Here is a 57671-nt window from a genome sequence, read left to right as displayed (position 1 = left end):
ATGACCCCCGCCCTCGCCGCCCGCCCGGACACCCCGAGCCCGGCCGCGCCCGTCGGACCCGAGCCGAAGCACACCACCCGGCCCAGCCGCGTCATCGGCGTCGGCACCGCCGTCACCGAGCACTCCTACACCCAGGGCGACCTGCTCGACCTGTTCGACATCACCGACCCCCGGGTGCGTTCCATCTTCCTCAACAGCGCCATAGAGCGGCGCCACCTCACCCTCCCGCCCCGCGACAGCGACGGCACCTTCGTCCGCGAGACCCAGAAGGACCTCCTCGCCAAACACACCCGGCTCGCCCTCGACATGGGCGCGCGCGCCGTGCGCACCTGCCTGGACGACGCGGGCCTCGACCTCGCGGACATCGACTACCTGTGCTGTGTGACCACCACCGGCTTCCTCACCCCCGGGCTCAGCGCGCTGCTCATCAAGGACATGGGCATCAGCCCCGGCACCAGCCGGGTCGACGTCGTGGGCATGGGCTGCAACGCGGGCCTGAACGCCCTGAACGCCACCGCCGCCTGGTCCATGGCCCACCCCGGACAGGTCGCCGTGCTGCTCTGCGCCGAGGCGTGCTCCGCCGCCTACGTCATGGACGCCACACTGCGCACCTCCGTCGTCAACAGCCTCTTCGGTGACGGAGCCGCCGCCATCGCCCTGCGCGCCGATCCGCCCGACGCCGCCGGGCCCGCCCCCGACGCGCTGCCCGACGGCGCCGGTGCCCAGGCCGGCCCGCGCCTGCTGGGCTTCGCCAGCCACCTCATCACCGACGCCATCGGCGCCATGCGCTACGACTGGGACGACAGCCAGCACAAGTTCAGCTTCTACCTGGACCCCGACATCCCCTACGTCGTCGGCGCCCACGCCGAGCGGGTCGTGGACCGGCTGCTGGACGGTGCCGGGCTGCGCCGCAGCGACATCGCCCACTGGCTCGTGCACTCCGGCGGCAAGAAAGTCATCGACGCGGTCCGGGTCAACCTCGGCCTCACCCGCCACGACCTGCGCCACACCACCGAGGTCCTGCGCGACTACGGCAACCTGTCGAGCGGTTCGTTCCTGTTCTCCTACGAGCGGCTGCTCCAGGAAGGCCGCGCCCGAGCCGGCGACTACGGAGTGCTGATGACCATGGGACCGGGTTCCACCATCGAGACGGCGCTGGTCCAATGGTGAGCGCCACGGAAGCCGCATCGGGCGCGCCCACCGGCCCGGCCCGGCTGCACATCGACGGCGGCCGGCCACCGACCGCGGAGACCGTCGCGGCGATCGCCGCGCTGTGTGACGGGGCCGAGGACCCCGGCGCACCCGAACCGGTCGTCCTACAGCTCTCCGGAGCCCCGGCGAGCGGCTGGTCCGACGAGCTGACCGTGGGTCTGGTCAGCAAGTGGGAACGGGTGCTGCGCCGACTGGAGCGGCTGCCCACCACCACGATCGCCGTCGCCGACGGCGACTGCGGCGGCACCGCCCTGGACGCCCTGCTGGTCACCGACGTCCGGATCGCCACCCCCTCGCTGCGGCTGCTGCCGCACGTCGCCGACGGCGCGACCTGGCCCGGCATGGCGCTGCACCGGCTCGCCCAGCAGACCTCCGGCACCGGGGCGATCCGGCGCGCGGTGCTCCACGGCACCCCGCTCGACGCGGCGCAGGCGCTGGCCCTGCACCTCGTCGACGAGGTGACGGACGACCCGGTGGCCGCGCTGGCGGCGGCCGGGCACTCCACCGCACTCGCCGGGTCCGAGCTGGCCATCCGACGGCAACTGCTGCTCGACGCCCGCACCGTCCCCTTCGAGGAGGCGCTCGGGGCCCACCTGGCCGCCTGCGACCGGGCCCTGCGGCGGGCGTCGGCGGAAGGGACGACATGACGGCCAGCAGCCCACCGGACGCCCGACAGCCCACGGAACAGCAGGAGATGCGGGCGGGCCTGCCCAGGGCGCGGGCGGCGCTCGCGAGGGCGGCGAGCCGGTACGCCGCGTCGCCGCCCGGCCGGCTGAGAGCACTGCGCGGTGCCTTCCTGGACGCGCACACCGACGCCGTGTACGCCGAGCTGACCGGGGGCCGCACGCGCGGCGCCCGGCTGGCCGCGCTGGCCGCCGACGCGGCCCGCGCGTTCCCGGGACTCGTCCCGACCGCGGCCGAACTGGCCGCGGACCGGGCGCTGGCGCAGGCCGGCAAAGCCGGGCACGAGATCGACCTCGGTCTCTTCTTCAGCCGGGTCCTGCGCTCACCGCTCTCCGGCGGTCATCTGATGGACAGCCTGCTCAGCCCCACCGAGCGGGCCCTGCGCCTGCTGCCGGAGTTCACCGCCATGGGCCATGCCGACCTCGGCTCCGTACGGCTGGAGCGCCGGGACGGGGTCGCCCGGCTCACCCTGTGCCGTGACGACTGCCTCAACGCCGAGGACGACCGGCAGGTCGACGACATGGAGACCGCGGTCGACCTCGCCCTCCTCGACCCCGGCGTCGAACTCTGTCTGCTGCGCGGCGGTGAGATGACCCACCCGCGGTACGCGGGCAAGCGGGTGTTCAGCGCCGGCATCAACCTCAAGAGCCTGCACGCCGGCGGCATCTCGCTCGTCGGGTTCCTGCTCCGCCGTGAACTCGGCTATCTGCACAAGATCTGGCGCGGTGTCCGCGTGGACGACGACATGTCCTGGCACTCGCCGTACCGGGCCAAGCCCTGGGTCGCCGCCGTCGACACCTTCGCGATCGGCGGCGGGATGCAACTGCTGCTGGTCGTGGACCATGTCCTCGCCGCCTCGGACGCCTACCTCAGCCTCCCCGCCGCCCAGGAGGGCATCGTCCCCGGCGTCGCCAACTTCCGGCTGCCCCGTTTCACGGGGCCGCGCCTGGCCCGCCGGATCATCCTGGAAGGACACCGCGTCCGGGCGACGGACCCGGAGGCCGGGCTCCTCATCGACGAGGTGCACGGCCCGGACGACCTGGACGCCGCCGTGGAACACAGCCTCGAACGGCTGCGCAGCCCGGCCGTCACCGCCAACCGGAAGATGCTCAACACCGGGGAGGAGGACCTCGACGCGTTCCGCCGCTACATGGCGGACTTCGCGCTGGAACAGGCGTTCCGGCTGTACAGCGCCGATGTGATCGGGAAAGTCGGCCGCTTCTCCGCACGAGCCGGCACACCGGTCGGCTGATCCGCCCGCGGCCCGCGGCCCGGGGGAGCGGCCGGACCGCGGGTGCCCGGCTCAGGTGCGGCGTGCCGCCCAGACGGTGCGCTCGGTGCGCACCGCCAGGTCGTCGCGGCGCAGGACGCTGTGCGGGCTGTCGGTGTCGAGGAGCCGGTCGAGCGCGGCGAGATCCTCGGGGCAGAGCGTCGCGGCGGCGGCACCGCGGACGCGTTGCAGACTGCCGAGGGCGTAGCGGCCGACCGCCTCGTTGCGGGAGCCCTCGATACGCACGGCGAGGGTACGCTCGCCCTCCACCTCGAACCCGGCGGCGGTCAGCATCGGGCCCCAGTCGGCGCCGCGATGGGGCACGTGCTCGGCGTGGAACCGCTCGGTCGCGGCGTGGCAGCGCTCTTCCAGGCCGGGCCGGTCCTCGGGGGCGTCCTCGGGCAGGAAGCGGGGGAAGCCGGCCAGTTCGACCACGGCGAACAGGCCGCCGGGCGCGAGCGTGTCGTGGACGGTGCGCAGCGCGCGATCGGGGTGGGCCAGGTGGTGCATCGACGCCGACGCCCACACCAGGTCCGGTGCGCCGAGGTCGGGCCAGACGGGCTCGTCCAGGTCGGCCTGCACGGTGCGCACCCGCTCCTGCGCACCGCGGGCGCGGGCCCTCTCACGCAGATGCCGGAGGTGTCCGGCGGACGCGTCGACGGCGGTGACGTGCGCGTCGGGGAAGCGGTCGAGGAGGGCGAAGGTGCCCGTACCCGTGCCACAGCCCAGATCCACGATCCGACGGGGGGCGGGCTCCAGGGGCAGCCACGCGGTGAGGGAGGCCAGGTGCTCGGCCAGGACCTCCGCGTCCAGGTCGAGGAGATCGGCCTGATCGTCGGTCGAGTGCTTGTCGTGGTGGCCGTGCGGAGCGCCGTGGCCTCCGCGGACCGGCCGCGGCCGGTGGGGATGGTCCGGGTGAGCTCGGTTCATGCCTGCACGCTAGGACGACCGCGCGCCGACAGCACGGTCCCTTCCCGTTTACGCAAGACGAGGGCCCGGTGTGCTGCCCGACGCGCAAGATGCCACCGCACCGCACCGCACCGCACCGCACCGCATCGCACCGCGGCCGTCGCCGAGCGGTCGGTCGTACGCGACACGGCGGGACCGTCGCCCGCCGATGACCGACCGCCGCACACCGTCCAGCCGCACCCCGTCCAGCGGCACCCCGCCCAGCCGCACCCCATCCAGCAGCCCACCGCCCAGCGGCACACCCTCCACCAGTGCAGGACACCCTCCGCCCCTTCGCCCCGGCTGTGCTGCGTCCGGCCGGGTGGCAGTCCTTGGGCTCTTCGTGTGACGCGTCGGGGGCAACCCTGCTCCGCGCCGCACCGGTCGGCCGGATACCGGGATAGGGAGGTCACGAAGGAGCGGACGGACCCGTAGGCGCGCGAGGCAGGCTCCGCGTCCCGGCCTCCCGGAACGAGGACGCATGACGATGCCGAAGGCGGTCGCACCCGAGGGACCCGGGAACCCCGGGCTCCGACGGGACATCGGCCTGATCGGCCTGACCTGGACCTCCACCGGGTCCATCATCGGGTCCGGGTGGTTGTTCGGCGCGCTGTTCGCGGCGCAGGCGGCGGGGACGGCCGCCCTCTTCTCCTGGGGGATCGGCGCCCTGGCCGTGACCGTGCTGGCGTTCGTCCACGCCGAGCTGGGAGCCATGTACCCGGTCGCGGGCGGTACGGCCCGGTTCCCGCACTACGCCTTCGGCAGTGTGGCCGGCGCGTCCTTCGGCTGGTTCTCCTGGTTGCAGGCGGTCGCCACCGCGCCGATCGAAGTCATGGCTTCGCTGAACTACCTCAGTGTCCACGCGGACTGGGTCCAGTCGGGGGAGAACCGACTGACCGCCGCCGGGTACGGGCTGGCCGTCGCGTTCATGGCCTTCTTCGTCGTGGTCAACTTCCTCGGCATCAGATGGCTCGCCCACACCAACAGCCTCGCGACCTGGTGGAAAGTCGCGATCCCGGTGCTCACCATCGCCGTCCTGGCGGCGACCGCCTTCCACGGCAGCAACTTCGGTCACCAGGGTCTCGCCCCCTTCGGGGCGCAGGGTGTGCTCTCCGCCGTCAGCACCAGCGGCATCATCTTCGCCCTCCTCGGCTTCGAGCAGGCCGACCAACTGGCCGGGGAGAGCCGCCATCCGGCCCGGGACATCCCTCGGGCGATCATCGGCTCGATCGTCCTCGGAGCCCTGATCTATCTGGCCCTTCAGGTGGTGTTCATCGGGGCGCTGCCGCAGAGCGCGTTCACCCACGGCTGGGCCGACCTGACCTTCGACGACAAGGCCGGCCCCTTCGCCGGCCTGGCCCTCTCCGCGGGCCTCGGCTGGCTCGCGACGCTGATCTACATCGACGCGGTCGTCTCGCCGACCGGCACCGGCCTGATCTACACCACCGCCGCGTCCCGGGTGTCGTACGGCCTGTCCCGCAACGGGTACGTTCCCCAGGTCTTCGAACGGACCACCGGACGCGGCGTGCCCTGGTTCAGTCTCCTGTTCGCCTTCGCCGTCGGGCTCATCATCTTCCTGCCGTTCCCCACCTGGCAGAAACTGGTCGGCTTCGTCACCTCCGCCAGCGTCCTGATGTACGCGGGCGCCCCCCTCGCCCTCGGCTGCCTGCGCAAGCAGGACCCGGACCGGTACCGCCCCTACCGGCTTCCCGCCGGGATGTTCTGGGCGCCCGTCGCCTTCATCGTCGCCAACCTGATCATCTACTGGGCCGGCTGGGACACCCTGTGGCGGCTCGGTCTGGCCATCGTCCTCGGGTACCTGCTGCTGGGCGGCTCGGCCCTGCTCAAGCTCAACCCGAGGACCCCGCGCCCGGACTGGCGCTCCGCGCAGTGGCTGCCGGTCTATCTCACGGGCATGGGCGTGATCTCCTGGCAGGGCGGCTACTGCAGCACAGGCCCGGCCACCACCGTCACCTGCGGCGCGACCGGCGCCCTCCCCCTGTGGTGGGACATGGCCGTCATCGCCGTGTTCAGTCTGGTGATCTACTACTGGGCCTACTCGGTCCGGCTTCCCGACGAGGCGACCCAGAGGTACCTCGGACGGCTCGACGCGCCCCCGGACCACTGACCACGGGGCTCGGCGTCGTGCCCGACCGTCCCGCGACGGTCAGACGGTGCCCAGACAGGCCGCGCCGATCAGCCCCGCGGCCGGGCCGAGGGCGGCGGTCACCAGGGGCGGGGCGTCGGGGCGGGCCGCGCCGCGTTCGGCGTAGGCGGACTCCAGCGCCGAGCGCATCGGACCCGGTGCCGTGCCGAGACCGCCGCCGAGAACGATCGCGGCGGGGTCCAGCAACCGCACGGCCATCGCGAGCACCGTGCCCAGGGCCGCGCCCGCGCTGGCCAGGACGCGGGCCGCCGCCGGGTCGCCCCGGTCCGCCAGGTCGGTCACCTCACGGGCGCCGGCCGTGGTGACGCCTCCGAGGGCGGTGCGCCGGTCACCGATGCCGCGGCCCGAGCAGTACCCCTCCAGGGTGCCGCCCCAGCCGGGGTCGACCGACGCCGGGACCTCGAACTCGCCCAGCGCGATGGCCTCACCGCGCCGCCCCGGTACGGGAGTTCCGCCGAGCACCAGCGTGGACGAGAGTCCGGTGCCGAGGGAGACGTAGAGGAAGTCGTCCAGACCGCGCCCGGCGCCGTACCGGGCCTCGCCCAGCGCCCCGCAGCGCACGTCGGAGCCGATCGTGACGCGTGCCGAGGGCAGTTCGGCGCGCAGCACCTTCTCCGGCTGGATGTCCCAGGCCAGCACCTCACGGCTGGTCAGTGTCCCGTCCGCGGCGACGTACTCGGGGAAGCCGGCGCCCAGGGCGACGACGGTGAGTCCGCGCCGGTCCGCCTCGGCCAGCAGGGCGCGCGCGGCGGCCACGGTCCCGGCCAGGCCGGGGTCGCGCAGCCGGCCCTCGACGGCGGTGGGCCGCTCGTCCCGGTGCAGCACGGTGCCGTCGGCGGCCACCAGGCCCGCGGCGATCTTGGTTCCGCCGACATCCAGGGCGGCGGTGACGTCGACGGCACTCACATCTGCACCTTTCGTACGTATTTCTCAGATATTCGGTGGTTATGTCCCGCACGGTGACGCAGGGCGGCCGGGTGTCAGTCCGCGGTGCGGTGGAGGGTCGCCTCGAAGCGGTAGGCGTCACCGCGGTAGACCGCGCGGCCCAGCAGGACCGGGACGTCCTGGGGGTCGCAGGTGACCTCCTCGCCGACCAGGACGGGCGCCCCGGCCGGCAGCCGCAGCAGTTCCGCCACCGCGGGATCGGCGGCGACCGCCTGTGCCGTGTACGCGCTGCGCATCACGCGGATCCCGGCGACCTCCTCCAGCACCGCGAAGAGGGAGCGGTCGGTGAGGTCCGCGCTCTCCAGGCCCGGGGCCCGCGAGCGGATCAGCACGGTGGTGTCGACGCAGACGGGCACCTCGTCCAGCCCGCGGACGCGGGAGATCTCCAGGACCTCGGAGGCGGGCGCCACCCTCAGCCGGGCGGACTCGTCGTAGGTCGCCGGGCGCACCCGGCGGTGCAACAGCCGGGCCGTGGGCCGCAGTCCGCGCTCGCGGGCGATGTCGGTGAAGCTCTTGAGGAGGCTCGGGGGCTCACTGACCACATCCGTCGAGACGAACCAGCCGCGCTGGGCGGAGGAGTGGACCCGCCCTTCGGACTCCAGGGTCGCCAGGGCCTGCCGCAGGCTGTTGCGGCTCACCCCGACCCGGGCGGCCAGGGCGCGCTCGCCCGGCAGCCGGCTGCCGGGCACGAAGACCCGGCGGTCGAGGAGCTGGACCAGTTCGTGGTGGGCGAGTTGAACGGCAGGCCCCGCGGCGGGCGGGGTGTCGTATTCGGTCACGACAAGGAAAGTACCAGAGCGACCAGTCCTTGGACCAGATATGAATCTGGTCCAAACTCTGGACTATCTGGTCTGATCTGCTGCATGATCCGAGCAACACCGAGGAGCCGGAATCTTCCGTTCCCCTTCCGGGGGCCTGTGCGGAACCTGTCCTCCGTCCTCCGTGCCGCTTTCATTCCGCAGAGCCAAGGAAGTCTCAGATGTCGGTGTGCTCGCCAGTCCGCCTCGCCGTGATCGGCGCGGGAACCATCACCCAGTCGGTGCACCTGCCCGCCGTCCAGCGCCTGGGCGCCCTCTTCGAGCTGGCCGTGGTGTGCGACCTGTCGCCCTCCAGGGCCGCGCGGGTGGCCGCCGGAGCCGGCGCGGGCGTGCGCGCCACCCATGACTACGGGACCGTCCTGGCCGACCCGGACATCGACGCCGTACTGCTGGCCACCCCGGGCACCCACGCCCAGGCCGCCCGCGCCGCCCTGGAGGCCGGCAAGCACGTCCTCGCCGAGAAGCCGCTCTGCCTCACCACCGCCGAGGCCGCGGAACTGGGCGCGCTCGCCGAGTCCGCGGGCCTCGTCCTCCAGGTCGGCTACATGAAGATGTACGACCCGCTGACCGAGGTCGCCGCCGCCGAGCTGGCCGAACTGGACACCCCGCGCACCGTCCGCGTCACCGTGCTCCACCCCGCCGACGAACCCCAGGTCGAGCATCTGCGCATGGCCCGGCCCGCCGCCGACGCCGACCTCTCCGTGGTCGAGGAGGCCCTGGCCTACGAGGCCGAGCGCACCGTCGACGCCCTCGGCGAGGTCCCCGCCGCCCTGGCCGCCTACTACCGCGACGTCCTCAACGGCTCCGTCATCCACGAACTGTCGCTGCTGCGCGCCCTCGGCCTCACCCTGCCCACCACCTTCGACTCCGCCGAGCTGTGGCCCTGGCCGGTCCAGGGCGAACCGCCCTGCCTGCTGGCCACCGGCGACCTGGGCGACGGCGCCAAGCTGGTCATCAACTGGAACTGGCTGCCCGACCACCCCGAGTACGGCGAGGAGATCGCGGTACTGGCCCGCGACGGTCGGCTGCGCCTCGACATGGCGGCGCCCTACCTGGTCGATGTGCGCAGCACACTGCGGGTGGAGCGGGCGCAGGACGGCGTACGCCACGACTCCACCGTCAAGCACGGCTACGACACCGGGTTCGTCCGCCAACTGGAACAGTTCGCCGCCTCCGTGCGCGACGGCGCCCCCGTCCGCTCCGGCGCGGCCGGCGCCGCCGAGGACATCCGCTGCCTCCAGGCCCTGGTCGCCGCCCTCGCGGCGCGCGAGGGCGTCCAGGTCGGCGGGGAAGCGGCCGGAGAGGAGAACGGCAAGTGACCACGTCCGAGCACACCACGTCCGAGCACACCACGACCGGGCACACCATGACCGGGCACACCACGACCGGGCCGCGGCTCGGCAACGCCCCGGTCAGCTACGGCGTCTATGGCGAGGGCGCGGGCGGCGACGGCGCCTCCGGCGACGCCCTGCTCGCCTCGATGGCCGAGGCCGGCTACGCGGGCAGCGAACTCGGCCCGCCCGGGTTCTTCGGCACCCCCGAGGAGACCGCCACCCTGTTCGCCCGCCACGGCCTGACCGCCGTCGGCGCCTACATCCCGGTCCACTACGCGCTCGGCGACGACGTCGTCGCGTACGACATGCGACGGATGGAACAGACCTGCCGTGAACTGGCCGCCTGCGCCGAGCGCTCCGGCGGCCGGCCCCTCGCGATCCTCGCCGACGAGGGCAGCCAGGCCCTGCTGGAGAACCCGGCCCGCGCCTGGGACGACCGATCGCTGGCCCTGGACGAGGCCGGCTGGCAGCGACTGGCCCGGCTCTCCGGACGCGCCGTCGAGCTGGCCGCCTCCTACGGCCTGCGCACCTCCTTCCACCCGCACATCTCCACCTACGTCGAGTCGCCCTGGGAGGTCGACCGGCTGCTCGACCTCACCGAGGTCGGACTGACCCTGGACATCGCCCACCTCCAGCTCGCCGGCGGGGACCCGGTGGAGTGCCTGCGGAACTGGCGCGAACGCATCAACCACGTGCATGTGAAGGACGTCGACACGGACGTCGTCCGCCGTGCCAAGGCCGAGCGACGCAAGGACTTCGACACCTGGTGGGCCGAGGTCTGCGTGCCCTTCGGCAAGGGAGACGTCGACATCGACGCCTTCCTCGCCGAACTGCTGCGCGGCGGCTACCGCGACTGGCTCGTGGTCGAACAGGACCGGGCCCCGACCCCGGCGGACCACTACCCCCGGGTCGCCGCCGAACAGGCCGCGAACCACACCTGGCTGGCGGCCAAGGTCGCCGCGAACTCCTGAACCTCCACACCCCCCCTCCCGCGATGTGGACTTCCCCCCTCCCGCAATCTGCGCTTCACCCCTCCCTCCCGGCCCGCGACGGTGCGGGCCCAAGACGTCGGAGCACCCATGAAGAAGCTGCGTTGGAGCAGGGCGGCAGGGATCGCCCTGACCGCCCTCCTGGCAAGCGCCTGCAGTGTTCCGGGGGCGGGCGGCCCGGCCGCCTCCTCCGGAATCCAGGGACCTCGCATCACCGACCGCGTCACGCCCGAGGACGTCGCGGAACTGGGTGACACCACCCTGCGCGTCCTCGCCGACGCCGGTGAGGAGAACACCCTCAAGGAGCTGGTCCCGCTCTACGAGAAGAAGTACCCGAACGTCGAGGTCGAGGTCGTCACCAAAGGCTTTGACGACCTGATGAAGACCGTCGTCAACTCCATGTCCGGCTCGGACGCCCCCGACCTCGCCCAGGGCAACCAGGGGTACGGCACCGACGGCCCGCTCGTCGAGGCCGGACTGCTGCGCCCGCTGGACGACGTCATGCGCACCTACGGCTGGGAGAACACCTTCACCGACGGCGCGCTCAAGCAGTACCGCTGGTCCCAGGACGGCTCGCTCTTCGGCTCCGGCAGCCTCTACGGCATCAGCCCCGCCACCGAGTTCGTCGGCGTCTTCTACAACACCCGGACCCTCGACAAGCTGGGCATCGAACCCCCTGAGACCTACGAGGAGTTCACCCGGGCACTCGACAAGGCCAAGGACGCCGGCACCCAGCCGCTCATGCTCGGCAACGCCGAGAAGTACCCCGCCAGCCAGGTCATCGGCCTGGTCCAGGCGCAGAACGTGCCCAGCCGCGACGTCCGCTCCTGGATCAGCGGCGTGCCCGGCGCGACCATCGCCGACCAGGGCACCGAGGACGCCGCGAAGACCGTCCAGGACTGGGCGGCGGACGGCTACTTCGGCCAGGGCTACGACGGCATCAGCTCCGACGACGCGGTCGCCAAGTTCAGCCGGGGCCAGGGCGCCTTCCTGGTCGCCGGCTCCTGGAACGCCCCCGCGCTCCAGGAGTCCATGAAGGGCCAGGTCGGCTTCACCCTGCCCGCCCGCGCCGACGGCACCCGCGCCTCGGTCGGCTCCCTGGGCCTGGGCTGGCACATCTCGGCCAAGACCAAGAAGACCAAGGCCGCCGTCGCCTTCCTCGACCTGCTGATGAGCAAGGAGTTCGCCCAGACCCTCGCCGACGTGGGCCGTACCCCCGTCACCGGCGGCACTGGCATCGAGGCGGCCAGCCCGGTCGTCGAGCAGGTCAACGACATCGGTCTGAAACTGCTCGCCGACGACGGCCAGAACTTCTACCTGGACTGGGCCTCCACCACGATGTACGACACCGTCGGCGCCACCACCCAGGACCTGCTGTCCGGCCGCGTCACACCCGCCGGCTTCACCCGCGGCCTCCAGAAGGACTGGCAGTCCTTCGCCGACAAGCAGCGGGCCGCCGCGGAGGCCGGCGCCGAGGACGCCTCGTGAGCGCCCACACCGCGACCGACCCGGCGGCCCGCACCGGGAAGACCCCCGCGACCACCGGGGACACCGGTCGCGAGGCCCCCCGGAGCACCGTGCGCGCATGGGCCTCCCGCCAGTACTGGCCGGCCTTCCTCTACCTCGCGCCCGCCGCGGTCTTCTACTTCCTCTTCGTCCTGCGCCCCCTCGGCCAGACCGCCTGGGTCTCGCTGTTCCACTGGGACGGCATCACCCTCGGCCAGTGGGCCGGACTCGACAACTACACCGCCCTGCTGGCCGACGGCCGGATCCCCGCGGCGATGGGCCACTCCCTCGTCTTCGTCGTCTTCTACTCGTTCTTCCCGGTCGCCATCGGCCTGGCCCTGGCCGGACTGATGTCCCGGATCAAGGTCCGCGGCCTCACCTTCTTCCGCGCCGTGCTCTTCCTGCCGCAGATCCTCGCCACCGTCGTCGTCGCGGTCTCCTGGCGCTGGGTGTACGACATCGACGGACCGCTCAACGAGGCCCTGCGCGCGGTCGGCCTCGGCTCCCTCACCCGCGCCTGGCTCGGCGACTACTCCACCGCCCTGCCCGCGGTCGGACTCATCGGCACCTGGGTGATGTTCGGCCTGTGCATGGTGCTCTTCCTGGCCGGTGTGCAGAAGATCCCGGTGGAACTCTACGAGTCGGCACGGCTGGACGGCTGCGGCCCGATCCGGGAGTTCTTCACCGTCACCCTGCCCGCCCTGCGCGGCGAGTGCGCCGTGGCCCTGGTCCTCACCGTCACCTACGCCCTGCGCAACTTCGACCTGGTGTGGAACACCACCGCCGGCGGCCCCGGCTCCTCCACCACGGTCCCGAGCGTCTTCATCTACCAGGGCGCTTTCCTCACCCGCGAGGTCGGCGCCGCCTCCGCCATCTCCATCTGCCTCACCGCGGTCGTCCTCGTCGTCACCGCCGTGATCATGCGCCTGGTGCGCGGGAAGGAGAGCTGACGGATGATCACCGCCGGCAGCCGCCGCCAGACCGTCATCGGCCACGCCATCCTCTGGATCGCCGCCCTCCTCGCGCTCTACCCCTTCCTCTCCGTCGTCCTGCTCGCCCTCAGCGAGCCGGGCAGCCGCCACAGCGGCTTCTCGCTCCCCACCTCCCTCAGCTTCGACAACTTCGCCGAGGCGTGGGACCGAGGGCTCTCCGCCCAGCCGCTGCTGTCCAGCCTGCTGGTCGCCGCCGTCGTCGTGGTCGTCACCATCCTGCTCGCCGTCCTCGCGGGCTACGCCTTCTCCGTCTTCCCCTTCCCCCTCAAGGGCGTCCTGCTGGTGCTGCTGCTGGCCGGACTGGTGATGCCGTACGAAGCGACCGTCATCCCCCTCTACCACCAGCTCAAGTCCTGGGACCTGATCAACACCTACTGGGCGCTGATCCTCCCGCAGATCGGCCTCTCCCTGCCGTTCGCGATCTTCTGGATGCGGACCTTCTTCGACTCCACGCCGCCCGCGCTGCGCGAGGCCGCCTCCGTCGACGGCGCCTCCAGGTTCCGTACCCTCCGGTCCATCCTGCTGCCCATGGCCATGCCCGCCATCGGCACCCTCGCCACCCTGCTCTTCCTCTTCGCCTGGAACGAGTTCCTGCTGGCGCTGGTCCTCGTACCCGACGACAAGAGCGTGCAGACCGCACCGCTCGCCCTGTCGTTCTTCGCGGGCAACCGCCGCAACAGCGACCCCGGCGTCACCGCCGCCGCGGCCGTCCTGGTCGCACTTCCCGTGCTCATCAGCTACATCGCCCTGCAGCGCCGCATGATCAGCGGCATGCTCGCCGGGGCCGTGAAGGAGTAACACCGTGTCAGCCCCCCTGTCCCCGCGCGTCTTCGACAGCCCCGGTGAGCTGGGCGAGACCCTCGCCCACGAGATCGCCGACGGCATCGCCGAGGCCGGCCGCGCCGGACACCGCTACGTCCTGGGCTGTCCGGGCGGCCGTAGCCCCAAACCGGTCTACGACGCGCTCAGCGCCCTGACCGCCGAGCGCGGCCTCGACCTGAGCCACCTCGTCATCGCCATGATGGACGAGTACGTCGTGCCCGCCCCGGACGGCGGCTACCAGGACGTCCCCCACAGCGCCCACAACAGCTGCCACCGCTTCGCCACCGAGGAGATCGTGGCACCGCTCAACGAGGCCGCCGGTCCCGGCCGCGGCATCCCGGCACGGTCCGTCTGGTTCCCCCACCCCGCCGACCCGGCCGCCTACGAGCAGCAACTGGCCGAAGCGGGCGGGGTGGACCTCTTCATCCTCGCCTCCGGCGCCTCCGACGGGCACATCGCCTTCAACCCGCCCGGCTCGCCCGAGGACAGCGGCAGCCGGATCACCGTCCTCGCCGACACCACCCGCGAGGACAACCTCGCCACCTTCCCCGACTTCGCCTCCATCGACGAAGTCCCGCGCCACGGCGTCACCGTCGGCGTGCGCACCATCGTCGCGCACTCCCGCCGCGCCGTGATGGTGGTGCACGGCGCGCACAAGCGGGAGGCCGTCCGCCGCCTCACCGCCGCCACGGGCTACGACCCGTCCTGGCCGGCCACCCTCCTCGCCCTCTGCAAGGACCCCGCCCTGTACGTGGACCGGGCCGCCGCCACCGAACGGCACGCGGCATGACGTACGACCTCATGACCCTCGGCCGGGTCGGGGTGGACCTCTACCCCGAACAGAGCGGGACCGGCCTCGCCGAGGTGCGGACCTTCGCCAAGTACCTGGGCGGCAGCGCCACCAACGTGGCCGTCGCGGCGGCCCGCCACGGGCTGCGCTCCTCGGTGACCACCGGCGTCGGCGACGACCCCCTCGGCGGGTTCGTCCGCACCGCGCTGCGCGGCTTCGGCGTGGACGACCGGCACGTGGTGACCGTCCCCGGCGCCCAGACCCCGATCGTGCTCTGCGAGATCTTCCCCCCGGACACCTTCCCGCTCTACTTCTACCGGCCGCACGCCCCCGACCTGCGGATCACCGAGGACGACCTGGACACCGACGCGCTGCGCACCGCCAAGGTCGTCTGGATCACCGGCAGCGGACTGTCCGCGCAGCCCTCACACGGCACGACACTGCGCGCCGTCGCCGACCGGGAGCCCGGCACCGACACGGTCCTCGACCTGGACTGGCGCCCGATGTTCTGGAACGACCCCGCCCAGGCCCCGGCCCACTACGCCCGGGCCCTGGAGCACTGCACCGTCGCGGTCGGCAACCGGGACGAGGTCGAGGTCGCCGTCGGCACCCGCGACCCCGACCGGGCCGCCGATCTGCTGCTGGAGCGCGGGCTGCGCCTCGCCGTCGTCAAACAGGGACCCGCCGGAGTCCTGGCCCGTACCGCCACCGAGAACGTGGTGCTGCCGCCGGTGCCGGTGGAGGTCGTCAACGGGCTCGGCGCGGGCGACGCCTTCGGCGGGGCCCTGGTGGCCGGGCTGGTGGCCGGACTGCCGCTGACCCGGATCCTGGAGAACGCCAACGCCGCCGGGGCCATCGTCGCCTCCCGCCACTCCTGCGCGGACGCCATGCCCACCCCCGATGAGATCGACCGGCTGCTGACCGGTCGCCGCACCAGCTCTGGAGCACCGCTGTGATCACCACCGTCCGCCCCGTCGCCGCCGACCTCTCCTCGGTGGTGCGCATCCGGCTGACCGACCCGGACGCCATCCGCCGGACCGCCGCGGCCCGTCCCCGGTTCGACCCGGCGGCACTGGCCCGGCCGCTGTTCGTCCTGGCCGCCGACCACCCGGCGCGCGGCGCGGTCGCGGCCGACGGCGACCCGACGGCCATGGGGGACCGCCATGAACTGCTGGCCCGCTGCCTGGAGGCGCTCTCCCGGCCCGGCGTGGACGGCTTCCTCGGCTCCGCCGACCTCGTCGAGGACCTCATGCTGCTGGGCGCGCTCGACGGCAAACTGGTACTGGGCTCGATGAACCGCGGCGGACTGCCCGGCGCCGCCTTCGAACTCGACGACCGCTTCGGTGGCTACGACGCCCGGGGCATCGCCGAAGGCGGTCTGGACGGCGGCAAGATGCTGCTCCGCATCGACCCCGCGCAGCAGGGCACCGCGGAGACCCTGAGCGGCACGGCGCAGGCCATCAACGAACTCGCCGAACGGCGGCTGATGGCCCTGGTCGAGCCCTTCAAGTCGGTGCGTGAGGGCGGCAGGGTCCGCAACATCCTGGAACCGGACGCACAGATCTGGGCCAACAACATCGCCCAGGGGCTCGGCCGCACCTCCGCCCACACCTGGCTGAAGGTGCCGGTGGTGGACGAGATGGAGCGCATGATGGCCTCCACCACCCTGCCCACGCTGCTGCTGGGCGGCGAGGGCGGCGGCGACCCGGACGCCATGTACGCCTCCTGGCAGAAGGCCCTGCGGATCGAGCAGGTCCGTGGGCTGATCATCGGCCGCACCATGCTCTTCCCGGCCGACGGCGATGTCTCCGGCGCGGTCGACACGGCGGTCTCGCTGCTGGGCCGGGAGGAGGACACCCGATGAGCCGCGCCCTGCACCTGCCCGCCGGTTCGGCGGGCGCGGACGGCTTCTCCCTGGCGATCACCCCGCGGGACGCGGGCTGGACCTACAGCTCGCTGCGCGTGCTGGAACTGGCGGCCGGCGAAACCGCGCGGTTCACCACCGGCGACAGCGAGTGCGTGGTGCTGCCGCTGGCCGGCGCCTGCCGGGTCGCCGTCGACGGACAGTCCTTCGAACTGGCCGGCCGCACCGATGTGTTCGCCCGGGTCAGCGACTTCGCGTACGCCCCGCGCGACGCCGAGGTCAGCGTCCACTCCGCGCGCGGCGGGCGGTTCGCACTGCCCGCCGCCCGCTGCGAACGCCGCCTGGAGCCCGCGTACGGCCCCGCCGAGCGGGTCCCCGTGGAGATCCGCGGCGCCGGGAACGCCACCCGCCAGGTCAACAACTTCGCCTCCCCCGAGGGCTTCGGCTGCGACCGCCTGGTCGCGGTGGAGGTGCTCACCCCCGACGGCAACTGGTCCTCGTACCCGCCGCACAAGCACGACGAGCGGGGCGACGACGAAGCCGTACTCGAAGAGATCTACTACTTCGAACTCGGCTCGACCGGCGGCCCCGGCACCGCCCCCCTCGGCTACCAGCGGGTGTACGCGGACGGTGTCGACGTCCTCGAAGAGGTCCGCCACGGCGACGCGGTGCTGGTGCCCCGCGGCTACCACGGCCCCTCGATGGCCGCCCCCGGCTACCCGATGTACTACCTGAACGTGCTGGCGGGCCCGCACCCCGAGCGGACCATGGCCTGCTGCGACGACCCCGCCCACCACTGGGTACGGGCCTCCTGGGAGGGCATGGCGACCGACCCGCGTGTGCCCCTGTGCGATGCGGAGGGACGCCGATGACCACCCCCCGGGGAACCCGGCGGCTCACCACCTCCCAGGCGCTGGTGTCGTTCCTGTCCCGGCAGTACACCGAGCGCGACGGCGTCCGGCACCGGCTGATCGAGGGCTGCTTCGGCATCTTCGGCCACGGCAATGTCGCCGGGATCGGTCAGGCCCTGCTCCAGCAGCCCGAGGACCTGGCCTACTACCAGTCACGCAACGAACAGGCCATGGTGCACGCCGCCGTCGCCTTCGCCCGCACCCGCCGCCGGCTCTCCACCCTCGCCTGCACGGCCTCGGTCGGGCCCGGCGCCACCAACATGGTGACCGGCGCGGCACTGGCCACCATCAACCGGCTGCCCGTGCTGCTCCTGCCCGGCGACACCTTCGCCGGCCGGGCCGCGAGCCCGCTCCTCCAGGAACTGGAACTGCCGTACGCGGGTGACCTCACCGTCAACGACGTCTTCCGCCCGGTGTCCCGCTTCTTCGACCGCGTCTGGCGCCCCGAACAGCTCCTGTCCTCCGCCGTGCAGGCGATGCGGGTGCTGACCGACCCCGCCGAGACCGGCGCGGTCACCCTCGCACTGCCGCAGGACGTGCAGGCCGAGGCGTGGGACTTCCCCGAGGAGTTCTTCGAGCGACGCGTCTGGCACGTACGCCGCCCGGCTCCCGAGGAGCACGCGCTGGCCGCGGCCGTACGGCTGCTGCGGCGGGCCGAGCGCCCGCTGATCGTGGCCGGGGGCGGCGTGATCCACTCCGACGCCACCGAGGCACTGGCCCGGTTCGCCGCCGCCACCGGCATCCCGGTCGCGGTCACCCAGGCAGGGAAGGCCGCACTGGCGCACGGTCACCCGGCCGCGGTCGGCGCGATCGGCCACACCGGCAGCCCAGCCGCCAACACGCTGGCCCGCGAGGCCGATGTGGTCCTCGGCATCGGCACCCGCTGGCAGGACTTCACCACCGCCTCCCGCACCCTCTTCGCCGATCCCGACGTCCGGTTCCTCAACCTCAACATCACCTCCTTCGACGCCGCCAAGCAGTCCGGGCTGATGCTCCAGGCCGACGCCCGCGCCGGCATCGAGGCCCTGGACCACGCGCTGGCCGGGCACACCGTGCCGGACCACCGCCGCGTGCGGGCGAGCGCACTGGTCCGCCGCTGGGACCAGGAGGTGGACGCCGCCTTCACCCGGACCAACACCCCGCTGCCCGCCCAGAGCGAGATCCTGGGCGCGGTGCGCGACGCCATGGACGACCGGGACGTGGTGCTCTGCGCCGCCGGATCCATCCCCGGTGACCTGCACAAGCTCTGGCGCCCCAGCGATCCGCTGGGCTACCACGTGGAGTACGGCTACTCCTGCATGGGCTATGAGATCGCGGGCGGCCTCGGGGTGAAGATGGCCGCCCCCGACCGGCAGTCGGTGGTCCTGGTCGGCGACGGCTCGTACCTGATGATGGCCCAGGAGATCGCCACCGCGGTCGCCGAGAACCTCAAACTGGTCATCGTGCTGGTGGAGAACCGCGGTTACGCCTCCATCGGCGCGCTCTCCGCATCCCTCGGCTCCGAGCGCTTCGGCACGCAGTACCGCTACCGCGACGCCGGCAGCGGTCAGCATGACGGCGGGGTCCTCCCGGTCGACCTGGCCGCCAACGCGGCGAGCCTGGGCGCGGACGTCATCCGGGCCTCGGGGATCGACGCCTTCCGCGAGGCGTTCGCGACCGCGCTGGCCGGCGAGCGTACGACCGTGGTGCACATCGAGACCGACCCCCTGGCCGCCTCACCCTCCTCCGACGCCTGGTGGGACGTACCGGTGGCCGAGGTGTCCACCCTGACCTCCACGACGTCCGCCCGCCGCACCTACGAGAAGGAGAAGGCGACCCAGCGCCCCTACCTGCGCCCCGCCGACTGAAGGGCGCTCCGGACCGGCTGACGGCCACTGCGTCCCATGCTCAGGAACACCCTGGACATCGCATCGGGCGGTGCCCGCGAGATGTATCGCGGGCACCGCCCGAACCGATGGAGAGGCAAGGAGAGCGAAGGGACTTGTTTCATGGAAGGAAGGAGAAGGAAGCCCCTTCATGGCCTTGCCGTGGACAACGCTAGCACTCAGGCGGGGATCAGGTCGCGCAGGTTTTCGAGGGTGATGACCCGGGAGTCCGGGTGCAGCCCCTCGGGGCGTTCGAGACCGACGTAGGTCACGGGCCCGTCCGGGACCGGTTCTCCGTCCCGCCACTCCACGGCCGTGACCCGGCCGGACATCAGACCGATGAGGTACCGGACCGTCAGGTACTCACGCTCCATGACCGCGCGCACCACCTTGGACACCGACACCTGGTTCTGCTCGACCTGGTTGGCTGTCGAGATGCCCTTCAGGTACAGGTGCAGCCACGTCGCGACCCACCGGCCGTCGTCCGCACGGTGGAAGACCAGCGGCAGCGCCACCCGGCCGGTGCCGCGGAGTTCCGACTTCATCCGGACCGTACGCGCCTCGAACGGCCTGCCCTTCTGCTCGCGGTCGCGCAGCATGTAGCCGAAGAACGACTCCTCGACCTGATCGAACCCCTCGCCCGCGAAGATGTTGACCTGTGCGACGACGAACGCGGCGGTGACCCGGTCCAGGGACAGGTTGATGAACTCCGAGGCCCCGTCGGGCGCGTGGGTGATGTCACCGGAGTGCTCGCCCCCGTCGACCGAGAGGGAGGTGTAGGAGATCCAGCGGTCCGTGTCGTAGTCGGCGTTCAGGAACAGCGCCGAGAGGTCGTAGTCGGTCGGCGCCCCGGTCTCCTTCCAGTAGGTGAAGAAGCGCAGTTGTTCGCCGTCGACCGCCGAACGCGACCCGCGCGGCAGCACGCCGAGCCCGGCCGGCGTCGCCCGGCCGCTGAGCGGGAGCGCCACGTCGAGGACGTCCGGGTCGACCAGCAGCCGCTCCGGCGCGGGCACCCTGCGCCGCAGTTCGGTGTCGAGAGCGGCGATCAGACGGTCGCGGTCGGCGGCGGGGACAGGCGGCCGGACATCGGGGGCGGCCCAGCCGCGGCCCTTGCGGCTGACGAAGACCCGGGGGCCGCCGCTCGCACGCCCCCGGTTGTCGAAGTGCTCGCGGACCGACAGCACGACCCGCCCCGAGACCTCGGGAGCGACCCGCACCGCGGCGGCCACCACCGCGTCCCGCTCACCTTGGTCGGCGGCGCTGCGCAGCAGCAGGTCCAGGGCACGGAACAGCCGCCCGGGAGCCGACGCCAGCAGCCGCACCGCGCCCAGGACGTCGGACTCGCCCAGCAGCCGGTCGACGCGGCCCTCGAAGGACCGGGCCTCCTTCTCGCCCCGCGCCACGGCGAACACCTCGGCGGCGTGCGGCCAGCGCGGATACTCGTGCGGGTGCAGACGCTCACCCAGCCGCTTGAAAGGCTCACGGTGCGCGTGCACATCGGCCAGCTTGGCGGGGTGCGCCGCCACGACCGCGTCGAGTGCCGCGAGCAGCGCACGGCGGACCGGCCGTGGCAGAGACGTGAAGCGGGTCGGCTCCTGCAACGTCACATCGCCGCCCGACAGCGCGCAGGCCAGCCGCAGCACATCGACGACGGTGTCCACCAGCAGCTCCGCGCCGGCCGCGAGACGAGCCTCGTTGACCACGGCCCGGTTCTCCCGGACCGGGATCGCCTCCGGCTGGGGGCCGAGCGCGCACCGCCCGGCGAGGCGCTTGAGGTCGCGCAGATCCTCCTCGCCCAGCGGGGTCGGGCTCCCCGCCAGGGCGAGGTACAGGTCCGTGAGTTCCTCGTCCAGGGCCCGCCCGAGGTGCAGGACGGTCACCCGGTCGCCCGCCGAGGCGATCAGCTCGTCCTGGACGGCGAGCATCTCCTCGTAGGTGTGCGGGTAGCGGCCGTACGTGCGGAGGCTCAGCAGGTCCAGCACCCCGTGCGCCAGCTGCGTCAGCACGCTCTCGCGGGCGCTGCTGTCGCCGAGCGCCTCCGTCACGCACCGCATCCAGAACTCTTCGGTGTCCGGAACCCGCGCCGGGAAGTCGATGAAGTACACATTGTGCCGCGCGTGGTCGCCCACCATCTCGCGCACGGTGTCCAGCGTCCGCCGCGCGGTGTGCACGACCGCGGCCCGGGACAGCGTCGACAGCCGCTCCATCAACTCCGCCGAGAGCTTGAAGCCCACGGACGCGAGCACCGCGTCGAACTGCCGCGCCGCGACGGCGCCTTCCCCGGCGGCCCCTGCGGGGCGGGGAAGACGGTGGGTGTGCCGGATGACCAGCGATTCGAGACTGTTCGCCATCCGGGAATGGTCGCAGAGGTGTCCGAGTCGGCGCACAAGGGTTTTCGTCGCCCCGCCGAGAGCGGCCGACGGCGGCTGACGGCGGCTGACGGCGGCTGACAGCGGCCGAGAGCGGCCGATATCGGCGGACGGGCGTGGGGTCGGGCGCGGGTCGGGGGGCGGCAGAGGTGCCGCCCGCCGACCCGTGCCCCGGTGTCAGCCGTCGAGCGGCTCCCTCGGCGCCGGAGCCTCGTCCTGCGCCGGGCTCTCGCGCTGCCCCACGGACCGGGCGAGAACCGTCAGCGCGATCACCGAGGCGACACCGGCCAGCGCGAGCAGCAGGGCCCGGTCCGAGACCGCCCCGCCGAGCGCCGACAGCCGCTCCTCCAGCGCGAACTCGGCCTCCGTGTCAAGCAACGACGGCAGCGCGGACGTACCGTCGAACGCGAGGAAGACCACTCCGAGCACGACGAACAGGGCCCCGCCCAGTGCCGAGGTGCTGTGCACCGACAGCGGACCCAGCGAGAACACCCGGCCCCGCAGGATCCGCCGGTGCCCGAGGTCGAAGCGGTCCCACAGAAGGGCGAGGACGAAGGCGGGCACGGCCATGCCGAGCGCGTACACCGCCAGCAGCACCCCGCCGTGCAGCGGGTCGCCGTCGAGAGCCGCGACGGTGAGGATGCCGCCCAGGATCGGGCCCGCGCAGAACCCGGCGAGGCCGTACACCGCGCCCAGCGCGAACACCGACACGGCGGTCCCTGTACGCCGGGTCCCCGCCGATCGGGCGAGCCTGCGGGAGCCGAACCCGAATCCGGCGATCTGCGCCACGCCGAGTCCGACGAGTGTCCACCCGCCGACGGTGACCAAGACCTCGCGATGCCCGTAGAACAGCCGGCTGGCGAACGAGCCGGCCACTCCGAGCGGCACCAGGGTCGTGCACAGACCGGCGTAGAAGACCCCGGTCCGGGCGACGAGTCGGGTCCGGCCGGTGAACGAGTAGGCGAAGAACCCGGGCAGCAGCAGCGCGCTGCACGGACTCAGCAGCGCCAGCAGCCCGCCCAGGAACGCCACCGCCAGACCGACCTCGCTCATTTCGCCGTCGCCTTCGCCGCCGCCTCGATCGCCGCCACGAAGGTGTCCGTCGGCTGGGCGCCGAGGAGGGGCCGCCCGTTGACGAGGAAGGCGGGGGTACTGCTCACCCCCAGGGCGTAGCCCTCGCTCCGGTCCTTCCCGATGGCCTCGCGCGCCTTGTCGGAGTCCATGTCGGCGCGGAACCTGTCGAGGTCCGGCACGCCCGCCTCCCGGGCCATGGCGACCAGCTTGTCCGTCGTGAACTGACCGGAGTTGCGCTTGCGCGGCTCGGCGTAGACGACGTCGTGGAAGGGCCAGAAGTTCTTCTGTTGGCCCGCCGCCCACGCGGCCAGCGCCGCCCGCTCCGACTCCTCGCCGAAGAGGGGGAAGTTGCGCCACTCGATGCGCAGGACGCCCTTGTCGACGTAGGAGCGCAGCAGTTCGGGCTTGGTCTCACGGGCGAAGCGTCCGCAGTAGGGGCACTGGAAGTCCGAGTACTCGATCATCACCACCGGTGCGTCCTCGCGGCCGACGGCCAGGGTGTCGGAGGGGTCGCGCCGGGCGAGAGCCAGCAGGCTCTCGTCCACGGGGGCGGCGGCCGGGTCCTCCGTCACCGTGACCGCTTCGTTCCCCCGGGGGCCGCGGTCCGGGGAGCCGTCGAGGGTCAGCGCGAACACGGCGGTGGAGGCGGCGACCACGAGAGCGGTGCCCGCGGCGAGGATCCGTCGCCGGTGGGACCGGGAACGGGGGGACGGCCGCTCGGGGGAGTCGAGGGGCTTCTGGGTTGCGGTCATGGAATGGGAATGCCTTCCGAAAGCGCGTGGAGACGTGGGGGAGGGGAAGGGCCGGGCGGGTCAGCGGAGGGTGGTGACCCGGGAATTCGGCCCGAGCGGGGAGGCGTCGCGGTGCCGTTCCGGTCGGCGGGGCGACGGAGAGCACGGAGAGCACGGAGAGCACGGTGGGTTGTGGTGGGCGCGGAGAGCACGGTGGGCACCCGTCACTGCCGTGCGTGCCACACCCGCGGCGCCCTGCCGCCCGGCTCAGGGAGTGCCGGGAAGAGGCCATGCCGAAGGGTCCGTCGCCGGTGCGGAGAAGGGGACGAGGACGCGACGCGCGGTGGGTCTAGATCCGTAGGACGGAGGTGATGGCGAGGGGCGGGGGCGGCGCGGGACCGGCGGAGTACGGAGTGGTTCCGGCCGTCGGAAGCGCCGGACGGTCCCCCGAGCGGGCGTTGCCGGTGAGCGCCGCCGTTTGCTGAGGCACGTCCCCGCGCTGGCCGCCGGGTTCCCCGACGATCAGCTTCTTGCCGCAGGGGGCGGTGCCGTCGGAGGCCGGGGACGACTCGGCCGGGGCGGCGTGCGGCCAGGCGATCTGCCGCGTGGCCGTCGGTGCGGAGACACCCTGCGCCGAGGCCGCGGGCCGCTGCGGCGGGGTGTCGGGGGAGCCGGGCCGCGCCTCGGCGCCGCGTCCGAACAGGCACAGCAGCGTGACGGTGGCGAACAGGAAGGCGAGCACACCGCGTACGGCGACCGTGGTCCCCGCGGTGTTGGGTACTCGCTTCATCGACGCCCGCTCTTCTGCCGGTGGTAGCGCCACCATAGATCACCCGGCCCGTCGGGAGATCCAGGGGCCGGGCGACACCGGGCCTCGCCGCCGACCGGTCGCGCGGCGGCCCGCGACGACCTGTACATCAGGCTCGGCCCCGCGTACCTGCACGACACCCTCGGCACCATCGGCACCATCGACAAGAAGAAGATCAAAACAGGGAACACGCCACGTGCGGGGCGCGGGAGGACTCGCCGAGGGGGTCTGACACGGCCACCGCGAGGGGCATATCGTACGAATATCGTCTCAGTGGTGCTCCCGGACCGCCGTGCCCGGGTCGCATCCGGACCCGGCATCGTCCCCGGACCCGGTCGGCGGGCCCATCGATCGCCGGTGGCGATCAGGCGTGATCGGAAATCGGCATTGGACGGGGCGCGTACTCGTCCTGCATGCTCAGAGACATGTTCGGGCCTGAGACTGCGACGGATTTCGGCCGGTGTGCCGCCGGTGCGCTCCGCCTTGGACGCCGTGACCTTCTGACGCCGGGTCTGACGCAGTGCCGCGTCGTGGACTTCGGCAGGGTCAAGTCCACCAGCTGTCGCTGATCCCCCCGCTCCGCCGCGCCCGCTCCCGCACCGGTCCCCGGTGAACCCGGGCGCCCAGGCCGGACCGCGGGCCGACGCCCGCGCTCTCCGACACGGTCTTCCCGCCGCTCCCCACGGTCGCGCCCGGCCGGGCCCTGCCCAGGTCACCGGCCGCGCGCCTCCGGTGGGCCGTGTCGTCGTCCCTCGCTCCGCCCACCCCGGGTGGCCGGAGCGTCACCCGACATCAAGGACACGCCCATGCCCCTGGCCCCTGCACCGGCCCGCCCCGCCCCCGCGAGGGCGTCATGACTCCCGCCACGGCCACCGCGCCCACCGCAGCCGTGGGGGACCGGCTGCCCGCCTTCGACCTCGGCCGGCTCGACGAGGTGAGCGCGGCGCTCGCTGCACGGGCCGCGGACCACGACCGCACCGGCGCCTTCCCCCGTGCATCCCTCCAACTGGTCCATGAGGCGGGGCTGTTGACCGCCGGAGTGGATCCCCGGTACGGCGGTCCCGGCGGGTCGTTCACCGACATCACCCGGATCCTGCTGGCTCTGGGCCGCGGGGACCCGTCGGTCGCGCTGATCGCGGGGATGACCATCGTCCCGCACCTGCTCCAGACCCGCAGTCCCTGGCCCGAGGAGCTGTACCTGCGGGTGCTGGCGGAGTCCGCGCGGCGGCCGACGCTGCTCAACCACGCCCGGGCCGAACCGGACATGGGCTCCTCCACCAGGGGACCCCTGCCCGCGACCACCGCCCGGCGCACCGGGAACGGCTGGTCGCTCAGCGGGCGCAAACGGTATGTCACCGGCGCCGAGGGCCTCAGCTACTTCCTCGTCTGGGCGGCGACCGACGAGCCGCAACCACGCGTCGGCACCTTCATCGTCCCCGCCGCCGCACCCGGCATCGAGACCGTGCCCACCTGGAACCCGCTGGGCATGCGCGCCACCGGCAGCCACGAGGTGGTCTTCACCGACGTCGAGATACCCGCCGACCACGTCCACGAACTCGCCCCGCCCGGCGCCGGACCCGCCCCGGGCACCCTGCCCGGCAGCGTGACCCTGCTGCTGTCGTCCGCCCTCTACCTCGGAGTGGCGCGGGCCGCGCAGAGCGCCGTGCACACCTTCGCCCATGAGCGCACTCCGTCCGCGCTGGGCCGCCCCCTGGCCACCACCGGCCGCTTCGAGCGCGGCGCGGGCGAGATCGAGACCCTGCTCACCAGCGCCGAACAGCTGATCTTCGGCGTGGCCGGCCGGGTGGACCGCGGCGAACCCGTCCGCGGCCTCGACGCGCTGGCCTCGAAGGTCGTCGTCGTACGCCATGTCACCACCGCCGTCGAGACGGGGCTACGACTGCTCGGCAACCCCGGGCTGGCCCGGGAGAACCCGCTGGAGCGGCACTTCCGCGACATCCAGTCGGCCGGCGTCCACGCACCCGGCGAGGACGCCGCGCTGCCGCTCATCGGCGCCGCGGCGCTCACGGCCCAGGCACCCGATGCCTGATCCCGCCCGGCCCCCGGCCGACCCCGCTCCCGCGCCCGCGCCCGCTCCCACCCTGCGGCCGACCCCACCCCCTCCCCGTCTCACTCACCCCGGGAAAACCGCCATGCCCCCGCGCACCCGCTCCCGTCACCTCCCGCCCTCCCTGTCCCGACTCGCCCGGCCGTTCGCGGCGGCGGTGAGCGCGGCGCTCCTGCTCACCGCCTGCTCCTCCGGCGGCGACACCGGCGGCTCCGGATCGGACACCCCGGTCCAGGGCGGCACCCTCACCACCGCCGTCGACACCGAACCCGTCTCCTGGGACGTGCACGCCAGCACCCAGGACATCACCGCCGAGATCCAGCGGCAGGTGGTCGACTCCCTGGTGGCGCAGGACGCCGCCGGGAAGTTCCACCCCTGGCTGGCCACCGGGTGGAAGGTGTCGGACGACTACACGACGTACACCTTCGACCTGCGCACCGACGTGACCTTCACCGACGGCACCCGCTTCGACGCCGCCGCGGTGAAGGCCAACTTCGACCACATCGTCGCCGACCCCACCAAGTCGCTGTACGCGGTGAGCCTGCTCGGCCCCTACGCCGGTACCGAGGTCGTCGACGCGGACACCGCGAAGGTCACCTTCTCCGCGCCCTTCGCCCCCTTCCTCCAGGCCGCCGGTACGCCCTACCTGGGCTTCTACTCGCCCAAGACCCTCAAGGACGACGCCGGCAAGCTCGCGGCGGGCGGCCCCGTCAACGTGGGCAGCGGGCCGTTCCTGTTCAGCCGCTACACCAAGGGCCAGTCGGCGGTGCTGACCCGCAACCCGGACTACGACTGGGCGCCCGCCACGGCCGCCCACACCGGCCCCGCCCACCTGGACAAGCTGGAGTTCCGCTTCCTGCCCACCGCCTCCGTGCGCTCGGGCGCGCTGACCAGCGGACAGGTACAGGTGGCGAAGGCCGTACCGCCGCAGAACGTGAAGGCGGTCGAGGCGAACCCCGCACTCGACCTGATCTCCCGGCAGAACCCGGGCGGCAACTACAACCTGTGGCTCAACGGCTCACTCGCCCCCTTCGACGACCAGCGGGTGCGCGAGGCGGTCCAGCGCGGCATCGACATCGACCAGGACGTCAAGACCGTCACCTTCGGTCAGTACCCGCGCGCCTGGAGCCCGATCAGCCCCACCACCCCGTTCTACGACAAGACACTGGAAGGGACCTGGCCCCACGACCCGAAGCTGTCCGGGCGGCTGCTGGACGAGGCGGGCTGGACCGGACGGGACGCGGACGGCTACCGCACCAAGAACGGCAAGCGGCTCACCGTGCAGTGGCCCCAACTGTCGATCCAGGCCACCCGCGAGGGACGTGACGTCCTCGGACAGGCGATCCAGGCCGACCTGAAGAAGATCGGCGTCGAGGTGAAACGGCCCAGCCTGGACCTCGGTACCTACAACACCCAGGTGTACGGCGGGAAGGCGCATGTCGTCGACCTGAGCTGGCCCCGGTTCAGCCCGGACGTGCTGTGGCTGTTCCTCAACTCCGGCAGCGCGCCCGCCGAGGGCGGCATCAACGCCACCTTCGTCAAGGACGCCGACCTCGACACCTGGACCGCCGAGGGCCGGGCCACCCTGGACGAGAAGGTCCACGCCGACGTCTATCCCAAGGTGCAGCGGCGGGCCGTCGACCAGGCGCTGGTGGTGCCGCTGTACACCCAGGTCTCCCTCGTCGGCACGGCCGACACCGTCAAGGGCCTGACGTTCAGCCCGAGCAACTGGCTCACGTACTACGACACCTGGCTGGACACCAAGTGACGCGGGCCGCCGGGATCGCCCGGGCGGTGCTCGCCCGGCTCGGCTCGGCGGTCGCCGTCATGGCGGGCGCCGCGACCCTGGCCTTCCTGGCCCTGCGGCTCGTCCCCGGGGACCCGGTGTCCGTCCTGCTCGGCCCCTCCAACGCGGGCTCCCCGGCGGTACGGGCGCAGATCCGGCGGGAGTACGGCTTCGATCTGCCCGTCGCCGAGCAGTACGCGCGCTATCTGGGCCGGCTGGTCCGCGGCGACCTCGGGGAGTCGTACCAGCTCCAGCGGCCGGTGTGGGCGCTGATCGGGGACCAGCTGATGCCGACCGTGCAACTGGCGCTGGCCGCGCTGGTGCTGGCCGTCGTCCTCGCGGTGCTCTCCGCGCTGGCGACGGCCGGACGGCGGCCCGCGCTGCGGGCGGTGGCCTCGGTGGCGGAGCTGATCGCCGCCTCCACCCCGGCCTACTGGGTCGGCATCGTGCTGCTGACCGTCTTCTCCTTCCGGCTTCCCGTGTTCCCGGTGGCCGGGGCCGACGGACTCGCCGCGCTGGTGCTGCCCGCCGTGACCCTGGCCCTTCCGCTGACCGGGGTGATGGCCCAGGTGCTCCGGGAGGGACTGGAGGCGGCGCTGGGCCAGCCGTTCGTGCTCACCGCCCGCTCCCGGGGCGCCGGCCAGTGGGCGGTACGGGCACGGCACGCGCTGCGGCACGCGGCCGTACCGCTGCTCACCCTCACGGGCTGGCTGACCGGATCGCTGATCGGCGGGGCGGTGCTGGTGGAGACGGTGTTCGGGCGGCCCGGCATCGGCTCGCTGGTGCTCCAGGCGGTGACCGCCAAGGACATGCCGGTGGTGATCGGCGTGGTGCTGCTGTCGGCCCTCGTCTTCGTCGTGATCTCCACCGTCGTGGACCTGCTGTACCCCGTCATCGACCCACGGCTCAGGAGCGCCTGAACATGGTCAGTACCGCCGGCACTCTCCTCCCCGGCCCCGAACCCGAACCCGGCCCCGAACCCGGCCCCGAATCCGGCCCCGAATCCGGCCCGGCGCCCGCCGCGTCCGCCGTCCCCGCCGCGTCCGCCCCGGCGCGGCGCCGCCGGGGCGGGCCGCCGGTGACGGTCCTCGTCGCGGGCGGGCTGCTGCTCCTCGTGGTGCTGGTGGCGCTGGCGCCGGGCCTGTTCACCAGCGGCTCGCCGACCGCGACCGACCCGCCGTCCGCGCTGCGCGGCCCCGGCGCCGGACACTGGCTCGGCACCGACCAGTTGGGCCGCGACCTGTACACCCGGATCCTGTACGGGGCCCGCCCCTCGCTGCTGCTGGGCTTCGGCTCCACCGTGATCTCGGTCGTCCTGGGCGCGGCGTTCGGGCTGACCGCGGCGCTCGGCGGGCGGATCGCCGACCGGGCGCTGATGCGGCTGGCCGATGTGCTGCTGGCCCTGCCCGCACTGCTGCTGGCCCTGCTGATCGTCGCCGTGCTCGGCGCGGGCACGGCGAACGTGATGGCCGCGATCGGGATCGCGTTCGTCCCCGGGTACGCCCGTCTCGTACGGGCGGAGGCCATGGTGGTGCGGCGTTCCGGATATGTGGAGTCGGCGGTGGCGCTCGGGCTGCGACGGCGCACGATCGTCCTGCGGCATGTGCTGCCCAACGCGCTCGCGCCGCTGCTGACCCTGGCCGCCGTCGGGTTCGGTACGGCGCTGATCTCGGCGTCCGGGCTGAGCTTCCTCGGACTGGGTCCGCCGGCGCCCTCGCCCGAGTGGGGGGCGCTGCTGTCCGCCGGACGTGACTTCCTCCAGACCGCGTGGTGGATCGGGGTGTTCCCCGGGGCGGCCGTCACGGTGACCGTCATCGCCGTGAACGTCGTCGGCCGCCATGTCCAGCAGCGCTTCACCCGGAGGTCCGCGCGATGAGTGTCACCGAAGCGCCGTTGCTGAGCGTGGAGGGCCTGGACGTGACCTTCGGGCGCGTCGAGCCGGTCCGCGCGGTGCGGGACGTGTCGTTCACCCTGCGCCGGGGCGAATGCCTCGCCGTCGTCGGCGAGTCCGGGTCGGGCAAGAGCGTCACGGCCCGCACCCTGCTCGGGCTGACCGGGGCACGGGCCGGGGTACGGGCGCGGCGCCTGGAGTTCGACGGGGTCGATCTCACCGCCCTGTCCGAGCGCGAGTGGCGGACGGTACGGGGCCGTCGGATCGGCCTGGTGCTCCAGGACGCGCTGGTCTCGCTCGACCCGCTGCGCACCGTCGGCGCCGAGATCCGCGAGACGCTGGGCACCCACGGGCTGGCGCGTGGCGCCGAGGCGCGGGAGCGGACGCTGGCCCTGCTGTCCGACGCCGGGATCCCCGACCCGCGGCGCCGGGCCGCCGAGCACCCGCATCAACTGTCGGGCGGGCTCAGGCAGCGGGCGCTCATCGCGTCCGCGCTGTCCGGCACCCCGGAACTGCTGGTCGCCGACGAGCCGACGACAGCCCTGGACGTCACCGTGCAGGCCCAGATCCTGGACCTGCTGGCGCGGCTGGTCCGCGAGGACACCGCCCTGCTGCTCATCAGCCACGACCTGGCCGTGGTGGCGCGGCTCGCCGACCGGGTCGCGGTGATGTACGGCGGCCGGATCGTGGAACAGGGGCCCGCCCAGGACGTCCTCAAGGATCCCCGCCACCCCTACACCAGGGCCCTGCTCGCCGCCGTGCCCACCTTCGCCTCCAAGGGCACCCGCCTCTCCGCCCCCGCCCCGGAGGGCCGGGCAGCCGCCGGCCCCGACGGCTGCCCGTACGCCGCCCGCTGCCCCGCGGCCGACACCCGCTGCCGCACCGAACTGCCCGCACCACCGACGGCCCCGGAAGGCCACCAGACCCTGTGCTGGCACCCGGACACGGCGCTCGCCCCCGCGCCCCCGCGCGCCGCGGACCCGGTGTTCGCCGGACTGCCCTCACCGCTCCGGAAGGCGCCGCCCGCGGACCTGTCCGCCCCGGTCCGGGAGGGTGGGCCGCTGCTGGAGGTGCGGGAGGTGTCCAAGCGGTTCCGCTCCGGCGGGACCCTCCACACGGCCGTGGAGGACGTGTCGTTCCGGATCGGGGCGGGGGAGACCCTCGGACTGGTCGGGGAGTCGGGGTCGGGGAAGACGACCACGGCCCGCATGGTGCTCGGGCTGGAGGAGCCCGACGCGGGCTCCGTACGCTTCGAGGGCGGGCCGTGGAGCGGGCTGCGGGAGCGGCAGCGCCGGGAGCGCCGCCCCCGGCTCCAGGTCGTGCACCAGGATCCGCTCGGGTCGTTCGACCCCCGGCACGACGTACGGCGGATCCTCACGGAGGCCGTGGCACGCGCCGGGGTGGCACGGGGACGGCCCCGCTCGGCGCGGGTCGCCGAACTCCTCGGCCAGGTCGGGCTGCCCGCCCGGCTCGGGGCGCGGCGCCCGCTGGAACTGTCCGGCGGGCAGCGCCAGCGGGTGGCGATCGCCCGGGCGCTGGCCACCCGGCCCCGGCTCCTCGTGTGCGACGAGCCGGTCTCGGCGCTGGACGTCTCCATCCAGGCCCAGGTGCTGGACCTGCTGGCGCAGTTGCGGCGCGAGCTGGATCTGGCGCTGCTGTTCATCTCCCACGACCTCGGTGTCGTCCACCATGTCAGCGACCGGGTCGTGGTGATGAAGGACGGGCGGCTGGTGGAGTCCGGGCCGGTCGGACAGGTCTTCACGAACCCCTCGCATCCGTACACCCGGGAGCTCCTGATCTCGCTGCCCCGGCCCGAACGGACCCCGGAAGGACAAGAATCGCGGGCATGACGACGTATCTCGACACCGACCGCTGGATCCGGCGCTTCGGACCCGCCCCCGAAGCGACCGGCCCCCTCCTGACGTCCGGCCGCGGAACGACCGCCCGCGGAACGACCACCCACGACGCGACCGCCCACAACGCGACCGCCCACAACGCGACCACCCACGACGCGACCGCCCCCGACGCGACACGCGACGCGACCGGCCGTCCCGGGGCGACCGCGCCGCCCGTCCGCCTCGTCTGCTTCCCGCACGCCGGCGGCTCCGCCGGGTTCTACCGCCCCCTGGCCCCGCTCCTGCGCCCGCGGGTGGAGGTGCTGGCCGTGCAGTACCCGGGACGGCTGGAGCGCCGGGACGAGCCGCAGTTCACCGAGATCGAACCGCTCGCCGACGCGATCGCCGACGTGCTGGAGCCCTCCTGGACCCGCGCCCCGGCCGCGTTCCTCGGACACAGCATGGGCGCGGTGGTGGCCTACGAGACCGCCAGGCGGCTGACCGCCACCACCGGCACGGGCCCCCTCGCGCTCTTCGCGTCGGGGCGCCGGGCGCCCTCCACCGAACGGGAGGGCGAAGCGCTCCACCTGGCCGACGACCAGGAGCTGACCGCCGAGATCGTGCGGCAGGGCGGCACCCCGCCGGAACTGCTCGCCGATCCCGAGATCCTCGCCATGGTGCTGCCGACCCTGCGCGGCGACTACCGGGCCGTCGAACGCTACCGCCACCGCCCCGGACCGCGGATCACGGCCCCCGTCACCGTCCTGTTCGGCACCGAGGACACGAAGGTGACGCCCCGGGAGGCGCACGCCTGGGAGCGGCACACCGACGGCCCGACAGAAGTGCTGCCGCTGCCCGGCGGCCACTTCTTCCTCACCGGCCAGATGGAGCGGATCGCCGGGGTGATCCGCTCCCGTCTGCCACAAGGCGACCCCGGCCCCGACCGGCCGGAGAACGGCTGAGGGTCCGGCCCGTCGCCCAGTGCCTAGCCCGACGCGGAGGTCAGCGCCGACCCCCGCACCATGTACGACGCCATCGCGCGATGTCGGACGGGGAGTCTGCTGTGGTCTTGGTGGAACGCGAGAGCCAGGTGAGGCGACTGCGAGAGCTGCTGGCCGGCTGTCTCGCGGGCAGCGGCGGCGTGGCCGTGCTGAGCGGGCCGGTCGCCGTCGGGAAGACGGAACTCCTCCATGTGCTGGGCGAACACGCGGCGGCGGCCGGGGCCCTCGTCCTGCACGCCACGGCCCGCTGTTCCGAACGGGACGTCGAACTCGGTGTGATGGGGCAGATCTTCCGGCACCGGCAGTTCACCGCCGCCGAGCAGGAACGGGCGCTGCGCCCCGACGAGCCCGGCACGGCCCTCGCGGCCTGCGACGCCGACCTGCTCACTCACCGGCCGACGCCCGCACGGGTCAGCCAGGTGCACTGGCAGTTGCTGTGGCGGCTGTCGGAGCGGATGCCCGTGACGGTGATCGTGGACGATGTCCACTTCGCCGACACCGCCTCCCTGGACACCCTCACCTACGTGGGGCGGCTGCTGCGCTCCACGCGGGTCCTGCTCGTGGTGGCCGAGCGGGACACCGCGTACGGGGCGAGCACCACGGAACTGTCCTGGCGGACCTCGCTGGTGCGGCAGCGGCACGTCACCCGGCTCCGGGTCCGGCCGCTGTCCCCCGAGGGGACCGGGGAACTGGTCGGGGAACTCGTCGGCCCGGGAGCGGACACCGCGTCCTGGCACCGGCTCAGCGGCGGCAACCCGCTGCTGCTGAGGGCGCTCGCCGAGGACCACCACGACCGGGCGGCCGGGCGCCCGTCGCCGGGACGGCCCGGCCCCGTCGAGCCGTTCGCGGGCGAGGAGTACGGGCGCGCGGCGGACGCCTGTGTCCGACGGGCCGGGGAGCGCTACCGGGACACCGCCCGCGCCCTGGCCGTGCTGGACGCCTCGGGATCGTCCGCCCGGCTCGCCGAACTGACCGGCCGGTCACGGCTCCTGGTCCACGAGACCCTGGCGGCGATGGACGGCTTCGGCGTCCTGGACGCGGGCCGGTTCCGCCACCCCGCCGCCCGGGCCGCCGTACTGGCCGGGATGCCCGCCCCCGAACGGGCCCTCCTGCACCGCGACGCGGCCCGGCTGCTGCACACCTCGGGAGAACCGGCCCCGACCGTCGCCGTCCACCTGGTGGCGGCCCGCCACAGCGCGGAGCCCTGGGCCTACCAGGTGGCGCTGGAGGCCGCGCAGGAGGCCCTGCGCCGGGACGACACCTCCTTCGCGGAAGGCTGCCTGGACGTGGCCGAGGCCGCCGCGTCCGACGAGGACCGACGGGTGGCGGTGACCGTGCTGCGCAGCCTGGTCGACTTCCGCACCGACCCCGACACCGCCTGCCGACGGCTGCGCCCGCTGATCGCCGCGCTGCGCGAGGGCCGGCTGTCGGGCTGCCAGATCGTGACCCTGCTGGGCCGGCTGCTGTGGACCGGCGGCAGCGACGAGATCGCCCTCGCGCTACGCCGCCTGGAGCGCTCCGCGGACGGGCTCGACGCCCGGCAGAGCGCCGAGTACCAGGCCGTACGACAGGGACTGTCCGCCTCGCACCCGGCCCTGCTGCCCCGGCCCACCACCCGGCCCCGGCCGTCCCGCCGGCCACCGGCGCGCGGCACGGACGGAGCGGCGCCACGCATGTCCGGCGTACTGAACCGGCTGCTGCGCTCCGGACCCGGCCCGGACACCGTGCGCAGCGCGGAACTGGCCCTTCAGACCACCCTCTTGGACGACGGCACCTTCGACACCGTCCACCAGGCGCTGTCGGTACTGGTCTACGCCGACCGGTCCGACCTCGCGGCGCCCTGGTGCGACCGGCTGCTGCGGGAGGCCGTCCGGCGTGATGTGCCCACCTGGCAGGCGCTGTTCACGGCGCTGCGGGCCGAGGCGGCGATGCGCCAGGGCGACGTACGGCTCGCGGAGCGCTGCGCGCGGCAGGTGCTGGGGCTGCTGTCGGTGCGCGGCTGGGGCGCCCTCATCGGGTCGCCGCTGGCGACGCTGGAGCTGGCCGCCGCCGCCACCGGCCGCGCGGAGACCGGCGGGCCCCCCGTGGCGTCCCTCCCCGAGCAACTCTTCCAGACCCGGTACGGGGTGCAGTATCTGCACGCCCGGGGACGGTGGCGGCTGTCGGTGAACCTGCTCCAGGGGGCGCTGGACGATCTGCTGCGGTGCGGGCGGCTGATGCGGGAGTGGGACATCGACCTCCCGTCGTTCGTGCCGTGGCGCGGCGACGCGGTGACGGCGCTGCTGGGGCTCGGCCGGACCGAGGAGGCCAGGCGGCTGGCCGTCGAGCAGCTCGCGCTGGTGCCGCCGACCCAGCCCCGCACCCGGGGCCTGGCCCTGCACACGGCCGCGTCCGTGGCCGACTCCCGGCGCCGCGCGACCCTGCTGAGGGAGTCCGCCGACCTGCTGGAGACCGCCGGTGACCGACTGGAACTGGCCCGGGTCCTGGCCGACCTGAGCGAGGTGCACACCCGGGCGGGCCAGCACGGCAGGGCCCGCATGGTCGCCCGCCAGGCCCTCGACATCGCCGACGCGCAGGGCCTGGCCCCGCTGTCCCGCCGGCTCACCGCCGACGCCCCGCCCCCCGCCCGCCCGGAGCGCGGCACCGGCGGCCGGGGCGGGGCACTCAGCAGCTCCGAGGCCCAGGTGGCGTCGCTCGCGGTCGCCGGTCTGTCGAACCGGGAGATCGCCGAGAAACTGTTCATCACGGTCAGCACGGTGGAACAGCACCTGACGCACACCTACCGCAAGCTGGGGGTGAAGGGCCGCGCGGACCTGCCCCCGACCCTCCTGGGCCCGGAGTCGGAACGGGTCGGGGGAGGACGGCCGTAGCGGACACCGGGACGTGGCCACCGGGACGTGGCCACCGGGACGGGGAGGCCGGGGAGGGGAGGCCGGGGAGGGGCGGGGCTCAGAGCGGGTCCGGCACCGCCCGTACCGGCAGGCCCAGCAACCCCCGCAGGGTGTCGGCCTCGTAGGCGGTGCGGAAGGCGCCGCGTCGCTGGAGTTCGGGCACCAGCAGGCGGGTGACGGCGCTCAGGTCGTGGGGCAGGGCGGCGGGGCGGAGCCGGAACCCGGAGATGCCGGACCGCTGCCAGGCCAGGAGCAGGTCGGCGAGATCGGCGGGGGTGCCCACGAACACCTCGGCGTCGGAGGTGTACGCGCTGCCGTGGGCCTCGTCCAGACGCGCCTTGCGTGCGGCGGCGCGGCCCGGGGCGGAGTCGAGGAAGACCACGAGGTCCGCGAAGACGTGCACGGTCTGCTCGGCCCGCCCGGCGGCACTCTGCGCGGCCCGGATCTCCTCGACCGTCGCCCGTGCCTCCTCGGCGCTGTGCGGGGTCACGGACACCACGTCCGCGGAGCGGGCCCCGTACCGGTACGGCAGGCTGATGTGGGCCAGGGTGAAGACCACCGGGTGACCCTGCGGGGCGGGCGGCGCCAGCGCGGGGGCGTCCACGGTGAGCCAGTCCCCGGCCCTCCCGCCGGGCGGCTCGATCGCGGTGAAGCTGCCGTGCGGATCCGGGTCGGCCGGGGCGAACCGGCCGGGCGCCAGGGCCCGTAGCTCCTTCTCGTCGGTCACGCCGTCCCACAGGGCGCGCACCACCCGCACCAGATCGGCGGCCCGCTCGAAGAGTTCCGCCATCGGCCGCTGCACCTCCGGGGTGAACAGGTCGGCGAGCACGATCGGCCGGGCCGGGGTGACCTGGGTGCGCCAGCCGGCCCTGCCCCCGGTGAGCCGGTCCAGGGTGGCGACGGCCCGCGCGAGGTGGGTCGGCTGGGCGTGGTCGACGACGCCGGTCGGCACGAGCCCGATGCGCTCGGTGCGGGCGGCGAGGGCGGCGGCCACCAGCAGCGCGTCCAGCCGGTGCCCGACCAGGGGGCCGGTGGGGCGCTTCGGCGGGTCCTCCAGGGTCACGAAGTCCAGCAGCCCGCGCTCGGCCTCCTGGACGAGACGGGTCCAGTGGGCGAGTCCGTGGGGGTCGCCGTCGACGCCGGAGGCGGGGTGCCAGCCGACGGTGTCCAGGGCGACGGCGAGATGCAGCGGGCGCGGTGGGGTCATGACGGGGTGTTCTCCTCCGGTGTGCGGGGTCGGTCGGTGAGCCGGTCGGTGGACTGGTCGATGGGCCGCTCGATGGCGCTGAGCCACCGCGCCACGGCCTCCGCCGTGGTCGGCGAGTGTTCCTCCAGGACGGAGAAGTGGTCGCCGGGGATGTCCGCCGTGGTGTGCGGCAGCCGCCAGAAGGCGCGGGTGTCCCCGCCGGGTCCGGGGTCGGGGGTGCCGGGCAGCGGGTCCGTGGCCCGCAGCAGCAGGGTCGCGGTGGCGACCGGGCGCGGCTGCCAGGGGCCGAAGGCACGCAGGTAACCGCCCATCGTGGTCAGCCCGTTGTCGTCGAGGCCCAGCCCGAACCCGTCGAAGCGAGCGACCATGCCGTTGATCATCGCGGGCATCCACCACTCCATGCCCGGCAGGGACGCCGTGTCCATGGGGTAGGTGTCGACCATCGCCAGCCCCGTCGGCGGTGTCCCCCGGCGTTCCAGCTCGGCGGTCACGGCGTGGGCGACACAGCCGCCGAGGGAGCGGCCGAGCAGGGCGAACGGCCGCTCCCCGACCAGCCGTTGCACCGCGTCCGCCTGCAACGCGACGAAGGTGTCGGCCGTGTCCGGCAGCGCGCTGTCCGGGGCGTACCCGGGCGCCGGTACGGCGAGGACGTCCCGCCGGCCGTCGAGGGCCTGCCCGAGCCGGGCGTACTCGTGCGGCCCCGACAGCGCGGTGAGCGCCGGGAAGCAGACCAGAGCCGTCGGGGCGTCCCCCCGGGCCAGGACGACCGGGGGGACGGCGTGCACCGCGCCGCCGGCCGCGGTGAAGGTCGCCCGCAGCCGTGCGGCGGCCACGACGACCTCCGTGGCGGCCGGGATCTCCCCGGCCCGGCACAGCCGCAGATACAGCTCCGTCAGCGGCCCCTCGGCCGCCCCGGGCGGCGGATCGTCCCCCGGTCGCCCCCGCAGCAGTTCGCCCAGGTGGGCGGCGAGTTCCACCGGGGTCGGGAAGCGGATGGTGAGCGCCCCGCCGAGCGGCAGCCCGGTCGTGGCGGCGAGCCGGGCGCGCAGTTCCACGGCCGACAGCGAGTCCAGCCCGGCCTCCACGAACGGCCGCCGCGCCTCGACCCCGTCGGCCGTCGGATACCCGAGCACACCCGCCGCGTGCGTCCGTACGAGGTCCAGCAGAGCCGCGTCACGGGCGGCCGGGGCGAGCCGGGCGAGCCGGGCGGCCCGGTCGGGGCCGGGGTCGGGGTCGGCGACCACGGGGCCGGGCCCCGACCACGACTCGGCCGAGGCACGGGTCACGGTGGCGTCGAGCCAGTGACGGCGCCGCTGGAAGGCGTACGTCGGGAGAGCGACCGGGCGCGGGGCGAGCCCCTCGAAGGTGGCCGGCCAGTCCACCGGCAGCCCGTCCGCGTGCAGCCGGCCCAGCGCCGTGAGCAGCGTCGCCGCCTCGGGACGGCCCGCGCGCAGCAGCGGAGCGAGCAGGGCAGGGGCCTCGCCGGCCGGTACGGAGTCGGCCGGCGCGTCGCCGACCAGGGCGGTGAGGACCGCGTCGGGGCCCACCTCCACGAACCGGGTCACCCCGAGAGCACGCAACGCTCCCACGACGTCCAGGAACCGGACGGGGCTGCGCGCGTGCCGCGCCCAGTGGTCGGCCAAGAGCGGCTCGTCCTCGCCCACGAGGGCGCCGGTCAGGTCGGAGACCAGGGGGAGGGCTGGCGTCCGGTACGGGATCTCCTTGGCCGCGCGGTGGAAGTCGTCCAGCATGCCGTCCATGCGCGGTGAGTGGAAGGCGTGGCTCACCCGGAGCCGGGAGGTCTTGCGGCCCCGGGCCCGGAAGCGGTCCGCGACGGCGAGGACGGGCTCCTCGTCGCCGGACAGGACCAGCGAGCGGGGGCCGTTGACGGCGGCGACGGCGACCGAGTCGACCAGCCCCGCCAGTGCGGCGACCGCCTCCTCCTCGGTCGCCTCCACGGCCACCATCGCCCCGCCCTCCGGCAGCGCCTGCATCAGCCGTCCGCGCTCGGTCACCAGCCGCGCGGCGCCGTCCAGTTCGAGGACCCCGGCCGCGTGGGCGGCGGCCAGCGCGCCGATCGAGTGCCCGGCGACCACGTCGGGCCGCACCCCCCAGCTCTCCAGGAGCCGCAGCAGAGCGACCTCCACGGCGAACAGGGCGGGCTGGGCGTACTCCGTGCGCCGGAGCAGCTCCCCGGGCCCGTCGGACAGGACCGCCTCCCGCACCGAAGGGGTCCCCTGTGACGCGCGATGCCGGTCGAGCGCGGCGGCCACCTCGTCGAAGGCCCGGGCGTAGGCCGGGAACCGCTCGTACAACTCCCGTCCCATACCCGCGCGTTGGCTGCCCTGTCCGGTGAACAGGAAGGCCGTACGGCCGCCGGACGCACCGCTCGACACGGGACTCTCGCCCAGCGCGCGCAGCGCGCCCCGAGCCTCTTCCCGGTCGGCCGCGACGACCACCGCCCGATACCGGTGGGTGGCGCGCCGGGCCGCCAGCGACCAGGCCACGTCCTCGGCCGCCAGGTCCGGCCGGTCCCGCAGCAGTCCGGCGAGCCTGGCCGCCTGCTCGCGGAGGGCGCCGGGGGAGCGGGCGGACACGGGCCAGGCGAGCGTGACGGGCCCGGGCGTCCCGGCGCGGGGTGCCGCTTCCCTCGGGGCGCCGTCCCGCGGCGCCTCCTCCAGGATCACGTGGGCGTTGGTGCCGCTCACCCCGAACGCGGAGACCCCGGACCGGCGGGGACGGTCGGCGTCCGGCCAGGGACGCGGCTCGGTGAGCAGACGCACCCCGCCGTCGGCCCAGTCGACATGCGGGGTGGGCGCGTCCACGTGCAGGGACGCGGGCAGGGTGCCGTGACGCAGGGCCTGGACGGTCTTGATCACGCCCGCCGCGCCGGCCGCCGCCGCCGTGTGGCCGATGTTGGACTTGAGGGAGCCCAGCCACAGCGGACGCCCGGCGGGGCGCCCCTCGCCGTAGACGGCCTGGAGCGCCTGGATCTCGATGGGATCGCCGAGGGTGGTGCCGGTGCCGTGTCCCTCCACCGCGTCGATGTCCCGGGGGGACAGGCCCGCGTCGGCGAGCGCGCGGCGCACCACCCGCTGCTGCGCGGGCCCGTTGGGGGCGGTGAGGCCGTTGGAGGCGCCGTCCTGGTTGACCGCGGTGCCGCGCACCACGGCGAGCACGGGGTGGCCGAGGCGCCGGGCGTCCGAGAGCCGTTCGACCAGCAGCAGCCCCACGCCCTCCGCCCAGCCGGTGCCGTCGGCCGAGGCGGCGAAGGCGCGGCACCGGCCGTCCGGCGACAGCCCGCGCTGCCGGGAGAAGGCCACGAACCCGGCGGGGGTCGACATCACCGTCGCCCCGCCCGCGAGGGCGAGATCGCACTCGCCGCCGCGCAGCGCCCGTACCGCCAGGTGCAGTGCCACCAGGGACGACGAGCAGGCCGTGTCGACGGTCACCGCGGGGCCCTCGAAGCCGTACGTGTACGACAGCCGCCCCGACGCCACACTGGCGAGGTTGCCGATGCCGAGGTGGCCCTCCAGGTCGGCGGGGATCGAGTCGAGGCGCGACTGGTAGTCCTGCCCGGCCAGTCCGACGTAGACGCCGGTGCCGCTGCCGCGCAGGGTGGTGGGGTCGATCCCGGCGTGTTCGAAGGTCTCCCAGGAGGTCTCCAGGAGCAGCCGTTGCTGCGGGTCCATGGCGAGCGCCTCGCGCGGGGAGATCCCGAAGAACTCCGCGTCGAAGTCGGCCGCTTCGTACAGGAATCCGCCGTGCCGGGCGTAGCTGGTGCCGGGCCGGTCGGGGTCGGCGTCGTAGAGGGCGTCGAGATCCCAGCCCCGGTCGTCGGGCCAGGGGCCGATGGCGTCGCCGCCCGCCGCGACCAGGTCCCACAGGCCGTCCGGCGAGGCGATCCCGCCGGGCAGCCGGCAGCCCATGGCGACGACGGCGATCGGCTCCCGGCGTGCCGACTCCACCTGCTCCAGGCGGCGCCGCGCCTCCCGGCTCTCGCCGAGCGCGCGCTTGAGATAGCGCCGCAGCTTCTCCTCATCGGCCACGGTCGGCCCCTTCCACCCGTCGCCGTCTGTCCGACGTGTCCGGGACATGTCGCCTGCTCTGGAGGTTCCGGGGGTGCATCACGCCTCGCTGTCCATCAGCTCGAAGAGTTGGTCGTCCGTCGCCGACTCCAGGTCGATCTCGTCCCCGTCCCCGACCCTGCCCCCGACCTCGTCCCCGTCCCCGTCCCTGCCCCCGTCCCTGATCCCGATCCCGTGCCGGGCGTCGGCCGGGCGGTCGGGCGACGGGCCGTCGGTCCAGCGGGCGGCCAACGCGTACAGCCTCGTGGCCAGTTCGAGGACGTCCGGGTCGTGAGGGCCGTCGGGGCTGAACCCCTCCAGCAGGGCGAGGGCGTCCCGGGCCGTTCCCGGTCCGCCCGGGGCGGCCGTCGGCCGGGGCAGCAGGGTCAGCAGATGCGCGGCGACCGCGGCGGGCGTGGGCCGGTCGAAGACCAGGGTGGCCGGGAGCCGTAGCCCCAGGGCGGCGGCGAGCCGGTTGCGCAGGTCGACGGCGGTCAGCGACTCCAGCCCCAGCTCCTTGAACGGCCGGTCCGCGGCCACGTCCGCCAGGTCGTCATGGCCCAGCACGTCGGCGGTCTGACGGCGCACCAGCTCCACCAGCGCCTCGCCGCGCTCGGCCGGAGGGAGGGCGGCGAGCCGGTCCGCCGAGGTCCCCGCCGTCCCGTCCGCCCCGCCGGGGTCCCCGGCCCCCGTCGTGTCCTCGGCCACCGTCGCGCGGGCGACCGGCGCCCCCGCGTCCAGCCAGAAACGCCGGTGCTGAAAGGCGTACGTCGGCAGTTCCACCCGGCGCGGGCGCAGCCGCGCGAAGGCCGGGGACCAGTCGACCGGCACACCGCGGGCGTGCACCGCGGCGGCCGAGGCGAGGAAGCGGTCCAATCCGCCGTGGCCGCGGCGCAGGGTCTCGGTCACGGTCACCTCCCCGGCGTGCGCCGCGTCCACGGTGTCCTGCACGGAGGCGGTGAGCACCGGATGGGGGCTGACCTCCACGAACACGCTGGGGCCACCCGCCGCCACCAGGTCGTGGACGACGGGCGCGAAGCGCACGGTCCGGCGGATGTTGCGGTACCAGTACGTGCCGTCCAGCTCCCCCGGCCCGGCGAGCGCGCCCGTGACCGTGGAGTACAGCGGGACACGGCCCTCGCGCGGGGTGACGAAGGCGAGCCGGTCGAGGAGTTCGGCCTTCGCCTCGTCGATCACGGGGGAGTGGCCCGCGACCGTGGCCGCCCTGATCCGCCTGGCGCGTTCGCCACGCTCCGCGCACCGGGCGAGGAGTTCGTCCAGGGCGGCGTCGTCACCGGCGACCACCACGGCGGACGGTCCGTTGACCGTCGCCACCGACAGCCGCCCCGGCCAGGCCGCGAGGCGCCGCTCGACCTCCTCCAGGGGCAGCGCCAGCGAGGCCATGCCGCCCTTGCCGGCCAGCCCGGCGAGGATCCTGCTGCGTTCCACGACGATCCGCGCCGCGTCCTTGAGGGTGAGGATGCCGGCGACACAGGCCGCCGCGACCTCGCCCTGACTGTGTCCGACCACCGCGTCCGGACGCACCCCGTACGCCTCCCACTGGGCGGCGAGCGCCACCAGCACGGCCCACAGGGCGGGCTGGGCCACCTCGACACGGTCGAGCGTCGGGGCGCCCGGACGCTCCCGCAGGACATCGAGGAGCGACCAGTCGACCAGGGGGCCGAGGGCCCGCGCGCACTCCTCGACGCGCTCGGCGAAGGCCGGGGCGGAGTCCAGCAGCCCCTGGGCCATCCCGGCCCACTGCGAGCCGTGACCGGGGAAGAGGAAGACGGTCCGGGTGCCCTCGGCGGCGGCTCCGCGCACCAGGTTCCCGGCCGGCTCACCACGTACCAGCGCGGCCAGTGCCCCGGCGGCGGCCTCGCGGCCGGCGGCCACGACGACCGCGCGGTGCTCGAAGAGCGGGCGGTGGGCGAGCAGGCTGTGCGCGATGTCGGAAGCGGTCCCGGAACCGTCATCGGTACCGGGCCCTGCGTCGCGCAGCAGCGGGAGGAGCCGTTCGGCCTGGGCCGCGAGCGCGGCCGGGGTGCGGGCGGACAGCAGCCAGGGCAGCGGCGGGTCCGCGGGCGTGTTCCCGGTGGTGTTCCCAGTGGTGTTCGCAGTGGTGTTCGCGGTGGTGTTCGCGGTGGTGGTTCCCGTGGTGTCCTCGGGTCGTTCGAGGATGACGTGTGCGTTGGTGCCGCTCACGCCGAACGAGGAGACACCGGCGCGCGGGGGCCGTCCGGCGCTCGGCCGCCAGGGCTGTTCCTCCGTCAGCAGCCGTACTCCGCCCGAGGCCCAGTCGACATCCGGGGACGGCTGGTCGACGTGGAGCGTCCTGGGCAGGACCCCGTGCCGTAGGGCCTGCACCATCTTGATGACTCCGGCCGCTCCCGCGGCGGCCTGGGTGTGGCCGATGTTCGACTTGAGGGAGCCCAGCCACAGCGGCCGGTCCGCGGGCCTGCCGAGGCCGTAGGCGGTCACCAGGGCCCGAGCCTCGATGGGGTCGCCGAGCGTGGTGCCGGTGCCGTGTCCCTCCACCGCGTCGACGTCCTGCGCGGACAGGCCCGCGTCGGCCAGCGCCTGCCGGACGACCCGCTGCTGGGCACTCGCGCTGGGCGCGGTGAGGCCGTTGGAGGCGCCGTCCTGGTTGACCGCCGTCCCGCGGACCACGGCGAGCACGGGGTGACCGAGGCGCCGCGCGTCCGAGAGCCGTTCGACCAGCAGCAGCCCCACCCCCTCCGCCCAGCTCGTGCCGTCGGCCGAGGCGGCGTACGCCTTGACCCGGCCGTCGGGGGCGAAGGCGCGATGCCGGGAGGTGGCGACCATCCCCGAGGGCGAGGCCATCACCGTCGCCCCGCCCGCGAGGGCGAGATCGCACTCGCCGCCGCGCAGCGCCCGTACCGCCAGGTGCAGTGCCACCAGGGACGACGAGCAGGCCGTGTCGACGGTCACCGCGGGGCCCTCGAAGCCGTACGTGTACGACAGCCGCCCCGACGCCACGCTGGCCGCGCTGCCGTTGTGGAGGTAGCCCTCCAGCTCCGGGGGCAGTTCGTGCAGCCGGGAGGCGTAGTCGTTGTACATGACCCCGACGAACACGCCGGTGCCGCTGCCGCGCAGGGTGGTGGGGTCGATCCCCGCGTGCTCGAAGGTCTCCCAGGAGGTCTCCAGGAGCAGCCGTTGCTGCGGGTCCATGGCGAGCGCCTCGCGCGGGGAGATCCCGAAGAACTCCGCGTCGAAGTCGGCGGCCCGGTGCAGGAATCCGCCGTGCTGGGTGTAGGTGTGGCCGGGGCGATCGGGGTCGGCGTCGTAGAGGGCGTCGAGATCCCAGCCCCGGTCCTCGGGCCAGGGGGTGATCGCGTCGGTGCCGGTGGCGACGAGGTCCCACAGGTCGTCGGGCGAGGCGACCCCGCCGGGCAGCCGGCAGCCCATGCCGACGATGACGACGGGGTCGTTCACCTCGTCCGGGGCGGCGGGCGCGCGGACGGGCGCCCGCGCCGGTTCGGACCGTTCGCCGTCACCGACGATCAGGCCGAGCAGGAAACGCGCCAGGGCCCGGGGGGTCGGGTGGTCGAAGACCAGCGTCGGCGACAGCCGGAGACCGGTCGCCGTACCGAGCCGGTTGCGCAGCTCGACGGAGGTCAGCGAGTCGAAGCCGAGGTCCTTGAACGCCCGGTCGGCGGCGATGGCCGTACGGTCGTCCCGGCCCAGGACGGTCGACGCCTCGGCCCGCACCAGCCCGGTGACCAGCTCCTCGCGGGCCGGCGCCGCCAGGGCGCGCAGCCGCGCGGCGAGGGAGGTGCCGGACTCCTCGGACGCCGTCCGCGCGGCGGGCCGCCGGGTGCGTACGACGTCCCGCAGGACCGGCGGGAGCTGCGCGGGGTCGGCGCCGTGGCGCACGGCGAGCGGAACCAGCAGCGGGTCGTCCGTCGCACGGGCCGCGTCGAAGAGGGCGAGGCCCTCGGCGGTGCTCAGCGGGCGGGTGCCGTGGCGGGCGTTGCGCAGATGGTCGGCCCGGTCGAGATGGCCCGTCAGTTCGCTGCTCTCGTCCCACAGTCCCCAGGCGAGGGAGGTGGCGGGCAGTCCGAGGGCGCGGCGGTGCGCCACCAGGGCGTCGAGGAAGGCGTTGGCGGCGGCGTAGTTCGCCTGGCCGGGCACGCCCAGGACGCCCGCGGCGGAGGAGAACACGACGAAGGAGGTGAGGGTCGGGTGGTCGCGGGTGAGGCGGTGCAGGGCCCAGGCGGCGTCCGCCTTGGGGCGCAGGACGGTGTCCAGCCGTTCGGCGCTCTGGGCGGCGAGCACCCCGTCGTCCAGGGTTCCGGCCGCGTGGACGACGGCGGTCAGCGGACGCTCGGCCGGCAGCGCGTCGAGCACGGCCCGCAGGGCGTCCCGGTCGGCCGCGTCGACCGCCACGACGGTGACGTCCGCGCCGAGGCCGGTCAGTTCGGCGGCGCACTCCCGCGCGCCCGGTGTCCCCGGGCCCCGCCTTCCGGTCAGCAGCAGATGCCGTACGCCGTGCTCGGTGACCAGCCGACGGGCGATCAGCCGGCCCAGGAGACCGAGACCGCCGGTGACCAGGACCGTTCCGTCGGGCGCGGCGAAAGGCCGGGGCGCGGCGGTGGCGGCCCGGGTGAGCCGTGGGACGAAGGCGTCGCCGCCCCGCAGGGCGAGTTGGGCCTCCCCGGTGCTCCCGGCCGCGCCGAGCAGGGCGCGGGCGCGGTCCGTGCCGTCACCGTCGACCAGCAGCAGCCGTCCCGGGTGTTCGGACTGGGCGGAACGCAGCAGGCCCCAGACGGCGGCGGTCGTGAGATCCGGCGCCTCACCGTCGACGGACACGGCCCGGGTGGTCAGGACGGCCAGTCGTACGCCGTCGAGTCCGGGGCGCGCCAGCCAGTCCTGCACGAGCGCGAGCACCCGGTCGAGGGTGGCCCGGACCCGGGCCGGGACGTCGTCCGCCACGGACGCCGGTACGTCGTCCTCGGTCGCGGCCCGCGTCGGTGTCGGCGCGTCGGGACCGGGAGGCACCTCGTACCAGACCGTGTCCGGCACCGCGCGCCCCGCGCCGACCGCCTCCGCGATGCCGGCCGACGCCGTGCTGCCGTCGCGGAAGACCGGCGGGGTGCTGTCTTCCGGAGCCGTGAGCGGCAGGGGCCGCCACTCCAGGCGGTACAGCGGCAGGTCCGCCCCGGATGCGAGCCGACCCGCGGAGACCGGCCGGTACGTCAAGGAGTCCACGGTGACGACCGGGGCCCCGGTCGGGTCGTGGGCGTCCAGCGCGAGGCCACCGTCCGGGGCGGGGGCGAGCCGGACGCGCAGGGTCGTCGCGCCGGAGGCGTGCAGCCGTACGCCCTTCCAGGCGAAAGGCATCAGGGCGGGGCCGTCCGCCGACTCCTCCGCGGTGAGCACGGCGGCGTGGAAGCCCGCGTCCAGCAGCGCCGGATGCAGCCCGAACCCGCCCGCCGCCGCCCGTTCCGCCTCGCCGAGCGTGACCTCCGCGAACACCTCCGCGCCGCGCCGCCAGGCGGCCCGTACGCCCTGGAAGCGGGGCCCGTGGACGACACCGGTGGCGGCCAGGCGGTCGTACAGGCCGTCCAGCGGAAGCGGAAGCGCGTCCGGCGGCGGCCAGACACCCGACGGTGCGGCCGGGCGGCCCGGTGCGGTGGTCCGGGTCAGGGATCCGGAGGCGTGCCGGGTCCAGTCGGTGCCGTCGGCGGCTTCCTGGGGCCGGGAGTGCAGGGTCAGCGCGCGGCGGCCGTCGTCGCCGGGCGGGTCCACCGCGACCTGGAGGTCGACGGCACCGGTCGCGGGCAGCACCAGCGGGGCCTCTACGACCAGTTCGTCCACGGTGTCCGCGCCCGTCTCGTCGGCGGCGCGGACCGCCAGTTCCAGCAGCGCCGTGCCGGGGACGACGATCCGGTCGAGGACGGTGTGGTCGGTGAGCCAGGGCTGGGCGCGGGGGGAGAGCCGGCCGGTGAACAGCACGCCGTCCGCCGTCGCCAGGCGCAGGGAGGCACCGAGTAGGGGGTGTCCGGCCGGGCGCAGACCCAGGTCGGAGGCGTCCGCCGGTCTCGCGGTCGCCGTGAGCCAGTAGGAGCGGCGCTGGAACGGGTAGGTGGGCAGATCGGCGACGCCGGCCCTCCGGTCCGCTCCCAAGACAGGGGTCCAGTCCACCGCCACCCCGTGCACCTGCGCGTACGCCACGGAGGTCAGGAAGCGCGCCGTCCCCCCGTCGTCGCGGCGGAGCGAACCGGTGACGGCCACGGTTCCCGGGTCAGCGCCCCCGTCCGACCCCGACCCCGACCCCGACCCTGACTCTGACTCTGATCCAGATCCAGACACCGACCCCGACCCCGATCCGGCTGCCGCTCCCGGCCTCGCGGCCTCGGCCGTGTCCTGGACGGCGGTGGTCAGGACCGGATGCGGGCTCGCCTCCACGAAGAAGTCGTAGCCGTCCGCGGCCAGTCGGCGGATCGCCGGTTCGAACAGGACGGTCTGCCGGAGGTTGGTGTACCAGTAGGCGGCGTCCATGCCGGTGGTGTCGAGCCAGTCGCCGGTGACCGTCGAGAGCAGCGGGACCCGGGACGCCTGGGGCGCGACGGGCGCCAGCGCGGTCAGCAACTCCTCGCGGACGCGCTCGACCTGGGGCGTGTGCGAGGCGTAGTCGACGGCTATCCGGCGGGCGCGGACGCCGTCGCGCTCGCAGACGGCGACGAGCGCGTCGAGAGCGGCCGACCCACCCGCGACCACCACGGCCGACGGCCCGTTGACCGTGGCCACCGAGACCTCGTCCGCCCAAGGGGCGATCGCCTCCCGGGCCCGCTCCAGGGACAGCGCCAGCGACACCATCCCGCCGCCGCCCGACAGCGCCCCGATGGCCCGGCTGCGCAGCGCCACCACCCGTGCCGCGTCCTCCAGGGACAAGGCCCCGGCGACGTACGCGGCGGCGATCTCGCCCTGGCTGTGCCCGACCACGGCGTCCGGCCGGACCCCGTAGGACTCCCAGAGCCGGGCGAGGGAGACCATCACCGCCCACAGCGCGGGCTGTACGACATCCACCCGCTCGTACCCCGGAGCGCCGGCGGCGCCGCGCAGCACGTCCGTCAGCGACCAGTCCGTGAACGGCTCCAGCGCGCGGGCGCACTCGGCGACCGCCTCGGCGAACACCGGTGCGCAGTCGAGCAGTTCGCGGGCCATGCCGGGCCACTGCGAGCCCTGCCCGGGGAAGACGAAGACGGTACGGGGGTCGGCGAGGGCTCTCCCGCGTACGGCACCGGGTGCGGACGCGCCCGCGGCGAGTGCGTCGAGTCCGGCGAGCAGCGTCTCCCGGTCGCCGCCGACGACCACCGCACGCTCCTCCAACGCGGCCCGCCCCCGGGCGAGTTCCCGAGCGACAGCGGGGAGGGCGTCAGGTGCGGCGGAGGCGGAGGCGGAGGCGGCGTCCGCGTCCGCGTCGGCGTCGGCGGAGCGGAGACGGTCGGCGAGGGCGGCGGCCTGGGCGCTGAGCGCGGCGGGGGTTCGGGCGGAGAGGGCGAGGGGGAGCACCGCAGGGACGACCCGCGTACCGGACGCGGAAGCGTCCTCGCCGCCGGACGGACGCACGCCCTCGGACGGGTCCCCGGCGCCCGCTGGACGCCCGCCGCCGGAGACGTCCTCCTCCGGTGCCTGTTCCAGCACGATGTGGGTGTTGGTGCCGCTCATCCCGAACGCCGACACCGCGGCCCGGCGCGGCTCACCGGTCTCCGGCCAGGGACGGTGCTCGGTGAGCAGGGAGACGGCGCCGGACGCCCAGTCGACGTGCGGGGAGGGCTCGTCCACATGCAGGGTCCGGGGAAGTTCCCCGTGCCGCAGCGCCTGCACCGTCTTGATGATGCCGGCGACGCCGGCGGCGGCCTGCGTGTGCGCGATGTTCGACTTCACCGAGCCGAGCCACAACGGGCGCCCCTCCGCCCGCTCCTGACCGTAGGTCGCCAGCAGCGCCTGCGCCTCGATCGGGTCACCGAGCCTGGTGCCCGTACCGTGCGCCTCGACCGCGTCGACCTGGGCGGGGGTCAGCCCGGCGTCGGCCAGGGCCTGGCGGATGACCCGCTGCTGCGCACTGCCGTTGGGGGCGGTCAGCCCGTGCGAGGCGCCGTCCTGGTTGGCCGCGGTGCCCCGGATGACGGCGAGCACCCGATGACCGAGGCGGCGGGCGTCCGAGAGCCGTTCGACGAGCAGCAGCCCGACCCCCTCGGACCAGCCGGTCCCGTCGGCGGCCCCCGCGAACGCCTTGCAGCGGCCGTCCGGGGACAGCCCCTGCTGCCGGGAGAACTCCACGAAGGTCGACGGGGTGGTCATCACCGTCACCCCGCCCGCGAGGGCGAGATCGCACTCGCCGCCGCGCAGGGACCGTACGGCCAGATGCACGGCCACCGACGACGCCGAGCAGGCGGTGTCGACGGTGACGGCGGGGCCCTCGAAACCGAAGGTGTAGGAGATCCGCCCCGAGGCGACGCTGGCCGCGTTGCCGGGCAGGATGTAGCCCTCCAGATCCTCGGGGACGCTGCCGGGCGGCGGGGCGTAGTCGTTGCCGTTGGTGCCGACGAACACACCGGTGGCGCTGCCGCGCAGGGTGTCGGGCCGGACACCGGCGCGCTCGAAGGTCTCCCAGGCCGTTTCGAGCAGCAACCGCTGCTGGGGGTCGATGGCCAGCGCCTCGCGCGGCGAGATGCCGAAGAAGTCCGCGTCGAAGGCGCCGGGATCGGTGAGGAAGGCCCCGCGCCGGGTCGTGGAGGTGCCGGGACGGGCAGGGGAGTCGGCGTCGGCGAACAGCGCGGTGAGGTCCCAGCCCCGGTCGTCCGGGAACGCGCCGACCACCTCACCGCCGTCGGCGACCAGCCGCCACAGCTCCTCCGGGGAGTCGATGCCGCCGGGGAAGTGGCAGCCCATGCCGACGACGGCGATGGGTTCGCGGTCGCTCTCCTCGGCCTCGCGCAGCTTCCTGCGGGTCGTGTGCAACTCGGCGGTGACCCGTTCCAGGAGATGCCGCATGCGGCTGTCGTTCATGAATCCACCCTTCGTGCGCGTTGCCGGCTCAGGAGATGCCGAGTTCCTTGCCGATGAAGTCCATGAGTTCGTCGTCGGTGGCGGCGGAGAGCGCCCCGGAGACATCCCCGGCGACGTCCGTTCCGTCCGTGAGCCGGTCCGTGGGCCGGTCTGCGGGTCGGTCCGTGGGTCGGTCCGTGGGTCGGTCCGTGGGTCGGTCCCTGGGTCGGTCCGTCGATCCGCCCGGCTGTGCCCTCCGCGGCTCGTCCGGGTCGCCCGCCGGGGTGGCGAGCCGCTCGTGCAGCAGATCGGCGAGGGCCCGCGGTGTGGGGTGGTCGAAGACCACGGTGGTGGGCAGCCGCAGCCCGGTGTGCCGGTTCAGCCGGTTGCGCAGTTCGACGGTGGTGAGGGAGTCGAACCCCTGCGCCTTGAAACCCCGGTGGACGTCCACGGAGTCCACCGGCCGGCCGCCCTGCACCTCGGCGACCTGGGTGCGGACGAAGCGCAGCAGCAGCCGACGCCGGTCCTGCGCGTCGCGCGCCGCCGACAACGCGGCGAGCAGCCCGCCCGGCTCGGCCCCGCCCGGCTCCGCGTCCCCGGTTCCCCCGCCCTTCCCGCCCGTCCGGGCTTCTCCGGTCTCTCCGGCTTCCCCGGTGGCGACCAGGGCTTCGAGGAGCGGATGGGAGCGCAGCGCGGCGAGGGCCGGCCAGTCGGCACGGCACACCACGACATGGGTCTCGTCCAGGTCGAGGGCCTGTTCCAGTGCGCGGAGGGCGAGTTCGGGGGCCATGGGCAGCAGTCCGCGCCGGGCGACGGTGCTGGCGCCCGTGTCACCGGCGATGCCGTCGCCCGCCCACAGGCCCCAGGACAGGGAGGTGGCGGGGAGTCCGTCGGCCCGGCGCCGCTGGGCGAGGGCGTCGAGATAGGCGTTGCCGGGTGCGTAGTTGGCCTGCCCCGGGGTGCCGAGGACGCCGGTCGCGGAGGAGAACAGCACGAACGCGGTGAGGTCGAGGCCACGGGTCAGCTCGTCCAGATGGTGGGCGCCCGCCGCCTTCACCCGTAGCACCCGGTCGATCCGGTCCGGGGTGAGCGCGTCGAGCGGCGCGTCGTCCAGGACGGCGGCCGTGTGGACGACGGCGGTCAGGGGGTGCTCGTCCGGTACGGCCGCGATCACCCGGGCCAGGGCCGCCCGGTCGGCCACGTCGCAGGCGGCGAAGGAGACCCGGGCGCCGAGCGCGGTGAGTTCCTCCCGCAGGTCGGCGGCGCCGGGCGCGTCGGCGCCGCGTCGGCTGAGCAGCAGGAGGTGAGCCGCGCCCCTGCGGGCCAGCCGGCGGGCGGTGTGCCGGGCGAGCGCGCCGGTGCCGCCGGTGATCAGGACCGTACCGCCGGGCTTCCATCCGACGGCGGGTCGTCGGCCACCGGGGGCCGGGACGAGTCGGCGGGTGAGCAACCCCTGGGGCCGTAGGGCCAGTTCGGCTTCCCGGTGCCGACCGGTCACGGCCGCCACCACCCGCGCGGCGGCGCCGGTGTCGGCCCGCTCGGGCAGGTCGAGCACCCCGCCCCAGCCGGGCACCTCGGTGGCGGCCACCACGGCGAGCCCCCAGACCAGGGCGCCGACGGGGTCGAGGGACCGTTCGTCGTCCGCGCCGGTGGTCACCGCGGCCCGGGTGAGCGTCCACAGCGGGGCGTCACCGCCCCCGGCGTCCCACGCCTGGACGAGGGCGGTGGTGGCGGCGAGCGCGGTCGCGGGAGAAAGCCGCGCCGCCGGTGTCTGCCCCGCGGAAAGCGGGGAAAGCGGGGAAAGCGGAGACAGCAGGGACAGCAGGGAGAGCGCTCCGGTCACCGGTTCGGTCGGCGCACGCTCGACGGCCTCCGCCAGCAGCGCGGTGAGCGACGCGCGGTCGGTGCGGTCCGGCGGCACCGGGACCCGCTCGACCCGCGCTCCCGCGTCGGTCAGCGCCCGCTCAAGGAGGGCGCCCCAGTCGTCGTGGAGACTCGTCGCGCCGTCGGTCGGATCAGGTTGGGGCCGCACGAGCAGCCAGCGACCCCGGACGGCGGTCACCGCCGGTTCGGTCACCTGCTGCCAGCGCACCCGGTGGCGCCAGCCCTCGATCTCGGCCGCGCGCCCGCGTTCGGCGTGCCAGGCGGACAGGGCGGGCAGTACGGCGTCCAGGGCCGCGCGCTGCCCCGTGCCGGTGAGGCCGAGCGCCGTGGCGAGCGGGGCGGCCTCACCGCCCTCCACCAGTTCCCAGAACCCGTCGCCGACAGCAGCGGTGGCCGTACGGCGTTCCGGCTCCCGGAACCAGTGGCGCCGCCGCTGGAAGGCGTACGTGGGCAGCTCCACCCGGCTGGGCCCGGACCGTCCGACGACCGCGGCCCAGTCGACCTCGGCGCCCCGGGCGTGGATCGTGCCGAGCGCGGTGAGCAGGGTCTCCGGCTCGGGCCGGTCACGGCGCAGGGCGGCGGCGAGGGCGGGCGGCGGAACGTCGTCGGCGGGAGCGCCGATCCCGTCCTGCGCGAGGGCGGTGAGGACCGCGTCGGGGCCCAGCTCCAGGAAGGCGGTGACCCCGTCCGCCGCCAACCGCCGTACGACGTCGAGGAAGCGGACCGTGCCACGGGCGTGCGCGGCCCAGTGACCGGAGGGGATCGGCCGGTCCGGGGTGAACAACTCGCCGTCCAGGGCGCTCAGCAGGGGGATCCGCGGGGGCCGGTGCGCGAGCCGGTCGGCGACCAGGCCCAGCTCGGCCGTCATGGGGTCCATCAGCGGGGAGTGGAAGGCGTGGCTCGTGCGGAGCCCGCGGGTACGGCGGCCTAGGGCACGGAACCGCTCGGCGACCGCGAGCACCTCGGACTCCGCCCCCGAGACCACGGTCGCCGACGGTCCGTTGACCGCGGCGATTCCGACGGTCCCGACGGTTCCGCCCCGTCCGGCGGCGGTCTCGATCGCGGCGAGGACCTCATCCTCGGCGGCTTCCAGCGCGACCATCGCCCCGCCCTCCGGCAGGGCCTGCATCAGCCGGCCCCGGGCGACGACCAGTGCCGCCGCGTCGGTCAGCCGCAGGGCCCCGGCGGCATGGGCGGCGGCGAGTTCACCGATCGAGTGACCGGCCACCACGTCCGGGCGCACCCCCCAGGACTCCAGCAGCCGGAAGAGGGCCACTTCGAGAGCGAACAGGGCCGGTTGGGTGGTCCGGGTGCGGTCGAGTTCGCGGGCGGCGTCGGGCGTGCGGGCGAGGAGCAGGTCCCGCAGGGGTACGGCGGACGGGGCGCGGTGGGCGTCCAGCGCGGCGCAGGTCTCGTCCAGGGCGGCGGCGAAAGCGGGATGGGCGGTGTACAACTCCCTTCCCATGCCGAGGCGTTGGCTGCCCTGGCCGGTGAAGAGGAAGGCGAGTCTCCCGGGGGCGGCGGCGTGGCCCCGTACGACCCGCGCGGGCCCTTCGGCGGGTTCGTCGCGCGCTACGGCGACGACGGCGGCGCGGAGGTCGTCGGGTGCGCGGGCCACCACGACCGCGCGGTGCTCGAACCGGGGCCTGCGGGCGAGCGCGTGAGCGACCTCGGCGGGATCGTGGTCGACGGTCGGCGTGGCGGCCAGCCGGGCGGCCTGATCGCGAAGGGCCTGAGGCGTACGGGCGGAGAGGACCCACGGGACGGCGGGGGCGGGGCCAGGGGCAGGGTCAGGGGAAGAGGCGGGGGCGGGGGCGGGGTGTCCGGGGCCCGGCCGGGCCGGGGGTGCCTCTTCGAGGATCAGATGGGCGTTGGTGCCGCTGATGCCGAAGGCGGACACGGCGGCGCGGCGCGGGCGGCCCGGGGCGGGCCAGGCGGTGGGGCGGGTGAGGAGATGGAGGGCGCCGCCGGTCCAGTCGACATGCGGGGTCGGGCGGTCGACATGGAGGGTGGCGGGGAGGGTGCCGTGGCGCAGGGCCTCGGTCATCGTGATGACGGAGGTGATCCCGGCGGCGGCCTGGGTGTGCCCGAGGGCGGACTTGAGGGAGCCGAGGTGCAACGGGCGGGTCGCGGGCCGGTCCTGACCGTAGGTGCGCAGCAGTGCCCGCGCCTCGATGGGGTCGCCGAGGGTGGTGCCGGTGCCGTGGGCCTCCACGGCGTCGATGTCCTGGACGGTCAGTCGGGCGTCGGCCAGCGCCTGCCGGATCACCCGCTCCTGGGCGGGCCCGCTGGGCGCGGTCAGTCCGTTGCTCGCGCCGTCGGAGTTGACCGCGCTGCCCCGGATCAGGGCGAGCACCCGGCGCCCGGCCCGACGGGCGTCGGACAGCCGCTCCAGCAGGACCAGGCCCACCCCCTCCGACCAGGCGGTGCCGTCCGCGGCGGCGGCGAACGGCTTGCACCGCCCGTCCGGGGCCAGCCCGCGCTGCCTGCTGAACTCGGTGAACATGCCCGGCGTCGCCATCACCGCCGCGCCGCCCGCAAGCGCCAGCGCGCACTCACCGGACCGCAGCGCCCGTACCGCCAGGTGCAGCGCCACCAGCGACGAGGAGCAGGCGGTGTCCACGGTCAGCGCGGGACCTTCGAGACCGTACGTGTAGGCGATACGGCCGGAGGCCACGCTGATGCCCGAGCCGGTCAGCCGGTAACCGGCGGCGCCGTCGGCGCCGACGGCGGCCTCGTGCAGCCGGGGCCCGTACTCCTGCTGGGAGGCGCCGATGAAGACACCGGTCGCACTCGCGCGCAGGGCGGCGGGATCGAGGCCGGCCCGCTCCAGCAGTTCCCAGGAGGTCTCCAGCAGCAGCCGCTGCTGCGGGTCCATCGCCTCGGCCTCGCGCGGCGAGAGCCCGAAGAAGTCGGCGTCGAACCGGTCGGCGTCGTGCAGGAACCCTCCGCGGCGCACGGTGGAGCGGCCGGGGCGGTCCGGGTCCGGGTCGTAGAGGTCCTCGTCCCAGCCCCGGTTGACCGGGAATCCGCTGGTGGCGTCCGTCCCGTCGAGCAGCAGCCGCCACAGCTCCTCGGGGGTGTCGGCGCCGCCCGGCCAGCGGCCCGCCGCCGCGACGATCGCGATGGGGTCGTGGTCGGTCCCGGTGCCCTGGCCCGCCCCGATCGCCCCGGTGGGTCCGGTCGCCCCGGTGGGTCCGGTCAGTCCGGTGAGTCCGGTGGGTCCGGCGGGCTCGGTGTGGGTCGCCGTCAGATACTCGGCGAGGGCGAGCGGGGTGGGACGGTCGTAGGCGAGGGTGGTCGGCAGCCGCAGCCCGGACGTGCGCGAGAGACGGTCCGCGAACTCCACGGCACCGAGGGAGTCCAGACCCAGCTCCTTGAACGTGCGGTCCGGGTCGACGTCCTGCCCGCCCGCGAGCCCGAGGACTTCGGCGGCGGCGGCACGGATGAGGGGGAGGAGGTTGGGACTCGGGGCCGGGGTCAGGGACGGGGGCGGGGCGGTCGGCGTGGGGGCCGTGGCCTCGGGGACGCTGCGCGCGGAGAGGTCATGCTCCGGTGCCGTGGCCGGGAGGGTGTCACGGTCGGGCGCGGCCGACGGGAAGTGGAACGGCCGACGTTGGAAGGTGTACGTCGGCAGCGGCACCCGGGGTCCCCGTGCGGCGGCGCTGCCGCCCGTCCAGTCCGTGGCCGCCCCGGAGACATGGAGTTCGGCGAGACCGGTGAGCAGGGAGAGCCGTTCGTCGCGGGAGCCGGGCAGCAGCGGGACGACGGTCGCGTCCCGCGCGCCACCGGAGCGGGCGAGGGCCGTGAGGACATGGCCGGGGCCCAGCTCCACGTAGTGGGTGACGCCCCGGGCGGCCGACTGCCCCACGGCGTCGTGGAAGCGCACCGGGCGCCGCAGGTGTTCGGCCCAGTAGTCGGGCGAGGTGAGTTCGGCGGCGGTGGCGGGCAGGCCGGTCAGGTCGGAGACGACGTCGAGCGTGGGCGGCCGGAGGTCGAGGCCGGCGGCGACCCGGCGGAACTCCTCGACGGCGCTGTCCATGTGCGGGGAGTGGAAGGCGTGGCTCACTGTCAGCCGCCGTGTTCTGCGGCCGAGGGCGGCGAAGCGGTCGGCGAACTCCGCCGCCGCGTCCGGGTCCCCGGAGACCACGATCGAGCGCGGTCCGTTGACGGCGGCGAGCGCCAGTCGACCGGTCCGGTGGGCGAGCAGGGGTTCCGCCTCCTCGGCGGTGGCCTCGACGGCGATCATCGCGCCGCCCGCGCGGGCCTCCTCCATCAACCGCCCCCGCGCGGCCACGAGGGTGACGGCGTCCGGGAGGGTGAGCACCCCCGCGACATGGGCGGCGGTGACGCCACCGATGGAGTGCCCGAGGACGACGTCGGGGGCGGGGAGGTGGTTGGCGAGCAGCCGGTGCAGGGCGGCGCCGAGCGCGAACAGTCCGGCCTGGGTGTACCGGGTGCGGTCCAGAAGGGCGGCGTCGGGGGTGCCGGGGGAGGCGAACAGGACATCGCGGAGCGGGCGATCGAGGTGGGGTTCGAACAGCGCGCAGATCTCGTCGAGCGCGGCGGCGAACGCGGGGGTGGTCCGGTACAGGCCCAGCCCCGCTCCGGCCCGTTGGCTGCCCTGGCCGGGGAAGAGGAAGGCGAGGGGCCCCGCGGCCCGCGCGGGGGAGTGGCCGAGCACGGCGCCGGGCGGGCGGCCACCGGCGGCGAGCGTGTCCAGCGTCTCCAGCAGCCGCCCGCGGTCGTCCCCGAGCGCCACCGCGCGGTACGGGAAGTGGGTACGGGTGGTGGCGAGCGCGTGCCCGACATCGGCGGCGGACACCCCGGGCCGCGCACGGACATGTGCGGCGAGCCGCCCGGCCTGCGCCCGAAGGGCGGCGGGGGTGCCACCGGACAGCACCCAGGCGACCGGCCCCCGCCCGAGAGCCCCCACGGCCCCTACGGCCTCCGCCGCGTCCGCCGCCCCCAAGGCCCCCACGGCCTCCGCCGCCTCCGCCGCCTCCGCCGCCCCCAAGGCCCCCACGGCCTCCGCCGCCTCCGCCGCCCCCGCCGAGTCCGCCGCGTCCGTCCTGGAGGGCTCCGCGCCGGTCGCTTCGGACCCGGACACCCCCGGGTCACCCACGCCCACCGCCGGCGCCTCCGCCAGCACCACATGGCAGTTGGTGCCGCCCATGCCGAAGGAACTCACCCCGGCGATCAGCCTCCGCCCGGGCCGCGGCCACGGGACGGTGTCGCGGACGACCCGCAGGCCCAGGGCGTCGAGCGGGATCCGGGGGTGGGGCGTCTCGTGATGGAGGGTGGCGGGAAGCGCGCGGTGCCGGAGACCGAGGAGGGTCTTCAGCAGCCCGGCGACACCGGCCGCGCCCTCCAGGTGCCCCACATTGGCCTTGACCGAGCCGACCAGCAGGGGTTCGTGCGCGGGCCGTACGCTGCCGTACGCCGCGCCGAGCGCCGCCGCTTCCACCGGGTCGCCCACGGGGGTGCCGGTGCCGTGCAGTTCGACGTACTGCACCTCGCCCGGCTCGATCCCGGCCTCCCGGACGGCCTGGCGTACGACATCCCGCTGGGCCTCGGCGCTGGGGACGGTCAGTCCGTCCGAGGCGCCGTCGTGGTTGACCGCGCTGCCGAGGATCACGCCGTGCACGCGGTCGCCGTCGGCCAGCGCCGCGGCCAGCGGCTTGAGCAGGACCAGGCCCCCGCCCTCGCCCCGCACATATCCGGCCGCGCGGGCGTCGAACGGGTACGAGCGCCCCTCCGGTGACAGCCCGCCGAAGCGCGCGGCGGCCGTGGTGCTGTCGGGGGCGAGGTTGAGCTGGACCCCGCCGGCCAGGGCGAGCGCGCAGTCTCCGTCACGCACCGCCCGGTGCGCGAGGTGGAGGGAGACCAGCGCCGAGGACTGGGCGGAGTCGACGGTCAGGCTG

31 protein-coding genes and 1 pseudogene (1 of these 32 running past the window's edge) are annotated in these 57671 nt (G+C 74.6%); 21 read left to right on the top strand and 11 right to left on the bottom strand.

The genetic code is table 11. The annotated features are described in order from the left end of the window. Genes dpgA through dpgC form a run of 3 tightly spaced genes read left to right on the top strand, consistent with a single transcriptional unit; the run spans position 1 to position 3148 of the window. A complete protein-coding gene (gene dpgA / locus ACIQNG_RS22050) occupies positions 1 to 1170 on the top strand; it encodes a 3,5-dihydroxyphenylacetyl-CoA synthase DpgA (protein ID WP_401487130.1) in 1170 nt (389 codons plus the stop codon). Next, positions 1164 to 1859, top strand: coding sequence for an enoyl-CoA-hydratase DpgB (gene dpgB / locus ACIQNG_RS22045; protein ID WP_401487128.1), 696 nt, complete (start codon positions 1164 to 1166; stop codon positions 1857 to 1859). The genes dpgA and dpgB overlap by 7 nt, the downstream gene beginning before the upstream one ends. Then, on the top strand, positions 1856 to 3148 hold the full coding sequence (gene dpgC / locus ACIQNG_RS22040) for a (3,5-dihydroxyphenyl)acetyl-CoA 1,2-dioxygenase DpgC (protein WP_401487126.1): 1293 nt from the start codon (positions 1856 to 1858) through the stop codon (positions 3146 to 3148). Before dpgB ends, dpgC begins: the two co-directional genes overlap by 4 nt. A 51-nt stretch (positions 3149 to 3199) precedes the next feature. On the opposite strand, the gene ACIQNG_RS22035 is transcribed toward dpgC, so the two are convergent. Continuing rightward, positions 3200 to 4096: a class I SAM-dependent methyltransferase gene (locus ACIQNG_RS22035; protein ID WP_401487124.1), complete on the bottom strand. Its 897-nt coding sequence runs from the start codon at positions 4094 to 4096 to the stop codon at positions 3200 to 3202. Between the two features lie 499 nt (positions 4097 to 4595). Between ACIQNG_RS22035 and ACIQNG_RS22030 the strand changes: the two genes are divergently transcribed. Continuing rightward, positions 4596 to 6242 (top strand): APC family permease, encoded by a 1647-nt coding sequence (locus ACIQNG_RS22030; protein ID WP_401487122.1) that lies wholly within the window; start codon positions 4596 to 4598, stop codon positions 6240 to 6242. Between the two features lie 39 nt (positions 6243 to 6281). On the opposite strand, the gene ACIQNG_RS22025 is transcribed toward ACIQNG_RS22030, so the two are convergent. Both ACIQNG_RS22025 and ACIQNG_RS22020 read right to left on the bottom strand, forming a co-directional pair. Then, positions 6282 to 7187: an ROK family protein gene (locus tag ACIQNG_RS22025; RefSeq protein ID WP_401440580.1), complete on the bottom strand. Its 906-nt coding sequence runs from the start codon at positions 7185 to 7187 to the stop codon at positions 6282 to 6284. Positions 7188 to 7261: 74 nt separating this feature from the next. Next, complete coding sequence (locus ACIQNG_RS22020) at positions 7262 to 8005, bottom strand: GntR family transcriptional regulator (protein ID WP_401487120.1); 744 nt, start codon at positions 8003 to 8005, stop codon at positions 7262 to 7264. Positions 8006 to 8205: 200 nt separating this feature from the next. On the opposite strand from ACIQNG_RS22020, the gene ACIQNG_RS22015 reads away from it, so the two are divergent. From ACIQNG_RS22015 to iolD, 10 genes are all read left to right on the top strand, one after another. Next, positions 8206 to 9363: a Gfo/Idh/MocA family protein gene (locus ACIQNG_RS22015; protein WP_401487118.1), complete on the top strand. Its 1158-nt coding sequence runs from the start codon at positions 8206 to 8208 to the stop codon at positions 9361 to 9363. Beyond that, positions 9360 to 10349 (top strand): sugar phosphate isomerase/epimerase family protein, encoded by a 990-nt coding sequence (locus ACIQNG_RS22010; protein WP_401487116.1) that lies wholly within the window; start codon positions 9360 to 9362, stop codon positions 10347 to 10349. The genes ACIQNG_RS22015 and ACIQNG_RS22010 overlap by 4 nt, the downstream gene beginning before the upstream one ends. A 108-nt stretch (positions 10350 to 10457) precedes the next feature. After that, the gene (locus tag ACIQNG_RS22005) at positions 10458 to 11855 is read left to right on the top strand and encodes an ABC transporter substrate-binding protein (protein WP_401487115.1); all 1398 of its coding nucleotides are present in this window, start codon (positions 10458 to 10460) and stop codon (positions 11853 to 11855) included. Next, positions 11852 to 12823 carry a carbohydrate ABC transporter permease gene (locus tag ACIQNG_RS22000; RefSeq protein WP_401487113.1) on the top strand — a complete coding sequence of 324 codons (972 nt, stop codon included), beginning with the start codon at positions 11852 to 11854 and terminating at the stop codon, positions 12821 to 12823. Before ACIQNG_RS22005 ends, ACIQNG_RS22000 begins: the two co-directional genes overlap by 4 nt. Before the next feature lie 3 nt (positions 12824 to 12826). Continuing rightward, positions 12827 to 13663, top strand: coding sequence for a carbohydrate ABC transporter permease (locus ACIQNG_RS21995; protein WP_401487111.1), 837 nt, complete (start codon positions 12827 to 12829; stop codon positions 13661 to 13663). A 4-nt stretch (positions 13664 to 13667) separates the two neighbouring features. After that, positions 13668 to 14477, top strand: a complete 810-nt coding sequence (locus tag ACIQNG_RS21990) for a 6-phosphogluconolactonase (RefSeq protein ID WP_401487109.1) — start codon at positions 13668 to 13670, stop codon at positions 14475 to 14477. Beyond that, positions 14474 to 15433 (top strand): 5-dehydro-2-deoxygluconokinase, encoded by a 960-nt coding sequence (gene iolC / locus ACIQNG_RS21985; protein WP_401487107.1) that lies wholly within the window; start codon positions 14474 to 14476, stop codon positions 15431 to 15433. Before ACIQNG_RS21990 ends, iolC begins: the two co-directional genes overlap by 4 nt. Next, a complete protein-coding gene (locus ACIQNG_RS21980) occupies positions 15430 to 16341 on the top strand; it encodes a deoxyribose-phosphate aldolase (RefSeq protein WP_401440568.1) in 912 nt (303 codons plus the stop codon). The genes iolC and ACIQNG_RS21980 overlap by 4 nt, the downstream gene beginning before the upstream one ends. After that, the gene (gene iolB, locus ACIQNG_RS21975; RefSeq protein ID WP_401487105.1) at positions 16338 to 17213 is read left to right on the top strand and encodes a 5-deoxy-glucuronate isomerase; all 876 of its coding nucleotides are present in this window, start codon (positions 16338 to 16340) and stop codon (positions 17211 to 17213) included. Before ACIQNG_RS21980 ends, iolB begins: the two co-directional genes overlap by 4 nt. Continuing rightward, positions 17210 to 19099 carry a 3D-(3,5/4)-trihydroxycyclohexane-1,2-dione acylhydrolase (decyclizing) gene (gene iolD / locus ACIQNG_RS21970; protein ID WP_401487103.1) on the top strand — a complete coding sequence of 630 codons (1890 nt, stop codon included), beginning with the start codon at positions 17210 to 17212 and terminating at the stop codon, positions 19097 to 19099. The genes iolB and iolD overlap by 4 nt, the downstream gene beginning before the upstream one ends. A gap of 197 nt (positions 19100 to 19296) precedes the next feature. Here the strand turns inward: iolD and ACIQNG_RS21965 are convergent, their stop codons facing one another. The 4 genes from ACIQNG_RS21965 to ACIQNG_RS21950 all read right to left on the bottom strand — a co-directional run bounded on the left by ACIQNG_RS21965 (position 19297) and on the right by ACIQNG_RS21950 (position 24081). Continuing rightward, a complete protein-coding gene (locus ACIQNG_RS21965) occupies positions 19297 to 21468 on the bottom strand; it encodes a TerD family protein (protein WP_401487101.1) in 2172 nt (723 codons plus the stop codon). Between the two features lie 195 nt (positions 21469 to 21663). Continuing rightward, entirely contained in the window at positions 21664 to 22539 is an 876-nt protein-coding gene (locus tag ACIQNG_RS21960) for a cytochrome c biogenesis CcdA family protein (protein ID WP_401487099.1), read from the bottom strand. Continuing rightward, positions 22536 to 23312 (bottom strand): DsbA family protein, encoded by a 777-nt coding sequence (locus tag ACIQNG_RS21955; RefSeq protein ID WP_401487097.1) that lies wholly within the window; start codon positions 23310 to 23312, stop codon positions 22536 to 22538. Before ACIQNG_RS21955 ends, ACIQNG_RS21960 begins: the two co-directional genes overlap by 4 nt. A gap of 328 nt (positions 23313 to 23640) precedes the next feature. Beyond that, complete coding sequence (locus tag ACIQNG_RS21950) at positions 23641 to 24081, bottom strand: hypothetical protein (protein WP_401487095.1); 441 nt, start codon at positions 24079 to 24081, stop codon at positions 23641 to 23643. An 871-nt stretch (positions 24082 to 24952) separates the two neighbouring features. Between ACIQNG_RS21950 and ACIQNG_RS21945 the strand changes: the two genes are divergently transcribed. The 7 genes from ACIQNG_RS21945 to ACIQNG_RS21915 all read left to right on the top strand — a co-directional run bounded on the left by ACIQNG_RS21945 (position 24953) and on the right by ACIQNG_RS21915 (position 35550). Continuing rightward, positions 24953 to 26149, top strand: a complete 1197-nt coding sequence (locus tag ACIQNG_RS21945; RefSeq protein WP_401487093.1) for an acyl-CoA dehydrogenase family protein — start codon at positions 24953 to 24955, stop codon at positions 26147 to 26149. A gap of 103 nt (positions 26150 to 26252) precedes the next feature. Beyond that, the gene (locus ACIQNG_RS21940; protein WP_401487091.1) at positions 26253 to 27935 is read left to right on the top strand and encodes an ABC transporter substrate-binding protein; all 1683 of its coding nucleotides are present in this window, start codon (positions 26253 to 26255) and stop codon (positions 27933 to 27935) included. After that, positions 27932 to 28873 (top strand): ABC transporter permease, encoded by a 942-nt coding sequence (locus ACIQNG_RS21935; protein WP_401487089.1) that lies wholly within the window; start codon positions 27932 to 27934, stop codon positions 28871 to 28873. The genes ACIQNG_RS21940 and ACIQNG_RS21935 overlap by 4 nt, the downstream gene beginning before the upstream one ends. A gap of 2 nt (positions 28874 to 28875) precedes the next feature. Then, entirely contained in the window at positions 28876 to 29829 is a 954-nt protein-coding gene (locus ACIQNG_RS21930) for an ABC transporter permease (protein ID WP_401487087.1), read from the top strand. Next, entirely contained in the window at positions 29826 to 31694 is a 1869-nt protein-coding gene (locus tag ACIQNG_RS21925; protein ID WP_401487085.1) for a dipeptide ABC transporter ATP-binding protein, read from the top strand. The genes ACIQNG_RS21930 and ACIQNG_RS21925 overlap by 4 nt, the downstream gene beginning before the upstream one ends. Then, positions 31691 to 32641 carry a thioesterase II family protein gene (locus ACIQNG_RS21920; protein ID WP_401487083.1) on the top strand — a complete coding sequence of 317 codons (951 nt, stop codon included), beginning with the start codon at positions 31691 to 31693 and terminating at the stop codon, positions 32639 to 32641. The genes ACIQNG_RS21925 and ACIQNG_RS21920 overlap by 4 nt, the downstream gene beginning before the upstream one ends. A gap of 101 nt (positions 32642 to 32742) precedes the next feature. Beyond that, positions 32743 to 35550 (top strand): AAA family ATPase, encoded by a 2808-nt coding sequence (locus tag ACIQNG_RS21915; RefSeq protein ID WP_401487081.1) that lies wholly within the window; start codon positions 32743 to 32745, stop codon positions 35548 to 35550. Between the two features lie 79 nt (positions 35551 to 35629). Here the strand turns inward: ACIQNG_RS21915 and ACIQNG_RS21910 are convergent, their stop codons facing one another. The 4 genes and pseudogenes from ACIQNG_RS21910 to ACIQNG_RS21895 all read right to left on the bottom strand — a co-directional run. Then, positions 35630 to 36778, bottom strand: a complete 1149-nt coding sequence (locus tag ACIQNG_RS21910; RefSeq protein ID WP_401487079.1) for an LLM class flavin-dependent oxidoreductase — start codon at positions 36776 to 36778, stop codon at positions 35630 to 35632. Continuing rightward, complete coding sequence (locus ACIQNG_RS21905) at positions 36775 to 40827, bottom strand: type I polyketide synthase (protein WP_401487077.1); 4053 nt, start codon at positions 40825 to 40827, stop codon at positions 36775 to 36777. Before ACIQNG_RS21905 ends, ACIQNG_RS21910 begins: the two co-directional genes overlap by 4 nt. Positions 40828 to 40905: 78 nt before the next feature. Continuing rightward, complete coding sequence (locus ACIQNG_RS21900) at positions 40906 to 49884, bottom strand: type I polyketide synthase (protein ID WP_401487075.1); 8979 nt, start codon at positions 49882 to 49884, stop codon at positions 40906 to 40908. A gap of 277 nt (positions 49885 to 50161) precedes the next feature. After that, positions 50162 to 57671 (bottom strand): annotated as a pseudogene (locus ACIQNG_RS21895) (type I polyketide synthase); its annotated part runs 554 nt beyond the window's last position; the annotation flags it as partial.

Origin of the sequence: Streptomyces sp. NPDC091377, assembly GCF_044757045.1 — a bacterium.
GTDB lineage: Bacteria > Actinomycetota > Actinomycetes > Streptomycetales > Streptomycetaceae > Streptomyces.
Note: the sequence above shows the minus strand (reverse complement) of the source record. Positions and strands in the feature narration are given on the sequence as shown.

Bases quoted from the DNA above. Each gene is read 5' to 3' on its own strand.
- dpgA (WP_401487130.1), top strand. From the start codon at position 1: ATGACCCCCGCCCTCGCCGCCCGCCCGGACACCCCGAGCCCGGCCGCG.
- dpgB (WP_401487128.1), top strand. From the start codon at position 1,164: ATGGTGAGCGCCACGGAAGCCGCATCGGGCGCGCCCACCGGCCCGGCC.
- dpgC (WP_401487126.1), top strand. From the start codon at position 1,856: ATGACGGCCAGCAGCCCACCGGACGCCCGACAGCCCACGGAACAGCAG.
- ACIQNG_RS22035 (WP_401487124.1), bottom strand. From the start codon at position 4,096: ATGAACCGAGCTCACCCGGACCATCCCCACCGGCCGCGGCCGGTCCGC.
- ACIQNG_RS22030 (WP_401487122.1), top strand. From the start codon at position 4,596: ATGACGATGCCGAAGGCGGTCGCACCCGAGGGACCCGGGAACCCCGGG.
- ACIQNG_RS22015 (WP_401487118.1), top strand. From the start codon at position 8,206: ATGTCGGTGTGCTCGCCAGTCCGCCTCGCCGTGATCGGCGCGGGAACC.
- ACIQNG_RS22005 (WP_401487115.1), top strand. From the start codon at position 10,458: ATGAAGAAGCTGCGTTGGAGCAGGGCGGCAGGGATCGCCCTGACCGCC.
- ACIQNG_RS21995 (WP_401487111.1), top strand. From the start codon at position 12,827: ATGATCACCGCCGGCAGCCGCCGCCAGACCGTCATCGGCCACGCCATC.
- iolC (WP_401487107.1), top strand. From the start codon at position 14,474: ATGACGTACGACCTCATGACCCTCGGCCGGGTCGGGGTGGACCTCTAC.
- iolB (WP_401487105.1), top strand. From the start codon at position 16,338: ATGAGCCGCGCCCTGCACCTGCCCGCCGGTTCGGCGGGCGCGGACGGC.
- iolD (WP_401487103.1), top strand. From the start codon at position 17,210: ATGACCACCCCCCGGGGAACCCGGCGGCTCACCACCTCCCAGGCGCTG.
- ACIQNG_RS21965 (WP_401487101.1), bottom strand. From the start codon at position 21,468: ATGGCGAACAGTCTCGAATCGCTGGTCATCCGGCACACCCACCGTCTT.
- ACIQNG_RS21960 (WP_401487099.1), bottom strand. From the start codon at position 22,539: ATGAGCGAGGTCGGTCTGGCGGTGGCGTTCCTGGGCGGGCTGCTGGCG.
- ACIQNG_RS21955 (WP_401487097.1), bottom strand. From the start codon at position 23,312: ATGACCGCAACCCAGAAGCCCCTCGACTCCCCCGAGCGGCCGTCCCCC.
- ACIQNG_RS21950 (WP_401487095.1), bottom strand. From the start codon at position 24,081: ATGAAGCGAGTACCCAACACCGCGGGGACCACGGTCGCCGTACGCGGT.
- ACIQNG_RS21945 (WP_401487093.1), top strand. From the start codon at position 24,953: ATGACTCCCGCCACGGCCACCGCGCCCACCGCAGCCGTGGGGGACCGG.
- ACIQNG_RS21940 (WP_401487091.1), top strand. From the start codon at position 26,253: ATGCCCCCGCGCACCCGCTCCCGTCACCTCCCGCCCTCCCTGTCCCGA.
- ACIQNG_RS21930 (WP_401487087.1), top strand. From the start codon at position 28,876: ATGGTCAGTACCGCCGGCACTCTCCTCCCCGGCCCCGAACCCGAACCC.
- ACIQNG_RS21925 (WP_401487085.1), top strand. From the start codon at position 29,826: ATGAGTGTCACCGAAGCGCCGTTGCTGAGCGTGGAGGGCCTGGACGTG.
- ACIQNG_RS21920 (WP_401487083.1), top strand. From the start codon at position 31,691: ATGACGACGTATCTCGACACCGACCGCTGGATCCGGCGCTTCGGACCC.
- ACIQNG_RS21910 (WP_401487079.1), bottom strand. From the start codon at position 36,778: ATGACCCCACCGCGCCCGCTGCATCTCGCCGTCGCCCTGGACACCGTC.
- ACIQNG_RS21900 (WP_401487075.1), bottom strand. From the start codon at position 49,884: ATGAACGACAGCCGCATGCGGCATCTCCTGGAACGGGTCACCGCCGAG.